At 70.3% G+C, this 56816-nt stretch carries 50 protein-coding genes and 7 pseudogenes (1 of these 57 running past the window's edge); 31 read left to right on the forward strand and 26 right to left on the reverse strand.

The features are described from left to right. The 3 genes from IH45_RS1000000149830 to IH45_RS0111910 all read right to left on the reverse strand — a co-directional run. Positions 1 to 337, reverse strand: a 337-nt coding sequence (locus tag IH45_RS1000000149830; protein WP_032917273.1) for a hypothetical protein, incomplete at its 3' end; no start/stop codon positions are given. Between the two features lie 40 nt (positions 338 to 377). After that, positions 378 to 1034, reverse strand: coding sequence for a response regulator (locus IH45_RS0111905; protein ID WP_030665789.1), 657 nt, complete (start codon positions 1032 to 1034; stop codon positions 378 to 380). Further along, the gene (locus IH45_RS0111910; protein ID WP_030665791.1) at positions 1031 to 2173 is read right to left on the reverse strand and encodes a sensor histidine kinase; all 1143 of its coding nucleotides are present in this window, start codon (positions 2171 to 2173) and stop codon (positions 1031 to 1033) included. The genes IH45_RS0111905 and IH45_RS0111910 overlap by 4 nt, the downstream gene beginning before the upstream one ends. A 161-nt stretch (positions 2174 to 2334) precedes the next feature. Between IH45_RS0111910 and IH45_RS0111915 the strand changes: the two genes are divergently transcribed. After that, positions 2335 to 2826 (forward strand): DUF6326 family protein, encoded by a 492-nt coding sequence (locus IH45_RS0111915; protein WP_030665794.1) that lies wholly within the window; start codon positions 2335 to 2337, stop codon positions 2824 to 2826. Between the two features lie 219 nt (positions 2827 to 3045). Here the strand turns inward: IH45_RS0111915 and IH45_RS1000000149835 are convergent. The 6 genes and pseudogenes from IH45_RS1000000149835 to IH45_RS1000000145195 form a co-directional block, all read right to left on the reverse strand. Next, positions 3046 to 3176 (reverse strand): annotated as a pseudogene (locus IH45_RS1000000149835) (ISL3 family transposase); the annotation flags it as partial. Between the two features lie 244 nt (positions 3177 to 3420). After that, positions 3421 to 4251: a hypothetical protein gene (locus IH45_RS0111920; RefSeq protein ID WP_107058626.1), complete on the reverse strand. Its 831-nt coding sequence runs from the start codon at positions 4249 to 4251 to the stop codon at positions 3421 to 3423. 5 nt (positions 4252 to 4256) lie between these two features. Next, the gene (locus IH45_RS01000000143495; protein WP_032917274.1) at positions 4257 to 4607 is read right to left on the reverse strand and encodes a hypothetical protein; all 351 of its coding nucleotides are present in this window, start codon (positions 4605 to 4607) and stop codon (positions 4257 to 4259) included. Between the two features lie 1415 nt (positions 4608 to 6022). Further along, positions 6023 to 6160 (reverse strand): hypothetical protein, encoded by a 138-nt coding sequence (locus IH45_RS1000000148660; protein ID WP_158813036.1) that lies wholly within the window; start codon positions 6158 to 6160, stop codon positions 6023 to 6025. Positions 6161 to 6507: 347 nt separating this feature from the next. Further along, positions 6508 to 8751: an ATP-binding protein gene (locus tag IH45_RS0111935; protein WP_158813038.1), complete on the reverse strand. Its 2244-nt coding sequence runs from the start codon at positions 8749 to 8751 to the stop codon at positions 6508 to 6510. Between the two features lie 161 nt (positions 8752 to 8912). Further along, positions 8913 to 9293, reverse strand: coding sequence for a hypothetical protein (locus IH45_RS1000000145195; protein ID WP_158813040.1), 381 nt, complete (start codon positions 9291 to 9293; stop codon positions 8913 to 8915). A 130-nt stretch (positions 9294 to 9423) separates the two neighbouring features. On the opposite strand from IH45_RS1000000145195, the pseudogene IH45_RS1000000146415 reads away from it, so the two are divergent. After that, positions 9424 to 9907: pseudogene (locus tag IH45_RS1000000146415) on the forward strand (hypothetical protein); the annotation flags it as partial. Between the two features lie 14 nt (positions 9908 to 9921). Here the strand turns inward: IH45_RS1000000146415 and IH45_RS01000000143500 are convergent. The 4 genes and pseudogenes from IH45_RS01000000143500 to IH45_RS0111965 all read right to left on the reverse strand — a co-directional run bounded on the left by IH45_RS01000000143500 (position 9922) and on the right by IH45_RS0111965 (position 12366). Continuing rightward, the gene (locus IH45_RS01000000143500) at positions 9922 to 10617 is read right to left on the reverse strand and encodes a site-specific integrase (RefSeq protein ID WP_050514761.1); all 696 of its coding nucleotides are present in this window, start codon (positions 10615 to 10617) and stop codon (positions 9922 to 9924) included. A gap of 103 nt (positions 10618 to 10720) precedes the next feature. Then, positions 10721 to 11335, reverse strand: a complete 615-nt coding sequence (locus IH45_RS0111955; RefSeq protein ID WP_030665807.1) for a hypothetical protein — start codon at positions 11333 to 11335, stop codon at positions 10721 to 10723. Between the two features lie 149 nt (positions 11336 to 11484). Then, positions 11485 to 11951, reverse strand: a pseudogene (locus tag IH45_RS01000000143505) (transposase); the annotation flags it as partial. 67 nt (positions 11952 to 12018) lie between these two features. Then, a complete protein-coding gene (locus tag IH45_RS0111965; RefSeq protein ID WP_158813042.1) occupies positions 12019 to 12366 on the reverse strand; it encodes a hypothetical protein in 348 nt (115 codons plus the stop codon). Between the two features lie 923 nt (positions 12367 to 13289). Here IH45_RS0111965 and IH45_RS0111970 point away from each other — a divergent pair. The 3 genes from IH45_RS0111970 (at position 13290) to IH45_RS01000000143510 (ending at position 15140) form a co-directional block, all read left to right on the forward strand. Further along, positions 13290 to 13634, forward strand: a complete 345-nt coding sequence (locus tag IH45_RS0111970) for a hypothetical protein (RefSeq protein ID WP_050514763.1) — start codon at positions 13290 to 13292, stop codon at positions 13632 to 13634. A 153-nt stretch (positions 13635 to 13787) separates the two neighbouring features. Then, positions 13788 to 14714, forward strand: coding sequence for a hypothetical protein (locus IH45_RS0111975; protein WP_030665813.1), 927 nt, complete (start codon positions 13788 to 13790; stop codon positions 14712 to 14714). Between the two features lie 75 nt (positions 14715 to 14789). Next, positions 14790 to 15140, forward strand: coding sequence for a hypothetical protein (locus IH45_RS01000000143510; protein WP_050514764.1), 351 nt, complete (start codon positions 14790 to 14792; stop codon positions 15138 to 15140). 283 nt (positions 15141 to 15423) lie between these two features. Here the strand turns inward: IH45_RS01000000143510 and IH45_RS1000000148665 are convergent, their stop codons facing one another. Continuing rightward, entirely contained in the window at positions 15424 to 15594 is a 171-nt protein-coding gene (locus IH45_RS1000000148665; RefSeq protein ID WP_158813044.1) for a hypothetical protein, read from the reverse strand. Between the two features lie 245 nt (positions 15595 to 15839). Between IH45_RS1000000148665 and IH45_RS0111990 the strand changes: the two genes are divergently transcribed. Next, entirely contained in the window at positions 15840 to 16430 is a 591-nt protein-coding gene (locus IH45_RS0111990) for a hypothetical protein (protein WP_030665818.1), read from the forward strand. 66 nt (positions 16431 to 16496) lie between these two features. Here the strand turns inward: IH45_RS0111990 and IH45_RS0111995 are convergent, their stop codons facing one another. The 3 genes and pseudogenes from IH45_RS0111995 to IH45_RS01000000143515 form a co-directional block, all read right to left on the reverse strand. Next, on the reverse strand, positions 16497 to 19982 hold the full coding sequence (locus IH45_RS0111995) for an ATP-binding protein (RefSeq protein WP_063762979.1): 3486 nt from the start codon (positions 19980 to 19982) through the stop codon (positions 16497 to 16499). An 11-nt stretch (positions 19983 to 19993) separates the two neighbouring features. Next, complete coding sequence (locus tag IH45_RS0112000) at positions 19994 to 20347, reverse strand: hypothetical protein (protein ID WP_234440513.1); 354 nt, start codon at positions 20345 to 20347, stop codon at positions 19994 to 19996. 251 nt (positions 20348 to 20598) lie between these two features. Further along, positions 20599 to 21832 (reverse strand): annotated as a pseudogene (locus IH45_RS01000000143515) (ISKra4 family transposase); the annotation flags it as partial. Here IH45_RS01000000143515 and IH45_RS1000000149265 point away from each other — a divergent pair. The 11 genes from IH45_RS1000000149265 to uppS all read left to right on the forward strand — a co-directional run bounded on the left by IH45_RS1000000149265 (position 21797) and on the right by uppS (position 34276). After that, on the forward strand, positions 21797 to 22246 hold the full coding sequence (locus IH45_RS1000000149265) for a hypothetical protein (protein WP_032917276.1): 450 nt from the start codon (positions 21797 to 21799) through the stop codon (positions 22244 to 22246). The pseudogene IH45_RS01000000143515 and the gene IH45_RS1000000149265 sit on opposite strands and share 36 nt — an antisense overlap. Before the next feature lie 353 nt (positions 22247 to 22599). Further along, the gene (locus tag IH45_RS0112020; RefSeq protein WP_030665836.1) at positions 22600 to 23499 is read left to right on the forward strand and encodes a hypothetical protein; all 900 of its coding nucleotides are present in this window, start codon (positions 22600 to 22602) and stop codon (positions 23497 to 23499) included. A gap of 117 nt (positions 23500 to 23616) precedes the next feature. Continuing rightward, positions 23617 to 23952, forward strand: coding sequence for a pilin (locus tag IH45_RS0112025; protein WP_030665839.1), 336 nt, complete (start codon positions 23617 to 23619; stop codon positions 23950 to 23952). Next, positions 23949 to 25388 carry a hypothetical protein gene (locus tag IH45_RS1000000145200; protein WP_158813046.1) on the forward strand — a complete coding sequence of 480 codons (1440 nt, stop codon included), beginning with the start codon at positions 23949 to 23951 and terminating at the stop codon, positions 25386 to 25388. Before IH45_RS0112025 ends, IH45_RS1000000145200 begins: the two co-directional genes overlap by 4 nt. Continuing rightward, positions 25385 to 26473 (forward strand): PrgI family protein, encoded by a 1089-nt coding sequence (locus IH45_RS0112035; protein WP_050514766.1) that lies wholly within the window; start codon positions 25385 to 25387, stop codon positions 26471 to 26473. Before IH45_RS1000000145200 ends, IH45_RS0112035 begins: the two co-directional genes overlap by 4 nt. Continuing rightward, entirely contained in the window at positions 26467 to 28242 is a 1776-nt protein-coding gene (locus IH45_RS01000000143530; protein WP_199810657.1) for a VirB4 family type IV secretion system protein, read from the forward strand. Before IH45_RS0112035 ends, IH45_RS01000000143530 begins: the two co-directional genes overlap by 7 nt. Positions 28243 to 29795: 1553 nt before the next feature. Then, positions 29796 to 30212 (forward strand): hypothetical protein, encoded by a 417-nt coding sequence (locus IH45_RS0112045; protein WP_158813048.1) that lies wholly within the window; start codon positions 29796 to 29798, stop codon positions 30210 to 30212. Between the two features lie 31 nt (positions 30213 to 30243). Further along, the gene (locus IH45_RS0112050; RefSeq protein WP_030665850.1) at positions 30244 to 30660 is read left to right on the forward strand and encodes a hypothetical protein; all 417 of its coding nucleotides are present in this window, start codon (positions 30244 to 30246) and stop codon (positions 30658 to 30660) included. Between the two features lie 289 nt (positions 30661 to 30949). Then, positions 30950 to 31201 carry a hypothetical protein gene (locus tag IH45_RS1000000148670; RefSeq protein ID WP_030665853.1) on the forward strand — a complete coding sequence of 84 codons (252 nt, stop codon included), beginning with the start codon at positions 30950 to 30952 and terminating at the stop codon, positions 31199 to 31201. Positions 31202 to 31655: 454 nt separating this feature from the next. Beyond that, positions 31656 to 31970, forward strand: a complete 315-nt coding sequence (locus IH45_RS1000000146430) for a transposase (RefSeq protein WP_463607448.1) — start codon at positions 31656 to 31658, stop codon at positions 31968 to 31970. Between the two features lie 566 nt (positions 31971 to 32536). Beyond that, a complete protein-coding gene (gene uppS, locus IH45_RS1000000148675) occupies positions 32537 to 34276 on the forward strand; it encodes a polyprenyl diphosphate synthase (RefSeq protein WP_063762980.1) in 1740 nt (579 codons plus the stop codon). Positions 34277 to 34519: 243 nt separating this feature from the next. Here the strand turns inward: uppS and IH45_RS0112070 are convergent. The 4 genes and pseudogenes from IH45_RS0112070 to IH45_RS1000000150790 form a co-directional block, all read right to left on the reverse strand. After that, positions 34520 to 35224: pseudogene (locus IH45_RS0112070) on the reverse strand (glycoside hydrolase family 11 protein); the annotation flags it as partial. A gap of 44 nt (positions 35225 to 35268) precedes the next feature. Next, positions 35269 to 36246, reverse strand: coding sequence for a glycoside hydrolase family 62 protein (locus IH45_RS1000000150780; RefSeq protein ID WP_324607937.1), 978 nt, complete (start codon positions 36244 to 36246; stop codon positions 35269 to 35271). Next, a pseudogene (locus IH45_RS1000000150785) lies at positions 36235 to 36525 on the reverse strand (RICIN domain-containing protein); the annotation flags it as partial. The pseudogene IH45_RS1000000150785 and the gene IH45_RS1000000150780, both read right to left, overlap by 12 nt. Before the next feature lie 12 nt (positions 36526 to 36537). Then, positions 36538 to 36798 (reverse strand): RICIN domain-containing protein, encoded by a 261-nt coding sequence (locus IH45_RS1000000150790; protein WP_324607936.1) that lies wholly within the window; start codon positions 36796 to 36798, stop codon positions 36538 to 36540. Between the two features lie 589 nt (positions 36799 to 37387). On the opposite strand from IH45_RS1000000150790, the gene IH45_RS0112085 reads away from it, so the two are divergent. The 3 genes from IH45_RS0112085 to IH45_RS0112095 all read left to right on the forward strand — a co-directional run bounded on the left by IH45_RS0112085 (position 37388) and on the right by IH45_RS0112095 (position 40606). Next, a complete protein-coding gene (locus tag IH45_RS0112085) occupies positions 37388 to 38020 on the forward strand; it encodes an ArsR/SmtB family transcription factor (RefSeq protein WP_394298671.1) in 633 nt (210 codons plus the stop codon). After that, positions 38017 to 39330: an MFS transporter gene (locus IH45_RS0112090; RefSeq protein ID WP_030665877.1), complete on the forward strand. Its 1314-nt coding sequence runs from the start codon at positions 38017 to 38019 to the stop codon at positions 39328 to 39330. Before IH45_RS0112085 ends, IH45_RS0112090 begins: the two co-directional genes overlap by 4 nt. 220 nt (positions 39331 to 39550) lie before the next feature. After that, positions 39551 to 40606, forward strand: coding sequence for a chitinase (locus IH45_RS0112095; RefSeq protein ID WP_030665879.1), 1056 nt, complete (start codon positions 39551 to 39553; stop codon positions 40604 to 40606). 86 nt (positions 40607 to 40692) lie between these two features. Here the strand turns inward: IH45_RS0112095 and IH45_RS0112100 are convergent, their stop codons facing one another. Continuing rightward, entirely contained in the window at positions 40693 to 40875 is a 183-nt protein-coding gene (locus IH45_RS0112100) for a hypothetical protein (RefSeq protein ID WP_158813052.1), read from the reverse strand. Between the two features lie 438 nt (positions 40876 to 41313). Here IH45_RS0112100 and IH45_RS0112105 point away from each other — a divergent pair, with 438 nt between their 5' ends. The 5 genes from IH45_RS0112105 (at position 41314) to IH45_RS0112125 (ending at position 46280) form a co-directional block, all read left to right on the forward strand. Beyond that, the gene (locus tag IH45_RS0112105) at positions 41314 to 43050 is read left to right on the forward strand and encodes an ABC transporter permease (protein WP_030665893.1); all 1737 of its coding nucleotides are present in this window, start codon (positions 41314 to 41316) and stop codon (positions 43048 to 43050) included. A gap of 81 nt (positions 43051 to 43131) precedes the next feature. Continuing rightward, entirely contained in the window at positions 43132 to 44451 is a 1320-nt protein-coding gene (locus IH45_RS0112110) for an ABC transporter ATP-binding protein (RefSeq protein WP_030665894.1), read from the forward strand. Between the two features lie 61 nt (positions 44452 to 44512). Next, the gene (locus IH45_RS0112115; RefSeq protein ID WP_030665896.1) at positions 44513 to 44824 is read left to right on the forward strand and encodes a hypothetical protein; all 312 of its coding nucleotides are present in this window, start codon (positions 44513 to 44515) and stop codon (positions 44822 to 44824) included. After that, positions 44821 to 45792, forward strand: coding sequence for an endonuclease/exonuclease/phosphatase family protein (locus IH45_RS0112120; RefSeq protein WP_050514768.1), 972 nt, complete (start codon positions 44821 to 44823; stop codon positions 45790 to 45792). Before IH45_RS0112115 ends, IH45_RS0112120 begins: the two co-directional genes overlap by 4 nt. Before the next feature lie 155 nt (positions 45793 to 45947). After that, entirely contained in the window at positions 45948 to 46280 is a 333-nt protein-coding gene (locus IH45_RS0112125) for a DUF3140 domain-containing protein (RefSeq protein WP_030665903.1), read from the forward strand. A gap of 8 nt (positions 46281 to 46288) precedes the next feature. Here the strand turns inward: IH45_RS0112125 and IH45_RS0112130 are convergent, their stop codons facing one another. Next, positions 46289 to 47500 (reverse strand): helix-turn-helix domain-containing protein, encoded by a 1212-nt coding sequence (locus IH45_RS0112130; protein WP_030665905.1) that lies wholly within the window; start codon positions 47498 to 47500, stop codon positions 46289 to 46291. 366 nt (positions 47501 to 47866) lie between these two features. Between IH45_RS0112130 and IH45_RS0112135 the strand changes: the two genes are divergently transcribed. The 3 genes from IH45_RS0112135 to IH45_RS01000000143550 all read left to right on the forward strand — a co-directional run bounded on the left by IH45_RS0112135 (position 47867) and on the right by IH45_RS01000000143550 (position 51487). Next, positions 47867 to 48862 (forward strand): esterase/lipase family protein, encoded by a 996-nt coding sequence (locus tag IH45_RS0112135; protein ID WP_030665908.1) that lies wholly within the window; start codon positions 47867 to 47869, stop codon positions 48860 to 48862. Between the two features lie 80 nt (positions 48863 to 48942). Continuing rightward, positions 48943 to 49656, forward strand: a complete 714-nt coding sequence (locus IH45_RS0112140) for a ribonuclease H family protein (RefSeq protein ID WP_030665911.1) — start codon at positions 48943 to 48945, stop codon at positions 49654 to 49656. 475 nt (positions 49657 to 50131) lie between these two features. Then, positions 50132 to 51487 (forward strand): hypothetical protein, encoded by a 1356-nt coding sequence (locus tag IH45_RS01000000143550; protein ID WP_158813054.1) that lies wholly within the window; start codon positions 50132 to 50134, stop codon positions 51485 to 51487. Here the strand turns inward: IH45_RS01000000143550 and IH45_RS0112150 are convergent. Then, positions 51460 to 52503, reverse strand: coding sequence for a helix-turn-helix domain-containing protein (locus tag IH45_RS0112150; protein ID WP_050514769.1), 1044 nt, complete (start codon positions 52501 to 52503; stop codon positions 51460 to 51462). The two genes, IH45_RS01000000143550 and IH45_RS0112150, sit on opposite strands and share 28 nt — an antisense overlap. 227 nt (positions 52504 to 52730) lie before the next feature. Next, the gene (locus IH45_RS0112160; RefSeq protein WP_030665916.1) at positions 52731 to 53264 is read right to left on the reverse strand and encodes a 2,4'-dihydroxyacetophenone dioxygenase family protein; all 534 of its coding nucleotides are present in this window, start codon (positions 53262 to 53264) and stop codon (positions 52731 to 52733) included. 262 nt (positions 53265 to 53526) lie between these two features. Here IH45_RS0112160 and IH45_RS0112165 point away from each other — a divergent pair, with 262 nt between their 5' ends. Further along, the gene (locus tag IH45_RS0112165; protein ID WP_030665917.1) at positions 53527 to 53943 is read left to right on the forward strand and encodes an SRPBCC family protein; all 417 of its coding nucleotides are present in this window, start codon (positions 53527 to 53529) and stop codon (positions 53941 to 53943) included. Positions 53944 to 54088: 145 nt separating this feature from the next. Here IH45_RS0112165 and IH45_RS0112170 read toward each other — a convergent pair whose 3' ends face one another. Continuing rightward, positions 54089 to 54763, reverse strand: a complete 675-nt coding sequence (locus IH45_RS0112170) for a hypothetical protein (RefSeq protein WP_030665920.1) — start codon at positions 54761 to 54763, stop codon at positions 54089 to 54091. 771 nt (positions 54764 to 55534) lie between these two features. Here IH45_RS0112170 and IH45_RS0112175 point away from each other — a divergent pair. Continuing rightward, positions 55535 to 56341, forward strand: a complete 807-nt coding sequence (locus tag IH45_RS0112175; RefSeq protein WP_158813055.1) for a hypothetical protein — start codon at positions 55535 to 55537, stop codon at positions 56339 to 56341. Between the two features lie 193 nt (positions 56342 to 56534). Beyond that, positions 56535 to 56816 (forward strand): annotated as a pseudogene (locus IH45_RS1000000149845) (hypothetical protein); its annotated part runs 217 nt beyond the window's last position; the annotation flags it as partial.

The following is a 56816-nucleotide window of genomic DNA, read 5'->3' on the forward strand; positions in this document are numbered from 1 at the left end:
CGCGCGGCAGGCCATCCCGCCCGTGCAGGAGTTCTCGGTGGGCGGGTGGCCGATCTACCGGCTCCGCCACTGGATGAAGGAGTGCCTCGAAGAGGAGGGCCACAGCGACACCGCCATCGAAACCCGCATGGGGCACGAGATCGCCGGGGTCAATGGCCTGTACGGCAACCTGACCCTCAAGATGGAGCAGAACATCGTGGAGGCCCAGCAAGAACGGTGGGACCGTTTTTACCGGGCAGCAGAGGGCCTGGGTAACCGTTTGCTCGGCCACTTGGCGATCGAGGTCGGGCTCGGCTGCGGTGACAGCGCCGAGGATGACAGTCAGCGGTTCAGCCATAGATCGCGGGCCGTCCGTGGTGGTGCGGTGAGGCATCAGTTCAGGCCCTCACCCGGCCGGTGTCGTACGCCCACATCGCGATTTCCACCCTGTTTCGGGCGCCGATTTTGGTCAGCAGGCTGGCGACGTGGGACTTGGCGGTCGTCAAGCCGATGAATAGCTCGGCGGCGATCTCGGCGTTCGTCCGGCCACGGGCGACCAGCGTCAGCACCTCCTCCTCGCGTTCGGTGAGCGGCTCGATCGGTTGGGTCCGTCGGTTCGACGGTTCCTTGGCGGCGAGGGTGGCCAGCAGCCGCCGGGTGATGTTCGGCGCGATCAGTGCATCGCCGACGGCGGCGGCATGGACGGCCTGGACGAGCAGCTCCGGCCCGGCGTCCTTAAGTAGAAAGCCTCGGGCGCCGGCCCGGAGCGCGCCGTGGACGTACTCGTCGAGGTCGAATGTCGTGATCACCACTACCGCGATCGGGTCTGGGACGCCCCGCCCTGCGAGGATTTTGGTCACCTCGATGCCGTTGAGCCCGGGCATCTGGATGTCGACCAGGCACACGTCGGGGCGGAGCCGATGCGCCAGCTCGACGGCGGCGTGGCCGTCGGCGGCCTGGCCGACGACCTCGATGTCGGGCTGCGCTTCAAGGATCATCGATAGGCCGGTGCGCACCAGATCTTGGTCGTCGGCCACCAGCACGCGTACCGTCATCGACGTACCTTCGTCGGCATTTCGGCATCGACCGTCCACCCGCCCTCGGGCGCCGGCCCGGCACGCAGCGTGCCGCCGAGCAGCTGCACGCGCTCGGTCATCCCCAGCAGCCCGAAGCCGTGGTTCACCGACCGTGCCGGGTCGATCTGTCCGTCGTCGGTCACGCGTAGTCGCAGCCTGCCCGCGCCCTCTACGACCCGGATCTCCACACGCGAGGCGTTGCGGGCGTGCCGCAGGGCGTTGGTCAGCGCCTCTTGCGCCAGCCGGTAGACCGCCGCGTCGACCTGGGGCGGAAGTTCGTCCATGTCGTCTGGCAACTCCACGTCGACGACCGGGACCGGGGCGCGTCGGGCGAGGGACACCAGGTCGGCAACGCCGGGCTGGGGGGTGCACTCCGCCGGCGCTCCATCGCGCAGCACCCGGACCATCGCCCGCATCTCCGCGAGCGTCCGCGACGCTTCCCCTTCGATGATCACCAGCGCCTCGAGCGCCACTTCAGGTCGCTGCCCGGCCATCGCCCGGCCCGCCTGCGCCTGCACAGCGATCGCCGAGACGTGGTGGGCGACGATGTCGTGCAGCTCGCGCGCGAGGCCGATCCGCTCCTGGCTGCGGCTCTGGTCCAACGCCCGGCGCCAGCTCTCGGCGCGGTAGCGGAACGCCGCTCCGTCCGCCGCCGCCGCCACCAGGACGGCGAATCCGCCGATGACGTCGGCCGGCCCGGTGGAGTCGGCGACCGTACCGATTCCCGCAGCGACCGCCACCACCGCCAGCCCGATCACGATCTCGCGCCCTGAGCCCCAGCGGGCCAGCGCGTAGACGAGCACCAGGATGTAGATCATCGTGTCGAGGCCCACGCTCGGGGCCCCGCCCAGCAGGCTGGCCAGTCCCAGCGCCATCGCGGTGCCGAAGGCCACCACGACACAGGCCAACGGGCGGGTGCGCCGCCACAGCAGCACCGGCGCAAGTCCGACCGCCACGATCGTCGCAAACGGCCGCCAGGCGACGTCGTCCCGGATGACTCCCTCAAGCAGCGCCGTCACCATCAACACCCCGACCAGCACCCAGTCGCGCGACACCCGTTCGGGAGCGTCCGTGGCGCGGGGCTCGGCCCACAGCGACCTCACGGCGTTGGTGCTCACACACCCAGCCTAGGGACCGCCGAGGCGTCGGGGACCGGCCGAAAGAACGAGACGCGCTTCTCCCAACGGCCGAGGCGGGTCCGGCCTCGACGCCGATGTGCCCGCCGCCGGGCTCAGCGATCGTGGGCGGACCAGTCCTCACCACAACAACGGAGCCTACGATGAGAACGCGTCAACCCACCACGGCCGCGCTGGAAAACCAGCGGATCCTGGTGAGAGCCAAGCTCGCCGCAGCGTGGACAAGCTTCGTGCTCCTGTACGCCTACGTGGACATTCTCGCCTTCTTCAAGCCCGGCGTCATCGATGACATCGAGGTCGGCATCGTCTGGGAATTCAACATAAGCCAGACGTTGTTGACCGCCTTCCTCGCGCTCCTGGCGATCCCGATCCTCATGGTCGTGCTGTCGATGACGCTGCCCGCCCGGGCAAACCGCATCACGAACCTCATCGTGGCCTCGGTACAGGTCCCCTTCGCGGCATTCAACGCGGTGGGCGAGCCCTGGACATACTTCTACGGTCTTGGCGTCGCACTGGAAGTGATCGTTCTCGCCCTCATCCTGCGGTACGCCTGGACCTGGCCCCGCACCACACCGTCGGCGACCATGGCGACCGGCCCGGACCATGAAACCGTTCGCGCCCAGCAGCAAGCGTGAACCCAAGAGCAGTACCCGTCCTGTTCGGAGCCATCTGCCTCGGCGCCCCGGTGGGGGCCGCCTGGCGGTGGGACACCAACTACCACTGGGACGTCGCGTAGGGGCCTTCCAAGGCCCCTACCGGCAGGTCACGTTATCGGATGCGCAAGACAGGCCCACCGCATCGTCGACACCGAGTCATGACGCTGATGGCTGCGTCGGTGAGAGCACCACGACGCGCGCCAGTCGGCGCAGCACACTGTCGCGAGACACCCAAAACAGCCGCAAGAACGGCACCACTTGCCAGGCTCGACCACTCGACAGAGCAACACGGCATGGTCGAGATGCAGCTGTTGGCCGACCACTTCCAACGGGAAAGTTCTTCGCGCGCGGCTCACGCCTCGCGGCCGACGAGGCCGGGAGGGGGCGACCGCGGCAGTCCGGTCCGTCGCGGTCGGAATGCCGGCCTGCATGACCGAGACCGAGTGGCCAGGCGCGTTCCGGATCCTGCAGAGAATGATTCGTCCCCTCCGTGCAGGCGATCTCGAAAACTGACGGGCCCCGACTGCACCCTCGTCTACGACGAGCCACGTTTCGGGTGAACCGTCGAACAGGTCAACCACCGAATCCCGCTGACGGATCGAGGTCAGTGTTGGAATTCGATCCTTCGGACTGGCAGACCGTAAGCATCAACGGGGTGCTGACTCCATGCCAGCAACTGGCGTCGGCGAGGAATGCGGCCAGCCAGCCCAGGGCGCCCAACGACCACTCAGCGAGGGTTCCGTGCAGTGTGGTCCGGTGGTGAGCGGGTCCCATCCACAACTCGTCGGTCACGGCGGGCTCCAGGACCATGGCTTCGTCGCCCGCCACGGAGAACGAATGGCACGAGAAAACGTCCTGCTTGAATTCTCGCGTCCGCTCGACGATGTCCGCTGCCGCTGAGTGAATGGACGGAATCCGTCCGCTGTCCAACGTGATCCGCACCTGTGTTCTCTGATCCGGGTCACAGTCGACGAACCAGCCGGCGTCCTGGAGCAGGGTCATGACAGAACCCACGCGCGAGGACGCAGCGAGGCTTTGCACAGGCAGCAGGATCTGGACCGCCTGCAGGCGCGAAGTGCCGATACGCGCCATGACATCCCCCACGCAGGCGAGGAATGCCTGAACCGGCAGCGGCCCACCGCCGGGAACCGGCTCGGTCAGCGACACCTGGAACCATGCGATGCGTGATGGTTGTGATCCGGAGCTTGGGTCTGGGTCCTGCCCGGCATCGTTCATGCCCCAGACCCCGCCGGACGCATTCTCCTCGGCCGAAGTGAGCCAGCCCATCGCGGATGACCTCGCGACGAACAGGCTGTAGGCGTCCGAGGAGACGACGGCGGGGTCTCGCCACGGGTGCAGGGCCAGATCGCCGAACAGAGCCGTGAGCATCGTGCTGTCGGGCATGATGGTCAATACCGTCGGCAGTTGATGTTGCGAGCGGGTGTGATGAGCTTACCCGGGTCGTCGGCGACGCCGACCAGATCCACATCGACGACGCTGCGCCAGCCCGTCAGGCTGCTGTTGTTGCATCCCGCTCGTCCGGTTGCACGGTTACCGGCGCCGCCGCCGGACCTCACTGTCGCCTGGCCCACCGTGCCCTTGGTCCGCCAGCTGCCATCGTTGTAGTACTCCTGCAGTTCCACCGTGACGACAGCCGTAGAGGTGGGGCAGTTGCCATTGACCCACCAGCCGTGCCCGGACGCTTCGAAGGCGGACGAGGAGACGTGGACGTAGTCACCACGGGTCGTGAAGGTGCACACTGCTTCGGGCCCCAGGGAACCCCCCCCGGGGAACCGGAACCCGAGCTCTCCAGGCTTGCCCCGCCGCTTCCAGGAACAGTTGTGGGGGCGGCGGCGGGTGCGGGGTTGGACTCCGCCGAAGTCGCGCTCGCCGGCGCCTGTGACGCCCCCAGTAACACCGCGCTCATGACGCCGGCGGTAAGGGAAAACCTGCGAACTGAGTGATGCATGACCGCACCTCGGAGTCGAGACTGATATCGAGCGGAGCCAGTGCCCAAGCCGGGCAGTGGGGACCGCAGTTTCTGTCGCCCCATGAGATTGCCTTCCTGAGGGGTTGTCCGCGAGGCATAACCGGTGGGTGGGGCCCGGGGGCCTGTCCATTCCACGGCCGCCGCAGAGCGTGTGACGGGAGCTTCGCAGCCCAGCCATGGACGGACAAGCACTTCACGTGCAGCTCCGTTCCGGAATCAGCCGGACCGCAGATCACCGGGATTCCGGGGCAGCCCCACGCGCGGGCAGTACCGGCACTGCATGCATTGACCAGTCCGCTCAGTAGCGCCCGCGCTTCGGCATGGATGTCCGTCACCTTCGTGGCGCAACTCGGTGACCGGCGCGGCGCAGGCATGTGAGGTGCCGCACCGTGCCATAGGCGGTCAAGTCCGGGTGGCCGCCGAACTGCGATGGATTACTGGTCATACACAGAGCCCCTGGGCCCTCCGGTCGTACAAGAGACCGGTTGAGCCCCGACGCCTAAGATGGGACGGGTTCTCAGTCATCGCCGCCACGGCCGTCATTCGGGCAGCGTTTACCAAATTCGGAGAGAGCGAATGGTTGCTCCTCGGTTCATCAGCGTGGCCACCATAGGCACGTTGTCGGTCATTGACCTGCGTTTCAGCCCACGCGAAGCCAGCCCGTCCGGCAGCGGACGCCAGGGGAGCCACCGGGGGTCATGCACGAGCAAAGGGCCCACCCGCCCTCTTCTTCAAGAAGAGGGAAATTTCAACATGTCTCATTACGGAGCCCACCTGGACGGCACAAGACGCTTCCGACGACATGTGCCCTGTGATACCGATGACCGCATGCCGGAATAGTGCTGAGCTGTTTGGACGCGCTCGCGCCTGATCCGCCGGCTCATCGCTCGGCAGTGTCGTGAGTGGCCAGGCGGATATCTTGCGAGCCCCTCTGTCCAACGACTGCCCGATCAGCACGACTCCACCGACCCCGCATCGCCGGCCCTCCGCGGCCCGCCCCCATATCCCATCTCCCGGTGACTGGTACCAAGATCCGGATCATACGCGGACCAACGCCCCCTCAGCGGCCGCTGATAGGACCCGCGCATGCAGGCCGGCAGGACACCCCCGTCACCGTCACGGTGCGATCGCCGTCGCCGCGACCGCACCGTGGTTCCGCCGGCCTCGGGCCGGATCGCCTGAGGCTCAGTCGACCAGGTCGGCCCAGGAGCGGGGGCGGAAGGTCTGGGCATCACCGAAGGGGTCGTCGAAGGTGGTGCTGTGCCGGACGGCCACCAGGTACGCCCGCCGCTCCTGGTGTTCCGCATGGTGATGAGGGCTCAACTCTCCCGAACAAAACCCAATGCCGACAGGGAGCCCCGGTCAGGCGAGCGCGGACGGTGCGCCTCCCGGCTCCACCGGCGGAGGCCGGGTGAGCCGGGCTGCGGAACGGGGATGGTCGGGTAGCCCGAGGGTGAGATCCCCTCGGGCTACCCGACCATCTTCGATTCGACAGGGCACCGGCTCATACGGCTTCCAGAACAGCGTCGAGGACCTCGTTGTGTGCTCGATAGCAGTCCCTGGCCTCGGGAGTCGACTTCTCGGGCACACCGTTCCGGACCAGGGGGCGTATTCGGGTCAGGAGTTCCGTGATCGCACCTGCAGGTCACCGGAGACACCGCTGATCTTGTTCAGGTATCGGTCAATTCCTGAACGGCCGCAGTGCCGCCGGGGCCTTCGGTTTCCAGGGCATCCAGGTACGCGGCGGCCTGTTGCGCTTCGACAGCTCCGATGCGCTGGTATATGCCGACCGCCTCCCGGAGGCTGGCCAGCGCGGCCTCGCGTTCGCTGATGCATGCCTGACAGCGGGCCACGCCTTCGAGCACTCGCGCCTCATTCAGCGGGCGTCGCACCTGACGCGCGAGGCGAAGGGCCTGTTGGTAGACGGCAAGAGCTTGTTGTGGTCCGGTGGTCTTGGCCAAGAGCGCGCCCCTGCTGGTCAACACCTCAGTTTCTCCTTGGCGGTCGCCGAGATCGTGGAATAGGGGCAGGGCCCGCCGGAACAGTTCGGCCGCGGCTTGGTTATCCCCGGTCGCCTGCCGTACGCGTCCCAGGCCATTGAGAGCGTTGGCCTCTCCTTGGCGGTCGCCAAGGTCCTGGAACAGGCCCAAGGAGTGCCGGTAGAGCTCGGCAGCTGCCCGGTGGTCGCCGGTCATGCATCGCACGCGACCCAGGCCGTTGAGGGCGTAGGCCTCCCCTCGGCGGTTGCCGAGATCCCGGAACAGGACCGACGCTCGCTGATGCAACCAGGCCGCGGCCCGGTAGCCGCCGGTCGTCTGCCGTACCCAGCCCAGGCCGTTGAGGGTGTTGGCTTTCCCCTGGAGGTCACCCAGGTTGCGGAACAGGGGAAGGGCCCGCTGATACAGCCCGCCTGCGGCCGGGTAGTCCCCGGTCATGTAGCGCACGCGGCCCAGGTCCCCGAGGGCGTTGGCTTCCCCTTGGCGGTTGCCCAGGTCGTGGAAGAGCGCCAGAGCCCGCTCGTACAGCCCGGCCGCGGCCCGGTAGTCCCCACTCGCCTGTCGTACCCAGCCCAGGTCGTTGAGGGCATCGGCTTCTGCGAGGCGGTCGCCGCTGCGCCGAGCGGCGCCGGCGGCGCGCTGGTGGAAGAGGGCCGCCTGCTGCCACGGGCCGTCTTGACGGAGGAAGACGGCCAGGGCGGCGGTGAGGCGGACGACGCGATGCCACTGTTCGTTGACGGTGGCGTGGTCGAGGCAGGCAAGGAGGTTGGCACGCTCGGTGCGCAGCCAGGCCAGGGCCGTGTCCGGCGTGGACAGAACGGGTGTGGTTGCGGGCAGTGCCGTGGGGAGTGGGGCCTTGGGGCGGGTGAACCGGGCCAGGTGGCGGTCGGCGGCTTCGAGAGCGTCCTGGTAGTAGTCCAGGAGCCGCTCGGTGCCCTCTTCCCGTTCATCGGCGGGGTCGTCGTGGGCGAGGGTACGGGCGAATTCGCGCAAGAGGTCGTGGAGGCGGTAGCGACCGGGGGCGGGCTCGTCGATCAAGTGATCCGTGTAGAGCGCTTCCAGCTCGCGGCGGGCCGCGGACAGGGGGACGGCACCGAGGGCAGCGGTGGCGTGGGCATCGGTGTCCATACCGGGGTGCAGGCCCAAACGGCGGAAGAGGCGCTGTCGGTCAGGCGGCAGGTCTTGGTAGGACATCGTGAAGGCGGCGGAAACCGCGCGGTCACCGCCGGCGAGCTCGCCGAGCCGGTCCTGCGCGAGCTCGAAGTCGGCGGCCAGGTGGGCGATGGTCCACGTGCGGTGGTGGGCGAGGCGGCCGGCAAGCATGACCAGGGCAAGGGGCAGGTAGCCGCACAGCCGGGTGATCTCGGCGACTGCATCGGCTTCGGCCCCGGTGGGGGTGCGCTGGGCGAGCCGGGTGAACAGCCGTCCGGCTTGGTCGGGCGGCAGGATATCGAGAGCCAGGGGCAGCGCCCCGTCCAGCGCGATCAGCCGACGGCGGCTGGTGATCAGGGTCAGGCACGGTCCGCTGCCGGGCAGCAGGGGAGCGATCTGGGCGTATTCGGCGGCGTCGTCCAGGATCAGCAGCAGCTTCTTGTCGCTGAGCCGGTCTCGCCACAGACGGCTGCGGCCTTGCAAGGTCGGAGGGATGTGCTGGGGCATGACACCCAGGTCTGTCAGGACCGTGTCGAGAACGTGGAACGGGTCGGCGGGGAGCCGGCCGGGGGTGTGGGCGTGCAGGTCGACGAACTGCTGCCCGTCGGGGAAGCGTTCGGCAAGCAGGTGCGCGGCCCGGGTGACCAGGGCGGTCTTGCCCACCCCGGGCATGCCGTCCACGGTGTGGATGGCCACCGCTTGGGCCGGCCCAGCAGCGTCGAGGAGGCGTTGTAGTTCGGCGTCGCGGCCGGTGAAGGCGGCCACGTCCCGTGGCAACGTATGCAGGACGACCGGTGGCCCAGGGGTGGAACCGATATACGTGGTGTGGTACTGGGAGAGGTTTCCGCCGGCCTGGTTCACCTCACTGCCGCGTTCGGCACGCGCGTCCTGCCGGACACAGGGAGGCCGGGGCCCGTCGTCGCCGGTCACAGCCGCGGGGCCTGGTGGGTCGTCATGTCACCGCCACTTTGGCTGACCTGACTGTGGTCGGTGGCCCTCGCCTTCTGCACGAGGGTGTGAATGCGGGCCTGCTCGGCCTCGGGAAGAGCCGGAGTGAGCTGCTCGTCCACCAGCCGCCGCAGGTCGCCGACGAGTGCTGGGTCCCGATCGAGCAGATCTTGCAGGCGCAGGCGCCAGCTGCTGACAAGGGCCTGCTCGCGATCGGTTTCCCCTCGCTCGCGGGCCGTCAGGGCAGTCGACCGTGCCGTGCGAAGTTCGGTGGCGATGGCCTCGTCCTGCTCGGGACGTACCCGATGCCACAGTGCCACCGTTGCGGCGCGGGCCTGCTGCCAGCCGTCGGTAGCCATCGCTCCCACCAGAGCACTCGCGGCTGCCAGCGAAATAGGGTCCATGCCGCACCCCCTGTGGGAAACCTGAGCAGGCAACCAGTCTAAGGCGTGCGCCCGCATACGGTGCAGGCGCGAGCGGGAGCGGTGCAAGAAATGGTGCACCGCCTCGGGTGATCCGCCCTCTGGAACAGGTCGTCGCCGACGCCTTCGCCCAGGCCGAGGCCCGCCACCCCAGCCATCTTCGGGACTGGATCGTGCTCGTCGACGGCGCCCGCCACCAACTCGACCTGATCCATGCCGAATCCGCCCGCCGCGAGCAGGTCACCATCTGCCACCGCTACCTCACCGGCCACCTCGACCAGCTCCACTACGACACCGCTCTCGCGGCCGGCTGGCCGATCGCCACCGGTGCCGTCGGAGGCGCCTGCCGCCACCTGATCGCCGACCGCCTCGACATCACCGGCGCCCGCTGGGGACCCGACGGCGCCGAAGCCGTCCTCCAGCTCCGCGCGCTGATCGCGAACAGCGACTTCGAGGGCTACCGGGTCTTCCACTGGGGCTTCCATGCGGCCTGCGAACACCAACGCCTCTGCCCCAGCCTTGACCAGCAGACCTACAGCCTCACCGCTTGATCCTGACCGTCACTTCAGAGGATCCACACCCCGGGAGTCGGGCAGCAGGTGCAGATCCTCGCGGTGCAACCGAGGGTCTCACCAATCCGCATGCCCGTGGCCCGCATCAGGACGATCAGGAACCGGTCGCGAGCAGTCCGGGCGAGGCGGATCAGCAGATCCACCTGCTCGGCGGTGAAGAACTCGATCCCCGGGTCGTCGCCCCTGAGCTTCAGGGTCCGGGACTGAACCTCACGGAACTGTCCGCCCTCGCCAGCACTTTGGCCTGGCGCCAGGAACCTCAGATGCTTCGGCCGCGAGAGCGTCACCGCGAGCTCAGCGGCGGTCCAACCGTGCCCGACTCCGAAGCACAAGAACTCCGTCATCGTGCCCAAGACCGCATCCCCGCTGCCCTCCCGACGGAAGCGCGGACGGGCCGGAGGCCGCTTCCCCCGCGGCGGCAGGGGCTCGCTGATCAGCCAGTCCCGGAACCTAAGGAGGTTCTCGAAGCCCGGGGAGGACCAGTCGAGCCCTCGCTCATCGCACCACGTCAGGTACAACGCGACGCGGCTGGCGTACACCCGCTGAGTGTTCACCGAGCAGTGCCGACCGCGAACGCTCTCCAGGTACGTCGTCGCCTCGACGTGCATCCGGTACAACTCGTCGACCACGACCCAGGCCACCACCAGCACGGCACCGGGGAGCGTCACCTTCTCCGCATGGAACTTCACAGATGGCCCAACGGGCCGAACGTCCCTATGACCTATCGGATAGTCGCAAGGCACACGGAAGAGTGAGCACTGAACTCATGTCCCTCAGAGGCCAAACACACCTCTAGATAACGATGCCCCAGCCTTCCCAGTCCAAGATCGTCGGTCCATCGGTGGTGAGGTTGGCGAAGTGCAGATCGCCATGGGCGGTGACCCATTCGGTGACCTGCGGGGCGGGCGCGCCGGTGAAGCGGGATACGGCCCGGTCAATCCACTCCTGGCGCACCGCCACCCGGTCCGTGGGGACAGCGCCAAGCTGTCCCAGGTCCGTAAGGAGCGATGCCCACCAGGAGGCGGGCAGGTCCAGTTCCTGGCGCAGGACCGGGTCGGGTGAGCAGGGTGGGGAGTCGACGAAGCCGGTCAGCTCCGTGCGGTAGGCGTACGTGCCGTCGCTGTGGTCGTGCAGGCCGTGCAGCTCCGGTCGGCGGACCGCGAGCGGCACACTGCGCGCGGCGTCGGCCGTGCCGGTCCAGAACTTCCCGCCGGCCTTGTCCGCCGGGGCGGCCAGCCGCCGCAGCCAGCACGCGCCGCGCTCGGTGTGGTCGGCGCGGCGGCTGAGGGTCCGGCCATGCCACCCCCACACCAGCGGGCCGTGAGGCGTGGCGCCGAGGGCGGCGGCCTTGTCGTGGACGTCGGCGAGGCGTTGCGCGTCAGCCGGGTCAGAGGGCGGCGAGTACATCCGGGATGCTCCGCAGGCTCGTGGGCGTGGCTCGGCGGAGACCATGCTGGAGCCCGTCCGTACGCCGGCCCAGGGCCTATCGCGAAGTGGTGACGGCAGCTGTCAGCTCGCGGACTCCGGTCGCGCGGGGGCGGCGCTGGGCCATGTCAGTGGCCGCCGGTCAGCGACACCCGCAGCGGAATGCCTCCGCCGTCGGTCAGCACATGGTGCTTGGAGCCCGGCCGCCTCCGGTCAACCGGACTCGGGCCGACTTTTGGGCGGCTTCGCCCCCGCTTGGCCTGCACGTGCGAGGCGTCGACGGTGGCGCGGGAGAAGTCCAGCCGGTCCGCCGCCCGCAGTTGGTCCAGGAGCACCTGCTGCAGGTCCTCCCAGACGCCTACCTGCTGCCACTCGGCAAGGCGACGCCAGCAGGTGGGCCCGGATCCGAAGCCCAACTCCTGTGGCAAGAACTCTCACTGGATGCCGTGTAGAGCACGAACAAGATGCCTTGCAGCGTCTTGCGGTCATCGATCCGCCTCCGGCCCGGGTACCGGTAGCGTCGTTCACATCGGGGCAGCAGCGGCTCGATCACCGCCCATAGTTCATCACCGACTTCCCACGGCTTCCGCCGAGCCATCCTCACCCCCAAGGAACGACATCACCGTTCCCTCCACCGTGCCACACGAAGATCATCCTGCAAGAACTCACAAGAAACCGTTCATGACCATGGCGGAGACGGGCGGGGGCCGGTCGTCGGCCACGGTCTGCTGGCTGACCAGGAGGTAGAGGGTGGCCATCAGAGGCCACCGCTGGTGATGGTCGCGGACCCAGCCGTTTGCGAGGGCGTGGGTGGGTTCGTCGAGGTAGACGGTGTGCCGCAGTTCCTGCCGGGCCGTCGGGCGGGAGAGGTCGAGGTCGGCCGGGGGCAGGTGGCGGGTCTCGCGGCGGCCGAGGCCGTGGACACCGACGAGGGCGACAACGAACTTGGCCATCGGGGTGCCGGCGCGATCGTCCAAGCCGTGGAGCCAGGCGGTGGGGATCGGCACGGGCAAACGCACGACCGTGGACAGTGAGACGTCTCGGGTGGGGCACGGAAAGACCAGTCGTTCCTGCTTGAGTGCCCGGAAGAGGCTGCACAGTGCGCTGAGGAGTTCCCGGCCCGACGGACCGGGGCGCTGGGCGAGGGAATCCGGACATGGTTTTTGGCGATCTCGCACAGGCTGGTGACGCGGGCGGCCCAGCCGGTCAGGACCGCGTGGAGGTAGTCGAAGTACTCGCGGGTCGCCTCGAACGTCATCGCGGGGTGCTCACGGCGGCCTGGGCCGCGCAGGACCAGGACCCAACGACAACGAGGTCGGCCAGGGCTGCACCCTGCGCGTCAACACCGCCAAAGTGCAGGTCAATGGCCGACCATGCGCTCGCGGCGGGCACGCTGGTGAATTGAGCAACAGCCCTCTGCTGCCTCCGGATTCGGTAAACGCTGCCTGCATGACGACTGTGGCAGACACGGCTGAAATCCCGTCCCATCCTCGGTAGCAGGACTCAACCGGCCTTTCGTGCTATGGGAAGGGCTCAGGGGCTCTGCGTATGGCCGAGTACCCTCACCGTCCGACGACACCAGGGTAGTGCCGCCGGTGACGCGATATGGCCCATCGCATGTCTCCGCCTCGCTGGTCACCGAGTAGAGCTAAGAAGGTGCCTGACACACGCGCCCAGGGCGGGCACTGCTTAGCAGGCTGGTCAATGCACGCAATGTCAATTCGGTCCGCGCATGGGTCTGCCCCGGAGCCCCGGCTGGTCGGCGGCTATGCCGACAAAACTGCTCCGGAACGGACTATTACGTGGAGCGCTTGTCCGCCCGCGGCGGCGCTGCGAAGCTCCCTCGCACGCTCTGCGGCGGCCGGGGCATGGGAAAGGCCCCGGCCGGACTGCTCTCACGCTTCCGCCCGTCGACAACGCATCAGGAGAAAACCGCATGTTGCGATCGAAACCGCGGTCCTTGCTGATCGGCTTGGCAGCCGCCGCCGCCATGCTGGGCACTACCCAGGCAACGGCCACGGCGTCTGAAGCCCCGGCTTCGAAGGACGCGTCAGCCGCCTACTGGTCCTGTACGGTTCCCCGCGGCTACACCTACAACCACGTAATGAACACCACGACCTGCTCCACGAGCGGTATCAGCCTGCTCTATCACGTGATGAAACCAAAGACGGGCCTGTGGGCCTGCACCGTTCCGCGGGGTTTCACCTACACCGCAAGCCATCCCACCACCGCCTGCTCCACCCGGGAGCTCAGCACCTTGTATCTCCTCCGGAAAACCTAACGCCGACCAGGCCCTGATACAGCGCGATGCACTTCCTTTGTCATCGCAATTGGACAGTGGAGCGATCGAATATCTCCCCGGGGCTTCGGAATTCCGGGGAGGCTCATCTGGGGCAAGAAAGGCCCTAGTTATAGCAGCGAAAGGGAGAAACTCATGCTTCGCATCACAGCCGACATGTTCTCCGGCCGTCCCGATCCGATCTCCGACATCACCGAGGAGAACGAAGTACGGGTGCTGCTCCGTGAGGTGGAAAGCAACCGGAACCTGTTCCTCAGTAAGGCACCGGCCGAGGCCGGGCTCGGGGTCCGGGGGTTCCGGATCGAACCGCTCAACGACGAGTTCGAACGTGACCTCGGCGTCGACTCGACGCTATATCTTCCAGTCGGCGCGCAGGCACGCGGCAGCCGGGCAGCCGAAATCGGCGAGCGGCTCGTCACCCTGATGGAGCGGGGGGCCCCGTTCAGCTCCGGTGCAGCGGCACAGCCGCTGGACGCCTCACTGCGCGAGTTCCTGATCGCACAGTTGTCGGCCCCGTCCCAGCTTTCGGTCACCGACCGGCCCGCTACGGCGGAAGTCGATGCGGAAGCGGAACAGCATTCGGAAGAGGCCACCGCAGCAGCTGCCTGCATCATTGAACTCGGAAAATTCAACCCGGGATTCTGGAACAACGACTCAACCGTCCGGAGCAGGAACAACTGCTACAACTACGCCAGCAACTGGCGGACGGATACGTTCGCCCAGCCGGGCCTTGGTTGCGGCAGCGTGTACAAGGCCTTCACACGGGCCGAACTGACGCGTGCGTCGCTGTGCGACGGGATGCACCACCGGTACAACTGCTTCCCGGACTCCGAGAAACCACGGCCCTTGGTAGCGCTGGTCATCGCCCCCGGCATCGACTTCCACTGGTACCGCAAGCAAGTGGAGGGATTCTGGGGTCACAAGCCCGGAAGCTACCCCGCCCGCAACACGGACAACAGTGGAAACGTCATCAACGATCCAGAGAAAGCGAACCGTGGCCCGTACACAGAATTTTGCGGGTACTTCTACGGGTGCATCTCACAAGCACGGAGGATAAGGTAGCAGGCACGGCGCCTACCCGGGCCGGGACAGCTCCTTCTGTGGCCGAGGCGGAACCGCCAGCAGGGAATGACCGGTATGGACGTCGAGATCGATCTCTATAGCGGGCGGCGGAATCCGGTATTCGGCCTTGCGCCAGAAGTCGGGGAAGAGTTGATGCGCCGGATCGCCGCTCTGCCGCCAGCCCCTCAACGGGCAGCTCCGCTTCAGGGGCTCGGTTATAGGGGAATGCGGATCACCGGTGATCCGGCGGTCAGCATCGTGGAGATCGTGGTGTCCGGTGGAGTGGTCATCGTCCGTGACCGCAATGGCGCGGAGCGAGTGCTCCAGGATACGGGGCGCGCGCTGGAGCGCTCGCTTGTCGGCCTCGCCACTGCCACTCTGGATCCAGCCGAGATGTCGGTGCTGCGCCAGGAGTTGAGAGAGTGACCGGCACAGCGGAATCCGGGTGGCCGCGGCGCAAGCCAGGCACCTCTGCCGTACATCCTCCCGAAGCAACGCCCTGGCGATCAATTACTGTCAGTTGAGCCCGTCCGGGCCTTGGCGGCGCCCTGAGGCAAGTTAACCCTAAGCGCCCCAAGGGCCCGCAGAGGCACACAGCGGTTCTGGCAGGCCAGCGGGCCGGTCGCCCGCACCCTCTCATGGCCCGTCGGCGGTTACAGCGTCCAGTGATCCATCGTGACGCACAGGCGCCTCGCGGTGACGCCTACCGTCACGACCGTTCGGAAGCGTCATGCCCCGCCATCATCGCGAGCCTCGTCATCGCGTCCGCCCACGAAGGGTTCACCTTCCGGATGGCCGCGCACGTCCAGTCCATCGCCGCCGGGACGGTACAGAGCCGGCAGCACTCGGGGTCGTGGTCGCATCCCTGGTTGGCGCTCATGCCTCCAACCTGGCACCTGGACACGTCGCTTGAAGCGCCCCACGCGGAAGCAACTCGAGCAAAGACGGGGGCGGAAACGGTCGTCTGCGCCTCCCCGCTCCTTGGGTGGCTGATCCAATCGGTGACTAGCGGAAACGCGATCACGAACCAATCAGCTTCACGCATGCCATACGCCTCCCCTTTCCGCCTCCTGGGATGATCATCCCTGCCGAGCCGTCACGGTCCGGCCCAGTCGAGAGGACGCCATGTCCGACAGTGACCGCGAGCCGACAACCGCCGCCTCCGGGCAGCCGCAGCACCTGGCCGCCACTGTCGCGGCCCACCCGATGCTGAACAGTGTCGGTGCCCTGGCGCGCCTGCTCGCCCAGCTCCCGCCGGAGATGTCCCTTTGGCTCGACGAGCACGCCCGCGAGGACCCGAACGAACGCCTGCGGCAGCAGTTCCTCACCATCACCCCGCGCATCGTCAAGGTTGCCTCGTCCGTCGGAATCGAAGATGAGCCCATGCAGCCCGGTCTGGAACTCGGGACGGTGTCCATCCCCTTCGATAGCGACCCCGGCGCCCGGGCAGCCATGGCTGCCCGCCGGGACCTGTCGCCCGAGACCACCTCCGCCCGCGCCGAGGAGCGCATGGAGCAGGGCGACGTCCCCGGCGCGCTCGGGGACGCTGCCTTGGTCCTCCAGGAGGTTGCGGCACTGCTCTTGGGCGCCACGGAGTGGCTGGACAGGAGTTCCCCCGGCGCGGAGTCCCTGAGCATCGAGGCATGGAGGATCCGTCAGACTGCCAAGAGGGTGGCCCGGATAGCGAAGGTCATCAAGGAAGAGGACGGTGGCTGACCGCCTGTACCTGCGGCACTCCATGGACAAGCAATCCAACCTCCGCCAGAAACACAACCTCGCTCCCTATCTCGGCGTCTCAATCTTGTTAATCAACCAGGGAATGGGCTCCCACGCAGGCGACGGCGGAGTCGCCCCCCGGGCAGGATCGTCACCTCGGCTGAAGCTTTCCGTCAGCACGAGGTCCGCCAGGAGGGGCAGGTGCTCCGGCACTACATCGGCGATCTCCTCATGCATCTGCTCCCACGGGCCCCAGTTCAGCGCCTCGATCAGTACAAGGCGCCCCTGCTGGCAGGGGCCGAGTGCCTGGGCGATCGCTGAGATCGCCTTGCCGCGGTGCTCGGGCGCGATAAGGGCGTCGGCCAAGGCGCGGGCCTCTTCACGGGCACCCATCCGGCAGAGCGCCTTGACGACGGCCGGTGTGGCCGCCTCGCGCTGGACAGGGTGGCTGATCTCCTCCAGCAGCGCGGTGGCACGGGCGACATCCCCCGTGGCGGCGGCGCCCGCCGCAAGGTGGCCCATGGCGTGCCTCTCTCCTCGCCAGTCGGTGACCTTCTCTGCTGTGGCCAGATCACCAGCGGCCACGAGCCTTTCCACCACATCGGCGAGCATCTCGTCGACCGCGTCCTCCGGCAGGTCAGCCTCCAGATCGAGCACCGCGTCGATATCGCCCGCCGCGAGGAGCGCACCGGCGGCGGCGTACGTGTCCCAGCACCGTTGGTAGGGGCTGTCGGCGGTGCCCGCCAGGCCCAGGATCTCCTGAGCCAGCTCTGCCGCTCCGTCCGGTTTCCCGATGCGGCCGAATGCCTCGGCCACCCGTCGCAGGCCGTCGGCGCGCTCGGCGTGATCTGTCAGGGCCCGGATCTCGTGGAGTACACGGCGTAGGAGCTCGTCCCCCTCCGCGGGGCGACCTGTGTGGTGCAAGCCCTCGGCTACCTCCGCGAGGGCGAGGATGCGTGCGTAAGGGGCGGACGTGTCAGCGACCTGTTCGGCGCGGTGGATGAGGCGGGCTGCGTCACCCCGTTGCCCGGACCGGCCAGCCGCGACGGCCAGGTTGATGAGGGTGCGCACCCCGGGCCCCCGGCCTCTCCGCACCATGTTCGTCGCCCACTTGACTACGGCGTGGGCGTGTTCTTCCTGGCCTGCTCGCAGCAGAAAGTCGGCGGTGTCAGTTGACAGCGTCACCCGCCAGTGGAGATACGGCACCTTGTCGGTGGCGTCACGGGCTTGCTGGGCCAAGTGCAGTGTCCGACCCGGGTCGCACGTGTTTGCCGTCATCTTGCCGACGGCGTTGAGGACGCGCGCCCGGTAGATGGGTTCAGTGATCCGCTCGGCCAGCTCCAAGGCTCGGTCAAGGTCACCGGATTCCGCGGCCGCGATGCCGATCTCGACTAGCCCGTCCTCCGGATCGTTCAGGAAGCGGCTGACCAAGTCGATCGCCTGCTGGTGGTGTCCGGTCACCTCAAGGCTCGCAGCGACGTCGGGGTAGACCCATTCCACGCTGGCGGGGTCGTCGATGGCCGCCGCCAACCGGGCCGACGTCACGGCGAACTCGGCAGCCTGTGCGGCGAGACCGGGCACCGTGGACATCTCCCGGGCGAACAGGGCGAGGCGCTGCGCACGCCGGACCGTGTCACCAGAGTCGGACGAACGGGACACGGCACGCTCCGCCAACGCCAGGGCCCGGCGATGCTCGCCGAGCCGGGAGAGCGCGGCGGCCAGTGAGGCGGCCAGAGCGCTCCGGGAGACGGTGTTGGGCACCGCCATGACCGCGTCGACGGCTTCCAGCGCCCAGGACAACGCATCGGTGCCCCGGCCCCCGGCCTCCTCATGAGCCGTTCCGGCGTTCCCCGTCGCTCCGGCCAGGGCCCCGACCGCGGCGACGAAAGCCTCCGCCCTGCCCTCCCGGTCGCTGATGCGGCAGGCCGACCGCAGGGCCTCGGCGGGCCGGCCGGAGCCCGCCAGGCTCTTGGCGATCGCCGCCAGGAAGCGGTCCCGGTCTTCGGTGCTGTCGGCTCTGTCGAGCAGAGCGGCCGCCTTATCCGGGCGCGCGGCGGCCAGGGCACCGGCGATGGCGCTCAGGGCGGCCACCCGGTCCCACGCGCCGCGCTGCGACTCGGCCAGCTGAACGGCGCGCGCCGGGTGCCCACACCGGGCCCACAGGGCGATCAGGCCAGGGGAAAGAGGCGCTGTCCGCTCGTGCAGCCCGTCCCGCGCGGCGGCGAGCCGCAGAGCCACAGACACGTCCTGATCGCCGCGGCGCCCGCCGTCCGCGAGCACCAGGACGAACGCGTCCGACACCGCACTGAGCGCCTCCAAGTCCGCCCCAGACACCTGCCACAACCGCTCCTGACGCCGGGTATCGCAGACCAGTGCCACCAGCCTGGAGGTGTCCCCCTGTGCACGCAGCAACTGGGAGTAGCCACGCAGCAGGTACTCGGGCGTACTCTGCGGCCACCCGACGTGCCGGTAGAAGTCCGCCCACCGGTGCAGACGGCTGCGGTGGGCCGCCAGCTCTTGGGCCGTGACCAGTTCGGCTGCGGCGCGCCGCAGCTCTTCGTGCGCGAAGAGAAACACGGGCGGACCGGCGGACGTCCAGTGCCCGGAGCGCCAGCGGAAGCTGCGGCCGTTCACCGCAGACAGCTCGCGCTCGACCAGTCGCGCCGGGCTCCCGGTCAACTCCGCGAAGTCGGGCGCGCTCAACCCGCCACCGGCCGCGACGGTCAGAGCGACCAAGTCCCAGCCCAGTCCGCCGCCGTCCCGCAGTCGCAGCAGATCCCGCTCCGCGTCCTCGCGCGCCGCGCGGGCGTGCGGGGACGGCTCCAGCCGGTGGTCGATCGCCGTGTTCCGCAGGGGATGGTCCACGTGCACGTCCCCCGGTACTGGCGGATGCGGACGGCCGGCGACAACGATGCGCATGCCGTGCGGGGGAACGCGGGGCAACAGCGCCGCGATGCTGTGGCTGTTGGCACCGGCGGTCACACCGCTGTCCTCGTCCAGTCCATCCACCACGAGCACGAGCCGCCGGCCTCGCGTCGCGCACCACTGTGCGCCGCGGTGCAGCGCGAGCTGCATCTGTTCGTCGCGCGTGGCGGGGGTACTCAGCGGCTCTTCCTCACCCAGCAGGGCGTACACCTGTCGCTGGACGACCTCGCAGAACGCCGCGGCGTCGTTCTGCGCGGCCATGCGGAAGGTGATGAAGAACGACACGACATCGACGCCAGGTGGCGGATGCAGGACGAAGTGCGCCAGCAGGGCGGACTTCCCCGCCCACGCCGGGGCCACCCAGCGCCAGTAGCCGGCGCCGGGACGGCCCGCAGGGACATCATGCGTGCAGAAGGTCGCCAGCTGGGCGAGTTCGCCCTCACGCCCCTGGAAGTCGGCAGCGGCAAGGGCCTGTTCCACCCGCAGGAGATAGCCGGAGGCGGCGGGGCGCCCCGCGCACACCTGCACGGAGCTGTCCACCATCACGCCGCTGTTGGCGAAGGCCCCGGCTCCCTCGGCGGAGGATCCCCCCGACTTGCGCACTACGGCGCGGCTGCGGAAAAACATCGGATGCGCCGCTACTCCTGCCGCCGGTAACCGGTGTTCGCGCTGCCGTCGTCCGCCCGCGCGTCGCCGGTCTCCTCGACGGAGACCGATCCGGCGGACGAGGAGGCGACGGCACCCGTGTTGGCGTCCCCGCCGCCGGTGGCCGTGGCACGCCCGGTTCTGGACACCTGTACGGACGTGCTCCCGGACGAGGCCAGCAGCGCGCAGACACCGACCCCCAGGGCGGCCATGCCGACCACCGCGGAGACCACCCCGGCCACCTGGTTCGCCCGGTCCCAGCTCAGCAGCGACAGCACACCGGCGAAGACCGCGAGAATCAGCACCGTCGTGACCAGAACGGCGCGCCGGTCACCCCGCACAGGCACCCCACCCTCTCGCGCCCCGCCGCATATTAAGCCCCACCTTACGGCCAGATCCACGTCGCCGTGCGGGAAAGCCTTGGAGGAAAGCATCCACTGCGCCCGGCACGGCTTCAAACCGGACCTTCCCAGCTACCTCTATCTGCTGGTTCTCATCGGGTCCGCGCGACTCGCGGCGCGCTCCACCGAGGCGGAGCGTCTGGCGCGGCGGCACGCGAGGTTCGAAGGATGCGGTTCGTTTCAAGGGAAGATCGTGATCAGGCACTGAGGTCGTAGTCCTGCTGGTTGGGAGTGGGATAGAGGCGCTGGTGCTCACGCACCGCGTGGAAGCGCATGTAGGCGTCGAGGTCGCTGTTGGCGGCCAGGGTGCGGAGTTGGAGGACGGCTTCGGCTCCTTCCAGGCCCCAGCGGGCGCCAGTGATGTCGAGGCGGTCGTTGATCAGGTGTCGGCAACTGCCCTCGGTCGCGCCGGTGGCGATGGGCCATCCTCTGGCCAGGGCGGTGTCGTAACGGAGCTGGTCGAGGTGACCGGTCAGTTAGCGGTAGCAGGTGATGACGGCCTCGCGCCGGGTCGCGGGAAGCCGTTCCTGTTCGGCCTGGGCCGTCATCTCGTCGGCCGTGCGAGTGGCATGGCCAGCGAGGATGGCGGTCAGCCGGTCGGCTGCCCAGCTTCTGTCTCGTTCGCGTCTGAGGGGCGGAACGCGCGGGCGGCAGCCCAGACATACGCTGCGACGTGGACGAAGTCGAGCAGGATGTGCACGGCGACACCTCGCCGGGCGGCCTCGGCGCGGATCACGTCGAGCTGGTGGCGTGCACCGTCGGCCAGTACGACCCACGGCCGCAGATGGGCAGGGTCGCGGGTCTCGGCCTGGGCGAAGGCATCCGCGATCACCGCCTCCGGCGGATGGATGAGCGAGGCGGTGCACCACTTGTTCTCGGCCCGTCGTCCCGGGCGAGGAGCGCGCTCGCCGCTGCGGCCACCGGGCGGGTGGATCACATCGTGCGGCCGCCGTGGGGCGGGACGGACGTCGAAGACGCAGGCCACCGTGGCCATTCGCTTGCGGTTCGGCTTCTCGCCCGGTGCGAGCCGACCCCGATGCCCCTGGGCTGCGGCCTTCAGCGCAGCCCGGCGAGTGGCCTCGCGCAGGGCTTCGGACCGCACGATCACCCCCTTGCCGTCGGCCTGGATCACCAGCGGCATGTCCCGGGTGCAGGGGACGGGGACGTGCACCTGACAGAAGGCGCCTACGCCGACGGCCGCCTCCCGGACGAGCTCTTCGAGTCGGCGTTTGCCGATCACCTTCCCGCAGTGGCGCTCGACCGCCGCCGCGGCTTGGCCGAAGGAGCCGCGGACCGTCTCGGTGACCGCCAGGCGCCGCAGGCCCATGGAATGTCGGCCCGACGGCAGCGACAGCGTCCGGTCGGCAGGATGGACGTTGGACACCCCAGGCCCCGATGGGCCAACCGGCGGACCCGCACCAGGCCGAACAGGCGCGCCCCCTCACCGCGTTCGCCGGCGACGGCGAGTCCATCGCTGCCCTCCTCACCACACGCCAAGGCAACGACTTCTTTCAAAGTTTCGCGCACGCTGCATCCGGCAGCGTCCATGACGCGCGTTACACGTTGCTGGGCGAAAGGTTCGAGGGCACGGATCATGTTTTTCGGCTCAACGGCGAACGGGTTCAGGCATTCTCCGGCGTCGCGAAAGACATACTCGATGCCCTCGTCACCAGGAAGGATGAGAAGCGACACGCCGACATCGCCGCCTACCGGCAACGGGCCCACGCGTGGAGGACCAAACCGAACGGGACGTACTGGGACCACGAGTGGGACGGCGTGATCCTGATCAGCCGGGACGGCACCGTGCTGGCCATGCGCCAGATTTCGCCGTTCCGGAACGAGTGAAGAGCCACCACAGACCGCGGCAGATGCCGACGAACCTCATACGAGACCAAGATCCGGACCATGCACGGACCAGCGCTCCTCCAACGATGGTCGCAGCCAGCATCACAGCAGGTCAGCACCACCACGAGCCCCGTACCACCAGCAGACGAAGAACCTGCTGGTGAGCTGCGGTTGCTATCTGTGCGCCGTGGGCCGGTGCTGCGCACCGCATGTCCGTTTGACCTGCGGAGTTAAACCCCGGTTAGGCATCGGCTCCGGGCTGTCTCCGTGTCCGTTAGGTGTCTGCTGGTGGTTTCTTGGCGTTGGGGGCGTGTGCTGTGGCCGTTCTGCTGCCTGTGCCGAGGAGGCTTCCCATGGCCGCAGCCCGCCATACACGCGGTCAGAGATACCGGCGTCTGCCCCTGGATCTGGTGCGCGAGGAGTTCTCCCGTCTGGTGGACGGACCCGGCCCGCTGACGGTGGACGGGACCGCCTTCGTCGGTCTGCCCGACCGGATGCTGAAGCTGGACGATTTGCGGGGCCTGTTGCTGCGGCCGTACTGCCCGCGGGAGGTGCGTGATGCGGTGTGGGCGCATCTAGTGGCTCGCGCCCGGGCCGAGGGCGCGGGCTGGACGGTGGCGTGTGCGGGGATGGCATTGCCGGCGCTGGCCCGGGTGGCCAGCTGGGTGGTGGCGCGCTATCCCGGTGAGGTGCAGGATGCGGAAGCGGAGGTGCTGGCCGGGTTCTTCGCCGCCCTGGCCACCGTCGACCTCGGCCGGCCGCACATCCTGCTGCGGCTGACGTGGGCGGCGCGCCGGGCCGGGTTCACCGCGCTGACGGAGGCGCTGGATGCGCCGGTGCCGGTGGCGCCCCGCTTCGGTCCGGCACCACCGCGGCCGGGGTGGGGGCATCCGGATCTGGTGCTGGCCCGGGCGGTGGGCGCCGCCATACTCACCCCCGCCGAGGCCGAGCTGATCGGGGCGACCCGGCTGGATCGGACGCCCGTCCTCCTCTGGGCGCGGGAGCACGGAGCCCCGGCGCAGAGCGTGTATGCACGGCGGCGCCGGGCCGAACACCGGCTGGTCGCCTACCTGCGGAACGGGCCCCCGCCGCCTGCCACGGGGCCTGGTACGAGGCGAGTGCCGGGGCACGCCGCCTGCCCAGGTGTCCCAAGTGCCGCGCGTCGCCCCACGCGTTACGGCAACGGCGGGATTTTCAAAGAATCTTTGGTGGCGGTGCATAAATCGGCGGTGTTTTCCGGCCTTAGGAGATGAGGGGTTTCTCAGGCCCGCCCGCCGCTGCTCCTGGAGGAGGCCATGCCGCCCGGTTCTCGTCCGTACCTATCGCCTCGGCGGCGCAACGGGACCGACTGCCCGCGCTGCGGCCGCTCGGTGCCGCGACGACCGTGGTGGGCAGTGGTGGGCGCGGTGGCGGCGGTGGCGGTCCTGGTGGCGGCGGTGCCGGCCGCGGAGCCGGGGCGGTGGGTGCTGGCGCTGGCGACGGTGGGCCAGGTGCTGACCAACCTCCGCACCTGGCTGATGGGCATCCTGGCCGCTCTGGCCACGGTGTTCCTGACGGTGGGCGGGGTGCGTTACCTGCTGGCCGGTGGGGATCCCGGGGAGGTGGCGAAGGCCAAGTCGGCCTATAGGCACGCCGGTCTGGGCTATGCGCTGGCGGCGCTGGCGCCGATCGTGGTGCAGGTTCTCAAGGGCATCGTGGGGGCGTGATGGGCTGGCTCACCAACCTGCTCACCCAGGTACTGGAGCGGTTCTTCCGTACCGTGGTCGACCAGGCCCTCAACCCGCTGCTCAAGCTGCTGGGGTCCACGCTGCTGGCCACGCCCACGCTGAGCAGCGTGCCGCGGATCACCGGGCTGTGGTCGACGTCCTGGACGCTGGCGCTGGCCTGTTACACGGTGCTGGTCACCGTCGCCGGGGTGGTGGTGATGGTCCACGAGTCGGTGCAGACCCGCACGAGCCTCAAGGAGACCGTGCCCCGGCTGGCGGTGGGGGTCGTGGCCTCGGCCTCGTCCCTGTTCCTGGCCGATCAGGCCATCGCGGTAGTCAACGCCCTGTCCCGGGCGCTGCTGGGGCCCGGTCTGGATGCCGACGATGCCGCCCGGGCCCTGACCCGTATGGTGCAGGGCACCGGCAAGGGCTTCTTCGTGCTGTTCGTCGGCGTGTTCGTGGTCGGCATGCTGGTGGTGCTGCTGGTCTCCTACGCGGTGCGCATCAGCCTGACGCTGATTCTGGTTGCGGGGGCGCCGCTGGCGTTGATGTGCCATGTGCTGCCGCAGACCGACGGGATCGCCCGCTGGTGGTGGCGGGTCTTCGCCGGCCTGCTGGGCGTCCAGCTCGCCCAGGCGCTGACTCTGATCACCGCGCTGCGCCTGTTCCTGGCCCCCGACGGCTTCACCCTCTTCGGTCCCACCGCTACGGGGCTGGCCCACGTGCTGGTCGCCCTGGCGCTGATGTACATCCTGATCAAGCTGCCGTTCTGGATCCTGCGCTCGGCCGTGCCCGGCTACCGCGGAACCCTGGCCGTCGGCCTGGTCCGCTCCCTGCTGTACGCCAAAACCTTCCACGCCCTGAACGCCCTCTCCCCGCCCGCCCCCGCCACCCGCTCGCGGGGCCGGGGCGGACCGTCGGGTCCCGGACCGGTTGGCGGCCGGCCCGGCCCCCGCGGGAGCGGCCCCGGACCCGTCCCACCTGTCCCCCGGGGCGGGCCCGGCTCCGGCCCCCAACCCAGCGCACCCCGCCCGCTGGCCCACCGCGCTACGCCACCGCCCCTGCCACAGTTCCGCACGCCCGATGCCGAGGAGCCCGCACCGCCCTGGCCCGCCCGGCACACCCCGCCCGGCCCGCCGGTCTTCCGCCCACCGGTATCCACGGAACCCACACCCCCTGCGGCCCGGCGCGCCCGGCACGGGCCGCCCGACCGGGCCGTGTTCGTACAACCGGCCCCCGAACCGCCTCCTCCGGTACGGGTTACCGGACCGGCCCCCGTGGCCGTCTTCCGTCTGCCCGTCCCCGACGAGCACCGCGCGCCGCGCGTCCGCAGCACGTCCCCGCCGCCCCCGGCCTTCCGCCCGCCGCACCGTTCCAGCCCGCCCCCAGCGCCGCCCCCGCCCCGCGGCGGGGCACAACGAGGTGACCGCCGATGACGCAGCCCGTGCGGATCCCCGCCGACGTCGACCGGGAGGACACCGTCTGGCAGGGCCTGACCGCCCGCCAGCTCCTGATCCTCGCCGTCACCGGCCTGGCGCTGTACGCCGTGTGGTCGGCCACCCGCACCGTCCTGCCCCTGGCGGCCTTCGCCACCCTGGCCCTGCCCGTCGCGGCAGCCACCGCCGCCCTGGTCCTGGGCCGGCGCGACGGGCTGCCGCTGGACCGCCTGCTGCTCGCCGCACTCCGCCAGCGCCTCGCGCCCCAGCGCCGCCTCGCCGCCCCCGAGGGCCTGCATCCCGCACCGCCCTGGCTCACCGCCGCGGCCAGCCCCGACCCCCAGGACACCGCCATGGCCGAGGCAGGTGCGGCGCCGCTGCGCCTGCCCGCCCAAGGGGTCGCCGACACCGGGCTGGTGGACCTCGGGCAGGACGGGGTAGCGCTGGTGGCCGAGTGCACCACCGTCGACTTCGCCCTGCGCACCCCGACCGAGCAGGACGCCCTGATCGCCGCCTTCGGCCGCTACCTGCACACCCTGACCAATCCCGTGCAGGTGCTGGTGCGCGCCGAGCGCCTGGATCTGACCGCCGCGATCGCCGAGCTACGCGCCCAGGCCCCCACCCTGCCCCACCCGGCCCTGCAGGCCGCAGCCGGCGACCACGCCGACTTCCTCACCCAGCTCGCCCGCGAACAGGACCTACTGCGCCGTCAGGTCCTCCTGGTTCTGCGCGAACCCGTGCGTGCCGCCGGTCCGGTCGACGGCCTCGGCGGGCCCGGCTTCCTGGCCGATGCCACCACCCTGCTCGGTCTGGCCGGCATCGCCGTCTGTCCGCTGGATGCCGGTCAGACCACCGCTGTCCTCGCCGCAGCCTGCGCCCCCGGCAGCGTCCTCGCCCCCTCGCCCCAGATGGCCGGCGCCGACCACATCATCACCACAGCCCCTGCTCCGAGCCCCAATCCCGAGCCCGCCCTCAGCCCACCGGCCCGGGGCACCGACCACCGGTTGCGCGAGGACGCCGACGCCTTGTTCCCGTCGGACGACGCCACCGGGCACACGAGCCTGGGAACGGGGCCGTCGTGGTGAAGCACCGCCGCACGGCACCGGCCCGGACCGGCCAACGACCCGATCCGCGCGCCATGCCACCGGCCGCCGACGCCACCGCCGCGTTCTTGCCCGAGGCGGTCACCGTCGCCCCGCGTCACCTGGACGTCGGCGACGCCTGGGTGGCGTCCTTCGCCGTCACCGGCTACCCGCGCGAAGTCCAGCCCGGCTGGCTGCAGCCCCTGCTCACCTACCCCGGCCGCCTGGATGTCGCCCTGCACATCGAGCCGATCGATCCGCTCACCGCCGCCCGCCGCCTCAAGCGCCAGCTCGCCCGCCTGGAATCCGGCCGCCGCCACACCCAGGAACAGGGCCGCCTGCTGGACCCGCAGGTCGAAGCAGCCACCGAGGACGCCTACGAGTTGTCCGCCCGCGTCGCCCACGGCGAGGGCAAACTCTTCCGCCTCGGCCTCTACCTCACCGTCCGCGCCCTCAGCGCACAGCACCTGACCCAGGAGGTGGCGGCGGTGCGCGCGCTGGCCGCGAGCCTGCTGCTGGACGCCAAGCCCACCACCTACCGCAGCCTGCAAGGCTGGCTGACCTGCCTGCCCCTCGGCCTGGACCGCATCACGCTGCGCCGCACCGTCGACACCGGTGCGCTGGCCGCGGCCTTCCCCTTCACCAGTCCCGATCTGCCGGCGCCTGCCCCGGCCTCGGCCGCCGCCCCCGCCGGTGTGCTGTACGGCTACAACACCGCCAGCCAGGGCCTGGTGCACTGGGACCGCTTCGCCCAGGACAACCACAACGCCGTCATCCTCGGCCGCTCCGGCGCCGGCAAGTCCTACCTCGTCAAACTCGAAGTGCTGCGCTCCCTCTACCGCGGCATCGACGCCCACATCATCGACCCCGAAGACGAATACACCCGCCTCGCCGAAGCCGTCGGCGGCGTCTGCCTGCGCCTGGGCACCGAGAGTGTCCGCCTCAACCCCTTCGACCTCCCCCTCCGGACCGGGCCGAGCGGGCGGCCCGCCGCGCCGCGCGACGCCCTGGTGCGCCGGTCGCTGTTCCTGCACACCGCGCTGGCCGTCCTGCTCGACGCCCCACCCACCCCGGTCCAGCGGGCCGTCCTCGACCAGGCGATCGCCGCCACCTACCAGCAGGCCGGGATCACCGCCGACCCGCGTACCTGGACCCGCCCGCCCCCGCTGCTGGCCGACCTCGCCACCGTCCTTACGGGCTGTGCGCAGCCGACGGGCCGGGACCTGGCGGACCAATTGCACCCCTTCGTCCGCGGCGCCTTCGCCGACCTGTTCGCGGGCCCGACCACCACCCGCCCCGACGGGCACCTGGTCGTCTACTGTCTGCGCGATCTGCCCGACGAACTCCAGGCCATCGGCACCCTGCTGGTGCTCGACGCCATCTGGCAGCACGTCAGCGACCCCGCGCGCCGCCGTCCCCGCTACGTGGTGGCCGACGAGGCCTGGCTGCTGATGCAGCAACCGGCTGGCGCCGACTTCCTCTTCCGCATGGCCAAGGCCGCCCGCAAACACTGGGCCGGCCTGACGGTGGCCACCCAGGACACCGCCGACGTCCTGGCCACCGACCTGGGCCAGGCGGTCGTCACCAACGCCGCCACCCAGATCCTGCTGCGCCAGGCCCCGCAGGCCATCGACGAAATCACCGCCGTCTTCGACCTGTCCGAGGGCGAGCGGGCCTTCCTGCTCACCGCCGGGCGCGGGCAGGGCCTGCTGTCCCCGGCACCCACCGCACCGCCTTCCAGGCCGCCGCCTCCCCCACCGAACACCACCTGATCACCACCGACCCCGCCGAACTCGCCACCTACACGCCGCAGACCACCGCGGACGCCGCTGTGGACACTTCCGTCGGTCAGCACGAGGTGGACTTGTTCGACGAAGCCCCGGACCCGCCGGTCGAGTTCGGCGTCGCATGAGATCCACACGGTAGTCCCGTAGCAGCGCTGTCCCTGTCCGCCACCGACAACAGGGGCCCACTTCGCCAGAAGGGTTCGTCAGAAAGGCAGGATCACCCGTGCTCCACCGCTTGCTCAGCGCCGTACGGGTCCGGTCCTCGCCCCACACCCCCGCCACCGGCGGCCTGCTGCCCGACCTTCTGCGCGACCCCACGGGCAGCTGGCACGCCCTGCTCACCCACCTCCGCGACACACTGACTACCTGGGGGCCAACCACCGCCGCCAGCCTGGCCGCAGGCGCCCTCGTCCTGCGCCTCGGCCGCACGTGGCAACAGCAGCGCGCCCACCGGCGCCTCGCGCGGGGTGCACAGATCATCACCGTTCTGCCGCCGCCCAACGCGAGCCCGGACGACGCGCCAGCCCTGTGGGCGCACCTGGCGGGCCTGCTCCTGCCCGCCCGCCGCCGCCCCTGCGCCCGCCGTGCCACGGTGTGCACGACAGCCTGTGGCGAATCGCCGCCCGTGCGGGGGTGGTCCCTACGACAAGGCCGCCCGCAAGTGGCGGTACCGGTGGTCCCCACGCGTGCGGGGGTGGTCCCGACTTCACGCTGGGCCTCGGGGTGGTCCCCGCGAAGGCGAAGGTGATCCGCCCCTGGCTTGGACGTGCCCGGTGCACTCGGACGCTGCGACGGTGATGATGCCGTCGGACTGGGTGAAGACGCTGCTGTCGGCTGTCGGCTGTCGGCTGTCGGCTGTCGGCTGTCGGCTGTCGGCTGTCGGGGCGAGCATGTGGCGATCGGTCTTGACCATGCCGATCGCTGCACCGAGCCCGAGCGGTTCGCGGCCGTCGCGCTGTATGACCGTGCTGGTGCGGGAGTCGACGCCGCTCAGCTCACTCGTCACGCGATCACCGCCCAGGCCATGCCCCCATCGAGGGCTCAAGAGGCGAGCTCGGGTGGCCGGTCCGTCCACGGCACGGCCATCTCAGCCCGGGCACCGCCCGCTGTTCGCGCAGCTGCTCCAGCCGTACCGCGAGCAGGTACTCGGCCGTGCACTGCCGGACCGCTTCGGCGGCGGCCGCAGCCTGACGGCTCGCGGTCCTACCGCTGCATGGCAGCAGCACGGGCCTCGTCACGCCGGACCTGCTCCGCGCGGGCGTGCTCGATGTCCTCCGCCTTGAGGGCCGCAGGACATCCCTGGCACTGCTACCGACTCCGCTTCTGTCCACACTCACGGCTCCGGCCACGTTCCCGGCCCTGTGTCCGGTCGCTTCTCCGTCTGCGGGCGTAGACCAACAGGTGCAACTGGGACTACCGCAGAGGTTTACAACAGGGCCTTGATCTGCAGCGGGCGGTTGATGTGCGCCCCGCCCCGGCTTGATTACTGTTCGAGCGCGCCGCACGACGGCGCACAACTGAGACAGGGGGAAGCACGAGTGAACAGGATCAGGACCGTACTGGTCGGAGCGACTGCGGTGGCACTGACCGGCGCCGCCCTGGTGGGCCCGGCGCAGGCGGAGCCGGTGGGGAAGACGCCGACGCATACGCGGACGGCCTCGGCGTCCGTCACGGTGAAGGGTCTGCTGCCCAGCGTGGAGATCCGGGTGAAGACGCGGTACTCCGACAAGATCCGGATCAAGGGGTACAACCAGTACAACGAGTGGGTGATCAGCCCGTGGTTCAAGAGCCCCAGCGACTGGACCCTGGTCAACGACTGGTGGTGGAGGAAGTCGGCGACCGTGCGGATCGAGGGCGTTCAGACACGCGGCAACAAGCACCGCGAGGCGTATTGCACCATTTCCAATGATCACCGTGGGAATCAGTTCTCCTGCGACATGTGGAGCAAACTCTAATACCGGCGAACCCGAGCAGGAGACCAAGCACATGAACAAGCTCAAGATGTCCGTGGCCGTCCTCGCCCTCGCGGCCCTGGCCGGCACGGGTCTCGCTGCCCCGGCCCAGGCAGCCCCGGCGGCAGGGACGACCGCCGCGACGCAGGACGCCCCGGCCGCTGCCCCGGCGGTGAAGCGGCAGTACCACTACGAGGTCCGGGTCAAGACACGCTACTCGGACAAGATTCGGATCACCGGGATCAACCAGCACGGCAACAAGGTGACCAGCCCGTGGGTCAAGAGCCCCAACGACTGGACCCTGGTCAACGACTGGTGGTGGAAGGGCAAGCAGTCCATCGTCATCCAGGGCGTTCGGAACGCGACCGGCAAGTGGTACAAGATGTCCTGCTATCTGCCGGAGTACCAGGACTCCAACCAGTTCAGCTGTGACGGCTGGAACAGTCTCTGACAGGTCGTCCTCACCTCTCTTCGGCCCGGCCCGGTCGCGTACTGCACGCCGCCAGGCCGGGCTGCCCCGTAGGACGACGGCGATCCAGCGCACAGTGGTCGTCAAGCAGGCCGCGTTCACTCCAGTGCCGTGCGGAAGCTCAGGCGGGAGGCGCCAGGTCATGCGACGGCTTCTTTGCACCGTTGCGAGGGGTTCCTCCAGTGGACCGGCTCCGCTCCACTGGAAACGACATAGCACCACGTTGGCCCGGACAGCGCGATGGCGGGTACCTCAGCCCCACAGCTTGCGGATGAGCTCCTTCGTCCACTTCACTACGGTTCCCGCCCTCTCCTGCGCGGCCGAGAAGGCCGGGCTTTGGCCACAGGACGCGGGGCCGGTACTGGCGTTCGCCGCGGGCGCCCTTCTGCTTCTCGCCGGGGCCAAGGCGGTCGTCGCTCTGCGGGACGCGTCGCAGGCGTTCGTCGTGGGGAAGCTGTCGCTTCTCGCTGATGCCGACGCGATCGTCGTTGTCGCGTCGCACGGCTTGCCCGATCCGGCGTGACATCGCGGGCACATCATTCGGTACCAGTCGTCGCGTGGCACTTGGTGGTGCAGCCGGGCCAGGGCCTTCTTGCCCACCTCCTGCGCCTGGCCTTCCCAGCCGACCTTTCTGATCGTTTCGGAATGACAGCCGCGTCCGTCGCTGCCGCACGTCGGGCGCTGTCCCGTTCCGAGTAATTTCGCGATCCGCTGAGCGGCCTCGTCTGGTGGCAGTTCGGCCGGCCAGGGCAGTCGTCCGGCGCTGTCTCGAACTGGGTTTTCATCATGATCCAGGGGGGCGAACTGCCAGCCCGGCAGTTTCCTCATGGCACTCGTCGGGGCTGTGACGGATCGCAGCGCAGGCCGCTGTGAAAGCGGCGTCGGCGGCGCGTTGGCCCTTCCGGAGCGAAACCACCGGCCGACCTTATCGACGGCTTCAATGAGTCAGCGACCTTGGCCACCCCGGACAACTGCGGATTCCCGACCGGACCGCGCTCGCAGGTGTGCTTTACGTGCTGGGGGCCGGCATTCCTTGGCGCGACGTGCCAGCAGAGACCGTAGGCCGCTCCGGAATCACTGCATGGCGCAGGCTGGCTGAGGGACTGGCCGAAGCTGGCGTGTGGGCCCGAGCTTCGATAGGGGGGCCACGTCGGTCTCTCCCCGGCCGACCGCGCCCGTCCCGGGGCCGCGGAGCGCGTGTTCGCCTGGCTGCACCAGTTCAAGCGCCTACGCATCCGATACGAGCAGCGGGCAGACCTTCACCAGGGGCTCCTCGAAGTGGTGCCGCCTGAGCAGGCAGGCTGGTTCGACGGTGGTGAGCCGCGCAGCGGGGCGTGACCGAGTGCGACGATGTCAGCCGGCGACGCCTGCGTACCGCGTTGCGTCAAGGAGTCTCAGGCGCTTCCGGCATCACCCCGGCTCCGTAGCAACGTTCCCGTCGCGTCACCCTTGCGGGTGAATAGGCGGTTGTCATACCGCATGGCAGGGAATGCGCTTGTCGGCACACTTTTCCATCCCAACTCGTCGCGCACGCCAGCCGGTTGAGCGCCCCATCCTTCGCTCCCATGTGAGGACGCTCCCGGCATCTTCAGACCTACCACACGCTTTGCGCTTCTTCCTGAACCACTTCGGTTACTTATGGCCCAACAGGCCGCTTCCTTCTCTTTTGCCATCTCAGTTGCGCCCGACTGCACGTCTAACCGGAGAACGTGAAAGGAGTGGAGCGTTGAGTATCTCGGAAGCGCCCGGCGCGGGCGCGCCGCGGCGCAATTCGGCAGGGTCTCGTTCCGTACCGCCGGCTCGCCGCCCGCCGCCGCACCCGTCGGGAGCGCGTCCGCCGGCTGTCGACGCCGGGCGCATGCCCCGCCACGTGGCGATCGTGATGGACGGCAACGGCCGGTGGGCCACGGCACGGGGCCGACCGCGTCATGAGGGACACGAGGCCGGGGCTGCCGCTCTGCAGGATGTTGTTCATGGCGCCCTGGAAGCCGGCTTTCCCTACCTGACGCTCTATGCCTTCTCCACCGAGAACTGGGGCCGTCCGAAGGAAGAGCTCCAGCACCTGCTGGACATTTTCCACGGCATGTACGCCGACGCCTCCAGCATGGACGAAGAGCAGTCCTTGGGAGTGCGGATGCGTTGGGCGGGCCGACGCACCCGTCTTCCGAACTCGCTGGGCAGGGCTCTGTGCCGCGCCGAGGCAAAGACGCGGCACGGCACCGCTCTGACGCTCACCCTGTGCCTGGACTACGGCGGCCGGTTGGAGATCACTGAGGCTGCGGCTGCCCTCGCCCGGGACGTCGGCAGCGGCCGGATCGGCGTCTCGGACATCGACGAAGCCCTGTTCAGCCGGTACCTGAGCGTGCCGGAACTTCCGGACGTGGATCTGCTGATACGTACCGGGGGCCAGCTGCGAACCTCCAACTTCCTCCCCTGGCAGTCCACATACGCCGAGCTGTATTTCACCGACACGCTGTGGCCCGACATGGACCGGCGCGACCTGTGGCAGGCCCTGATCACCTACACCGGACGCAAGCGCACCCACGGCAGGGTCACGGCTGCACCGTCCCGTACTGCGTCCCGTATTGCCGCAGAGAAGCCCACGGTCTCGTACAGCGTCGAGCAGCACCACCGGGGCCTGTCCCTCGCCGACCAGTGGGCCCTCGTCCGGGCGGGTATCACCGACCCGACGCTGCGTGCGGCCTACGGCCACTGCCGTCACCTGGTGGCCGACCGGGTGGGCAGCCTTCTCGACTGGGGCACCTGGGCCGTGCCCGCACGTCGCCGCCCCTACCTGTGGGCCCTGGTGGCCGCGCTCGCCGAAGCCGACGACCTGGTCGACTCGTCAGCCGGTCTGGAGGAACGTATGGCCGACTTCGACGCGTACAGCCGGATGATGTGCGGTGTTCTCAGCGGCACCGAGAGCCCCGAGCACCCGGTCGCGCGTGCCTGGCTGCACACCGTGCGCGCGTGCGGCATCGACACCGACGTCTACCTCACTTGCTTGCGGGGGCTGCGTGACGACTTCACCGTGACCAGCTACGCCACCTACGCGGACTTGCGCTGCTACATCAACGCCGTCGCCATGACGTCCTTCAGCATGTTTCTTCCGGCTCTCGGCATGAGCAGCGCACAGGCGGAGGAGCAGGTGCCGGTCCTGTCCGAAGCGCAGCAGCTCACCAACATCATCCGTGACGTGGGGGCCGACGCCCGGCAACTCGGCCGCATCTATCTGCCGCGAGAGGACCTCGACCGGTTCGCGGTCGAGCCTGGGGACCTGTACCGCCCGCGAGCCACCGATGCGGTGCGGGAGTTGATCCGCTTCGAGTGCGAACGCGCGCACGCCCTGTGGGAAGAGGGGGCGCGCCACATCGATGAACTGCCCTTTCGCTACCGGGCGATATGGACTGCCGGTATCGCCTTCTCCCGCGAGATCCTCCGGATGATCGCCCGGCATGACTACGACGTCCTCGCGGCCGGTCGGCAGGGCTTCTTGCCCGTGTGGCCGTCCGGAACCGCGAAGGACCCGCGGGCCGCCCCCACCGCGTCCGACGGTGGCGAGCAGCCGCCGGGCCCCCTGAGCCGCAACGACACGTGAGGCGTACGGGCGCCGGAGTTCGCCGCTGAGTCGCTTGCCGAACGCCCCTGGAAAGGCTGTGACCATGCCGGCGCCTTCACGACCGGCCCGACCTCGCACAGCGGCTTCACGGTCGAACTACATGCCCCCCTGCGGGCCGCCTGAGCCCACACGGGCACCGTCGGCGCCCCTCAGCGCACTGAGTGGCCCGCGCAACCATGGTGGGTTCCGCGCGCCACTCGGCTACGGCTACTGGTGATGAGGGGTTCCGCTCACTGTGATGTTCGAGCTTCCGCTGCTTCGGTAACCCTCTGTCGCCATGATCATGTAGTTGAAGGTGCCGAGGCGCATCCCGTGGCGCGCCCAGGCATCGAAGTGGTTGCCGGTGGTGATGGTGCCGCCCGTGCGCTTCGACCGCCGGACGCTCCAGTACTGGTCGAACGTCTTCGGCCCCTCGATGGAAGGGGCGTTGACCCGGGTCGTCCGGTAGATGTCATAGACGCCGCCGTCGCTGGTCACCGTGCCCTTGTAGGCGCCCGTGGGCCGATAGGTGCCCCAGTTGTCGACGATGTAGTACTCGACGAGGGGGTTGGTGCTCCACCCGTAGAGCGTCAGGTAGGCGTTGCCGGAAGGGCGGAAACTGCCCGAATAGGTGACGGTCTTGCGCCCGCCGGTCTCCCAGCCCTTGCCGGCGACGAAGTTACCGGTGTTGCGCCACGAGGTGCTGTAACTGCCGCCGGAGGTCAGGCCCATGGACACCGTCCGGGGACTGTCGGTCCAGAACGAATAGTAGTAGCCGTTGTGGATGCCGGTTTTGTTCGTCGTGATGACCGGGTCGGCGCCGGCGGCCCCGGCGGTGCCGGGCAAGAGCAGGGCCACCAGGGCAGCCAGTGCCAGCACGCAGGTACTTCTGGTCAAAAGGCCGATTCGGTGGCTATTACGATTTCGGGCGTGGGTGGTTGTGTTCATGTCCGGTCTTCTCCTCTTGGGCAATGACGCGAGACGGGTCCGGGTCAGCAGGCGGAGTTGGCCTGGGTGAGCAGGCCCATGCGGTACGGCAGTTGCGCGTACTCGCCGTCGGATCCCGGGGCACGCCCTTGGTAGACGTACTGCAGGTGGCAGGGGTCGATGGTCAGGTTCTGGTCGGTGCCCGAGCGGACCAGTTCGCCGTGGCTGATGTCGTTGGTCCAGGCCGTTCCGTTGAAGGAGACGTTGGCCTTTCCCGCGAACGGGGCGCTTTCGGTGGACGCGAGCGGGGTCCAGGTTCCGGTCAGGCCGGTGGATGTCCAGGAGCGGAAATATCGGCCGCCCGCTCCCATGGCCTCGACCAGCAGCAGGTACTGGTTGGAGCCGGACACCTTGTAGATGTCCGACGCCTCGAAGAGCTTGGGCCGGGAGTCGGACAGCACGATGGTGGTGTCGCCGAATCCGTTGGGGAAGTTCGCGAGCGTGGTCCGGGCGCGGTAGAGGTGCCCGTTGTCGTCACTGAAGAACAGATAGCAGTTCGCGGTGTCGCAGATGGTCCAGAAGTCGATCCACTGTCCCTTGCCCTTGTTCTGTGTCACCACCGCGGGTTCCGAGGAGATGAATATCCGGGGCGCGGACCAGGAGGAGGGGTTGGAGGGGTCGGTCGTGGTGGAGTAGGTGGGCGGACCGGTCTGGTAGACCATGTACCAGAGTTTCTGCGGGGCGAAGTAGAAGACCTGGGGCGCGGCCGCGTAACGGGTGCCGATGGCCGAGGAGTCCAGGTAATGCTGGGTGGCGGAGCCGGCGTTCGCCCACTTGTCGAAGCTGAAGTATGCCAGGCTCCATTTCCCCGCCGTGTTCGCCGTGGTGGCGTAGACGTGGTATTTCCCGTTGTACCGGATGACCGAGACGTCCTTGATCGATACGAGCCGGTGCGACGCGTTCGACCGCGGGCCCGCCAGCACTCCGGTCGACACCCAGGAAAAGGCGGAAGGCAGGGAGTTCGATACGGTCCCGACCTTCACCAGCTGCCACTGCTGGCCGGCCCCGCCCCGGTCGGCCGACTGGTCGATGGCCGCCGCATCGGACGTGGCGGCACCTGCGACCTGGACGGCCTTTCCGCTGTTGCGGTTGATCAGACGCAGGTACCCGCCCGCGGAGCTTGCCAGGCTGAACTGCTGGCCGGCCGCCTTCGTGTCGTCCCACTGCTGTATCCGGGCACCGTCGGCCGTCGACCGGCCGGACACGTCGAGAACCTTGCCGCTGAAGCGCGAACGCAACCGGTAGAAGCCGTCGCCGGAGTCGACGAAACGCCACTACTGCCAGGCCCCGTCGTTGCGCTTGTACTGCTGGAGCCCGACTCCGTTGTCGGTGTCGCGGTCGGTGACGTCCAGTGCCTTGCCGCTGTTGCGGTTGACCAGGACGTACCAGGCACCGGTGTCCACCGAGGCGGCCGACGCCGGTGTCGCGGCCAGAGCGACACACAGGCCGGCGAGCAGCGCCGCCACCGCGATCCCGGCCGTACCTCGTCGCCGGCGCCACAGTGGGCGCCGGCGTGTTCTGTGGGCTGTAGCCATATGTTCTCCTGAGGTCGTGATGCTGCCGCCCCGTGCGTAACCGGGAGAAGGATGCTCGCCGTCGCGGCAACAGGTGGCAGATATGACTGCACGGCAAACCACAACGCACTCTTTCCCGGGTTGACGGGTAGCGGCGACAGGCATTCGACAGCACCGCCAGGCAGCCTGCCGCCGAATTCCGCCAAGTTCGAAAGTCCGGCAACCTTTCGGCTGTCGGCGGCCGAGCGGCAGGCCGTCTGCGGTCGGTGAACCCGAGGAGGTATGACACGAAAGTGCCGCGCAGCCGGGCCGGCGAGCGTCGAATCGGGTATCGGGCACCTTCTGACCGCTCGGCAGAATCATGAATGGGCGCGAAATCGTGGGTGCGGAAGCGCATCAGCATTCAGGCTGCGGGATGCGCGGGCCTCGGCCGCCTGCTCCGGGATGTCGCTCACGCTTCTCCCTCGCACCTTGCAGCGTTCGCCCCAACGCCTCGTACAGGCACCGCCGTTGACAGGCTGTGTAGCGCTACGGAAGGGGCGCGCACCAAGCCGGTCAAGATGCAGAGAACTCTATGCAGAGAGTCCTCTGCACCCTTACGCTGCTCACCATGCCCAACCACCACGAACCCACCACCACCCCCAACCAGGCGCCCAGCGAACAGAGTTCACCCACCCCCTCCCGCCGCCTGGACGCCCGCAGCCTGCGCGGCCTGGCCCACCCCCTGCGGATGCGCATCTTCGAGCTGCTCACCCTCGACGGCCCGGCCACCGCCACCCGTCTCGCCGCCCGCCTCGGCGAGAACACCGGCACCGTCAGCTGGCACCTGCGCCACCTCGCCGAACACGGCTTCATCGAGGAGGAGTCCGGGCGCGGCACCAGGCGCGAGCGCTGGTGGCGGCGGGTCGGGGCGAGCAACGACCTGTACACGGCCGACTTCCGGGACGATCCCGACAGCCGGGGCCCGCTCTCGTTGTACCTGCACGAACTGGTGCAGCTGTACTTCAACCGCGTCACGGACTATGTGAACGGCGACTGGGACGACACCTGGCGGCGCGCCGGCACCCTCGCGGACTGGCACGACCTACGACTGTCGCCCGAGCAACTGGCCGCGCTGAACGCCGAGCTGTCCGAGGTCGTCGCCCGTCACACCCCGCCCCCGGACGCCGCCCCGGCACCCGGCGCGCTGCCCGTCGTCGTACAGCTCCAGTCCTTCCCGCGCGAAGAGCGCGGCGCAGGGTGAGCGCCCGGGCAAGCGGCGGTCTGCTGCGGCGCCACCGCGACTTCCGGCTGCTGTGGTGCGGTGAGACGGCCGGCAAGTTCGGCGCGTCGGTCACCGGGGTGGCGATGCCGCTGATCGCCGTGTCCACACTGCGCGCGGGCCCGTTCGAGGTGGGGTTGCTAAGTGCCGCCGCCTGGCTGCCGTGGCTGGTCATCGGTCTGCCGGCGGGCGCCTGGGTGGACCGGTTGCGGCGCCGGACGGTGATGCTGGTCTCCGCCGCCGTCTCCTGCGTCCTGTTCACGGCCGTACCGGTGGCGACGTGGTGCGGTCTGCTCGGTACGGGCCTGCTGCTGGCCGTCGCCCTGCTGTCGGGTACGGCGACGGTGTTCTTCCAGACCGCGTACACCGCCTACCTGCCGAGCATCCTGGCGCCCGACGATCAGGCGGAGGGCAATGCCAAGCTGCACGGCAGCGCGTCCGCCGCGCAGTTCGCCGGGCTCGGCTCCGGCGGTCTGATCGCGCAGGCGGCGGGGGCGGTGAACGGGATGTTCGCCAACGCCGCGACGTTCCTCGTCTCGTTCCTGTGCCTGACGGGCATCCGGTACCGCGAGCCCCGCCCCCGCCGGACGGAGCGGCGCGCCGGAGCGCTGGCCGGTGAGGTCGGCGAGGGGCTGCGGCTGATCGCCGGTGATCCCTGGCTGCGTACGCTCACGCTGTTCGGCGCCGCCTCCAACCTGGCGCTGATGGGGTACCAGGCGATTCAAGTGGTCTTTCTCGTCCGGGAAGTCGGCCTGTCCCCCGGCGTGGTCGGCGCTCTGGCCGCCGCGACCGGCGGGGGCGGCGTGGTCGGCGCCTTCGCCGCCCGCCGGGTCGCGGCACGGGTCGGGACGGCCCGCGCGACGCTCCTGTTCGAGTTCGGTCTCGCCCTGTTCGCGCTGCTCATCCCGCTGACCACGGACGGCGCGGGGGTCGTGTTCTTCCTGGCCGGCGGCTGCTGTGTCACGGCGGGCGTGGTGGCCGGGAACGTGCTCAAGGCGGGATTCCAGCAGCGGTACTGCCCGCCGCGTCTGCTCGGCCGCGTCACCGCCGGTTCGGCCTTCCTCGGTTACGGCACGATTCCGCTCGGCTCGCTGCTCGGCGGCGCGCTCGGGTCTGCGCTCGGTCTGCGCGCGGCCCTGTGGATCACCACGGCGGGGATTCCGCTCGCCGCCGTGATCCTGCTGTGTTCGCCGCTCCGGCGCGCCCGTGACCTGCCGACATCCCGGGAACGGCGGCACGGCGACGGGCTGTTGTCCGGTGGCGAAGGGGAAACGGCGCCGCCCCGGTCGTGACGTACGGGCTGCGCGCTCTCCCCCGTACGGACTTGGTCCAGACCTATTGACGGCCCCTGCGGGTCACCCTACGGTTCGGGCAGCGCGACGCGCGGGTTCCGGCCACCACCCGTACGCCGTCACCGCCGTACGCCCCCACTCGGCACCCCCCACTCGGCCCCCACCCACGCTCCACCGGGCCCCTCAGTCACCGCCGGCCACGGCCGGGAAGGAGCACATCATGTTCGGACGGGCACTCCGCCTGCTCGGAGCCGGCCTGGCGGTGGTCTGCGCCGCCCAGCTGCCGGCCGTCGCGGCCCCGCACGCCGCACCCCGGGACACCACCTGCCCGGTCAAATCCAGACCCGCGGGCAAGGTGCTCCAGGGGTACTGGGAGAACTGGGACGGCGCGGCCAACGGCGTCCACCCGCCGTTCGGCTGGACGAAGATCACCGACCCGCGGATCGGCCAGCACGGCTACAACGTCATCAACGCCGCCTTCCCCGTGATCCGTTCGGACGGCACGGTCCTGTGGGAGGACGGCATGGACGCGACGGTGAAGGTCGCGACGCCGGCCGAGATGTGCGAGGCCAAGGCGGCGGGCCAGACGATCCTGATGTCCATCGGCGGCGCGGCGGCGGGCATCGACCTCAGTTCCAGCAAGGTCGCCGACCGGTTCGTGGAGACGGTGGTGCCGATCCTGCAGAAGTACAACTTCGACGGCATCGACATCGACATCGAGACCGGGCTCACCGGCAGCGGCAACATCAACACCCTGTCCGCGTCACAGGCCAACCTGATCCGCATCATCGACGGCGTGCTGGCCCGGATGCCGTCCAACTTCGGCCTGACCATGGCGCCGGAGACGGCGTACGTCACCGGGGGCAGCGTGACGTACGGCTCGATCTGGGGCGCCTACCTGCCGATCGTGAAGAAGTACGCGGACAACGGCCGCCTCTGGTGGCTCAACATGCAGTACTACAACGGGAGCATGTACGGCTGCTCCGGCGACGCGTACTCCGCCGGCACCGTCCAGGGCTTCACCGCGCAGACGGACTGCCTCAACAAGGGCCTGGTGATCCAGGGCACGACCATCAAGGTCCCCTACGACAAGCAGGTCCCGGGCCTGCCCGCACAGCCGGGCGCGGGCGGCGGCTACATGTCACCAGGCCTGGTCGGCCAGGCGTGGAACACCTATCGCGGCGGGCTGAAGGGCCTGATGACCTGGTCGGTCAACTGGGACGGGTCGAAGGCGTGGTCGTTCGGGAACAACGTCAAGGCGCTCCAGGGGCGCTGAGCCGCGCAGCGCATCCGTATCACTACGCATCCGAACCGGTACGCGGGCGGGCCCGGGCACATGTCCGGGCCCGCCCGCGTACGGGCTCAGCTCTCGCCCTCCTGGGAGGGGTGCAGGCCCAGCATCTCCAGGAGCATCTTCAGCTCGTCGGCGTCGCGGGCCTGGCCGGCCAGGGTCAGCCGGGCCTGCCGCCGTACGGCGCCGGCCTCGTCGTCCTCGGGCACGGCCGGGTCGGTCTGGTTCTCGCTGCGGTGGTCTTCCTTAATCATCACCGCCATTGTCCCATCACCCCGGAAGGCGCGGACACCCCGGGGCCCGGCCGGCCGCCGACGCGCGAAGCGGAACCCGCGCGGCCGATTCCTGAAGCCGCCTTCAGGAAATGCGAATTCCGCACCCGCAGACCGGCCACCTTCCTGGAATTCTGAAGGCGCTTTCAGGTTCGCCGGAATTACCGGAATCTTTTGACCGGCTCACACATTGCGTGCCATCATTCTTTTCGGCGCCGGCCGCAGGAGGCCGTCGCGCCGCCGTGCCGAAGAATTCGAGGAGGTGGTCGTTGTGCTCTACGGCGAACCTCCCAGTTGCCCCCGCCTCCCCCGCTGACCGGGCCGGACGGCCCGCGGCAAGCCCTGCCGGGCAGCACGCCCCCGCGGCGGCGGATCCGCCGCCGCACCGGGCTGCCCGCATGAATTCTTACGGGTATCTCCATGACATTCCGCCGGTTTCCGGCCGGCGGCGCGATACGCGCTGCCCGCCTGCGCCCCGTGGACCTCCTGATCCTCTGCGGCGTTCTCGTACTCCTGTATCTCGTCATACGGGTCGGCGCCACCGCCGACCGCCCTTTCGACCCCGGAAATCCACCGGCCGTCTCCACCGATCCGCGGCACCTGCCGTACTACGCGGCGCGTTCCGTGCTGCGGATGTTCGCGGGGCTGGTGCCCGCGGTGCTCTTCACCTTCGTGTTCGGAACGTGGGCCGCCCGGTCCCGGCGGGCGGCCAAGGTGATCGTCCCGGCGATCGACATCCTGCAGTCCGTACCGGTGCTGACCTTCCTGAGCATCACCGTCACCGGCTTCGTCGCGCTGTTCCCGCACTCCACGCTGGGGCTGGAATGCGCGTCGGTCTTCGCCGTCTTCACCGCGCTGGTGTGGAACATGGCGCTGGCCTTCTACCAGTCGCTGACCACCCAGCCCAGGGAGCTGGACGAGGCGGCCCGGCTGATGGGGCTGACCCGCTGGCAGCGGTTCTGGAAGCTGGACGTGCCCAGCGGCATGATCGCGCAGGTCTGGAACGGCATGATCAGCTTCGGCGCCGCCTGGTTCGCGCTCAGCGCCTCCGAGACGATCACCGTCAACCACCGGGACAACGCCCTGCCGGGCATGGGCTCGTACGTGGCCCAGGCGCTCGCCGACGGGGAGGGCGCCCGGGTCGCCCTGGCCGTCGCAGTCATGATCGCGATGGTGGTGTCGGTCAACTTCCTCTTCTGGCGGCCGGTGACGGCATGGGCCGAGCGGTTCCGTACCGAGGACTGCGAGATCGCCGAGCAGCCGCGCAGCCGGGTCCTGGAGCTGCTGCGCCGCTCCACGCTGCCCGGCCGCCTGGGGCGCGCCCTGCGCCCGGCCGGTGAACGGCTCGACCGCGCGATGCGGGTGCTGGGCACCGGCGGCGGGCGGCTCCGGGCAGCCGGCGACGAGGCCCGCCGCAAGCGGGGCGACCTGGTCTTCTCCGTGCTGTACGCGCTGGGCGTCGCGGCCATCGGCTGGCAGGCCGTCTCCTATGTCCTGGCCCACGTGCCGCTCCCCGAGATCGGCCATGACGCGCTGCTCGCGCTGATCACGTACGGCCGGGTGCTGCTGCTGGTCGCCTTCTCCACCGTGGTGTGGGTGCCCATCGGCGTGTGGATCGGCATGCACCCGAGGGTCAACCGGATCGCCCAGCCCATCGTGCAGGTGCTGGCGTCCTTCCCGTCGAACTTCGTCTTCCCGCTCGCCGTCATCGTGCTGGGCGCCTCCGGCATCTCGCTGAACTGGGGCTGCGTCGTGCTGATGGCGCTCGGCGCCCAGTGGTACGTGCTGTTCAACGTCATCGCGGGGGCCAGCGCCATCCCCGGCGACCTGCGCGAGGCCGCCGCCGACCTGGGGCTGCGCGGCCGGCTGCGCTGGACGAAGCTGATCCTTCCGGCGGTCTTCCCCTCGTACGTCACCGGTGCGCTGACCGCCTCGGGCGGCGCCTGGAACGCCTCGATCCAGGCGGAGATCGTCACCTACGGCAGCACCACGCTCACCGCGGTCGGCATCGGCGCGTACATCCAGCAGGCCACCGCCGACGGCGACTTCGCCCGCAACTTCCTCGGGGCCGTCCTGATGAGCGTGTACGTCGTCGTCATCAACCGGCTGTTCTGGCGGCGGCTGTACCGCTTCGCGGTGCAGCGCTGCGCCCTGTAACGGCTCTCCCCCTCCCGCTTCCCCGGCCCGGGCCCTCGGACCGCCGCGCGCCCGGGCCGCCGTACCCCTCGGAGTCATTCCATGAAGAACACGACCTCTGCCACCACCCCTGTCATCAGCGTCCGCGGCCTCCGCAAGGACTTCCCCGGGCCCTCCGGCGGCGTCCTGCCGGTCCTCGACGACGTCACCTTCGACCTGTACGAGGGGCAAGTCGTCGCGCTGCTCGGCAAGTCCGGGTCGGGCAAGTCCACGCTGCTGCGCCACGTCGCCGGGTTGCTGGCGCCCTCCGGCGGCACCGTGCACTACCGGGGCAAGCCGGTCACCGGACCCCACCCCGGTACGGCGATGCTCTTCCAGTCCTTCGCCCTGATGCCGTGGCTGACGGTGCAGCAGAACGTCGAACTCGGCCTCCAGGCCCGCGGCGTGCACGCCGTCGAGCGGCGGGGCCGGGCGCTGCGCGCCATCGACATGGTCGGCCTGGACGGCTTCGAGAACGCCTACCCCAAGGAGCTGTCCGGCGGCATGCGGCAGCGGGTGGGCTTCGCCCGCGCCCTGGTCGTCGAGCCGGACGTGCTCCTGATGGACGAGCCGTTCTCCGCCCTGGACGTGCTGACCGCGCAGACCCTCCGCAACGAGCTGCTGGAACTGCTCGCCCACCCCGACACCCCCACCCGCACCGTCCTGCTGGTCACCCACTCCATCGAGGAGGCCGTCCAGCTCGCCGACCGCGTCCTGGTGCTCGACACCCGCCCCGGCCGGATCAAGGCCGACCTGCGGGTCGCCCTGCCGCAGCCCCGCAACCGCCGTGATCCCGGCTTCCAGGCGCTGGTCGAGGACGCCTACGAAGCGCTGACCGGGCGGCGCGCCGCACCCGCGGCGGACCCCGGGCAGGACCCGCTGCGGGCCGCCGAGCCGCTGCCGGCCGCCACCGTGGAAGCGCTCACCGGCCTGCTGGAGGTCCTGGACACCCGGGGCGGGGCCGTGGACCTGGCCGCGTTGGCCGACGCGCTGGCGTACGAGGTGGACGACCTGATGCCGGTGGTCGAGGCGGCGCAGCTGCTCGGCTACGCCAAGGTCGCGGGCAACCGGCTGCACCTGACGGTCACCGGCCGCGGCTTCGCCCGCGCCGACATCCTGCCGCGCAAGCACCTGTTCGCGGCCGCCGCGCTCGCCAACGTCCCGCTCATCGCCACCATCCGCACGCTCCTGCTGGCCTCCGGCAGCGGCCGGCTGCGCGAGCCGTACCTGATCGGACGGCTCGGCGGCCACGCCTCCGAGCGTGCCGCGCACCGGCAGCTGGCCACCGCGGTCACCTGGGGCCGCTACGCCGAGCTGTACGAGTACGACGCCGACGACCGGGTGCTGCTGCTCCCCGCCGAGCACCGCCGCAACGCCGCCTGAGCGCGGGCCCCGCCCGCGCCCGCCGGACCGTGCCCACCGGTACGCCCCGAGGAGGATCACCGTGAAGCCGCACCAGATATCCGTGAAGCCGCACCGGACCGTACCGAGTCCGACCGTCCCCGACCCGACCGTCCCGAGCCGGGCCGTACCGGGCCCGCCGGAGTCCGTCGCGAACACGACCGGGGCCCTCCGCGCCCTCTTCGCCCTGGCCGTGCTGCCGGCGCTGGTGGTCACCGCCGTCGCCTTGTCCCCGCCCGCCGCCACCCCGCTGATCTGCGCGGGGCTGCTCGGGGCCGGCTGCACGGCGGTGGGGTTCGCCGTCGCGGGATGGCGCTGCCTGTCCCGCCGTACGGAGAGGGGCCGGGCCCGGTGAGAACGTCCACCCGGGGTGCTGCCGCCCGTGCCGCGCGGCGCCCCGGACTCCGTATCGCCGTCCCCGCCCTCCTCCTCGCCGGGCTGCTGGCATTCCCCGGGCTGCTGCCCGACACTCCGGGGCACATCGGGAGTCTGGCGGAGACCGCGCTGCCCTGGTTCGGTGCGGCCGTGCCGGTCCTGCTGGGGTGGGCGGCGATGCGCCGCTCCGTGGTGGGGGCGGCCGCCGCGCTGGTGCCGGGGGTGGTGTGGGCCTGTGTTTTCCTGCCCGGCCATCTCACGGGCGGGGACGGCGCGCGGGCCGACTTCCACGTGCTGACGTTCAACGTCGGCGGTGACCGCACTTCCCCCGCCGAGGTCGCCCGGCAGGTCATCGGCACGGGTGCCGACGTGGTGGCGCTGGAGAAGGTGCCCGCGTCGGCCATGCCCGCGTACGAACGGGCGCTGGGCCCGGTCTACCCGCACCACGTGACGGCCAACACCCTCGGCCTGTGGTCCCGTTACCCGGTACGCGAAACCGCGAGCCTGGACCTGGGCGGCGCCTGGCCGCACGCCGTACGGGCGCTCGTCGGCACCCCGGGCGGCGACACCGCCGTGTACGCCGTGCGCCTGCCGTCCGTACGGGTACGGGCGGACGCGGGCTTCACCGTCGGGGCGCGAAACCGGAGCGCGGCCGCGCTGGCCGACCGGGTACGGGCGGACCGGGCGGCCCGCGTGGTGCTGCTCGGCGATCTCAACGGCAGCCTGCGCGACCGCGGCCTGGCACCGCTGGCCCGGCAGCTGACCGCCGCCCAGCGGGAGGCCGGGCGCGGCCCCGGCTTCACCTGGCCAGCGGCGTTCCCGCTCGTCCGCATCGACCACGTCCTGCTGCGCGGCCTGACGGCCACCGGGTCCGCCGTGCTGCCGGACCACCTCGGCAGCGATCACCGGCCGGTGCTGACGGGGCTGCGCGGGGCCGGGGGTGCATGAGGCTGCCGGGGCGGGCGCGGCGTACGGCACTGCCCGGGCGCGCGGCCGACGTACCGGAACGGCCGATCGCCGGGTTTGTCCGGGCGGGCCGCTGGACACCCAGTCTCCGTACGTTCGAAACGATCTCCCAGCAGAACGATCTCCAGGAGGCGTCCATGACAGCGCAGGTCGGCGACGAGCTGTGGGACGAGTTCCACAAGGCCGTCAACATGACCTCACGTGAGCTGCAGGAGTGGCTGAGCGTCGAGGCCGCGGGCGAGAACAGCGAGGAGGTCCCCGACCGGGCCGGGCGGCCCCTCGGACGGCAGGTCCTGGAGATCCTCGGCAAGCGCCGCACCGACCTCACCGACGACGACGCGGCGGCCATGCGCCGCGTCGTCGAGATCATCGCCACCCAGCGTCCGGCCGGTACGGACGTGACGGCCGGCGGTACGGACTGGCGCCACGGCCTGATGGACATCGGCCACGACCCCCTGAAGCCCGCCTGACCGTTTCCTCACCTCCCCAGCGCCCGCGTCCGCAACGCCAGCAGCGCCGCGAAGCGGAAGTCCGGATCGGCGAGGCGGCCGTCGAAGAGGGCGTCCAGTTGGCGCAGGCGTTTGCGGGCCGTCTGGGGGTGGATACCCAGGGCCCGGGCGACCTCGGGGGCGCTGCGGCCCCATGACATGAGCAGGGCGTCGAGCGTCTCCGCCAGCCGCGCCGCCCGGCCCGCGGGCAGTCCGTCGAGCGCGCCGAGCGCGCGGTCCGCCAGCAGGCGCCCGATGTGCGCGCCGCCCAGCAGGTGCACGTCGGCCAGCCGGTCGCCGACGACCAGCAGGCCGCCGTCCGGCGCGCCCGTGTCCCGCTGGTGGTTCAGCGCCAGGCGGACACACACCAGCGACACCCAGGCATCGCGCGGCGCGACGGCCGGTCCGAGCGCCGCGGTCCGGCCGCGGACCGCGCTGCGCACGTCCTCGATACCGGCCGGGCCGCCGTCCCCCGGCTCCGGAAGGATCACCACCAGGTCCGCTCCGCGCGACAGCGCCAGGACGTCGCGGCCCAGCCCCGGCACGGTGAACCGGCTGCCCGCGGCGTCCCGTACGACGAGGCAGGCGACCTTGTGGGGCAGCGGCCAGCGGGCCCGCGCGGCGAGCGCTTCGAGCGGTTCGCGGGGCGTGCCGCGCGGCTGCTCCAGCAGCGCCTGCGCCAGGGCGCGCCGACTGCGCTGCGCCTCCCCCTCCGCGCGGGCCTGGGCGGCGACGAACCCCCTGACCGCCTCGTTGGACAGGGCGTTGATGTGCGTCAGCACCGCCTCGTGCAGCGGCAGGACGATCTCGGTGGGCAGCGAAGCCGTACGGGCGATCTCCGCGTAGCGGCGGCTGCCGACCCGCGCGCCGACGCGGAAGGCGGCCTGGAGGCCGTCCGTGGTGCGCCCGTTGACGAATTCCACGCGCCCCAGATGACGGAAGTGCCGTACGTGGTGGTCCTGCGCGCTCTCCGGGGCCTCCGTCAGCTCCGCGAACTGGCGCATCGCGCGGCACACCGAATCGACCAGGTCGCGCCCCATGGAGGAGTCGAGCGGGCGCCGGTAGGCGGGCACCTCCTCACGGATGGCCTCGACCATGTCGGAGGCGATGGCGTCGATCCGGGGACGCAGCAACGGCCCAAAGGCCGCGGGAAGTTCGTGCCAGGGGCCGCGCGCGAACGTCTCACCGGGCGGGTTCTGCATCGCCGGCCTCCTCCGGACCGTGGGCAACGGGACGCTCAAGTCCCCGGGCCGGGATCGTGCCCCGTTCCGGCCCCGCCGGTCCAGCCTCCGGTACGCCCGGGGCCGCGACGGCCCGCCGTCCACCGCTTCCCGTAGCCCTCCCGAAGCACCGGTGCCTGACCCGGCAGTTCCCAAAGGTGTCACCCACGTGACACATTCCTCGCCGCCGGGCCGTATTCCCTGGCGCAACGGCCCTTGCGGCGCGAGCGTGGTCCCGACGTTACGCGCCGGTAGCTTCCCGGTCCCGGTACGCCGGGGCACCGGTCCGGCGTGCCACGTCCGCCCTTCTTGTGTCCGTACCGAACCACGGCAAGAGGAGTACACGTGATGCGCAGCAACGGGACCATGCGCAAAAGACGCCGGCCGCTGGCCGCACTGACCGGCCTGGCGGTGACGGCCGGCCTGCTGCTGGCCGGCACGGCCACGGCACCGAGCGCCCAGGCCGCGACCGCTCGGACCACCGCCGCACCGGCGGCCTCCGCACCGCACGCGACCGCTTCCCCCACCGCCGCCGACCCCGTCGGGCCGCGGCAGGGCGACTTCCTGTCCGCCTTCCTCTACTCGGTCGCCAAGCCGACCGCCCTGCCCATCGGCGCGAACGACTGGTCGTGCAAGCCGGGCCGGGCCCACCCCCGTCCGGTCGTCCTCGTGCACGGCACTTTCGAGAACCGGTACGCCAACTGGGCCGCGCTTTCCCCCACGCTCAAGGACGCCGGCTACTGCATCTTCGCCCTCAACTACGGAGGCGCCCAGGGCCCCATCCTCGCCACCGGCGACATCGCGAAGTCGGCCGGGCAGCTCGACGCGTTCGTCGACCGGGTGCGGGCGGCGACCGGCGCGGACAAGGTCGACCTCGTCGGGTACTCGCAGGGCGGCATGATGCCGCGGTACTACATCAAGAACCTGGGCGGGGCCGCCAAGGTCGGCAAGCTCGTCGCCTTCGTCCCGCCCAACCATGGCACGTCGCTCCTCGGCCTCGGCCTGCTGGCCCGGCTGATCCCCGGCGTCGATGTCGTGGCCGGCGCGGCCTGCCCCGCCTGCGAGCAGCAGGTGGTCGGCTCGCGCTTCATCAAGGAACTGAACGCCGGCGGCGAGACCGACCCGGCCGTCGACTACACCGTCATCACCACCTGGTACGACGAGGTCGTGACCCCGTACTCCTCGGCGTTCCTGGCCCCGGCCCGCAACGTCACCAACGAGACGGTCCAGAGCCACTGCCTGATCGATCCCATCACCCACCTCAACATCACCTACGACCGGACGGCGACCCGCCTCGCCCTGAACGCGCTCGACCCGGCCCACGCCCAGCGCCCCACCTGCTGACGCGGCAGGGCCCCGGCGGACCGCGTACGCCCGCCGGGGCCCTGGTCGGGAACGGTCCGCGGTACTGGCAGTATCGAGGGATGGCAGAACTGATCACCGCCGCCTGCGACGGGGCGTCGAAAGGAAACCCCGGGCCCGCGGCCTGGGCATGGGTCATCGCGGGGGCCACGGGCGCCGTGGAGCGCTGGGAGGCCGGCCCGCTGGGCACCGCGACCAACAACGTGGCGGAACTGACCGCGCTGCGGGAACTGTTGGCGGCCACCGACCCCGCCGTGCCGCTCCAGGTGCGGATGGACTCGCAGTACGCGATGAAGGCGGTCACCACCTGGCTGCCGGGGTGGCGGAAGAAGGGGTGGAAGACCGCGGCGGGCAAGCCGGTGGCCAACCGGGACCTGATCGTCGCGATCGACGGGCTGCTCGCCGGGCGGTCGGTGGACTTCGTGTACGTACCGGCGCACCAGGTCGGCGGGGACCCGCTGAACGCGGCGGCGGACGGGGCGGCCAGCGAGACCGCCCGTACCCAGCAGGCCATCGGCAGCGCCCTGGGTTCCGCGCTGCCGGATCCGGAGCCGCCCACCGCCTCGTCCGGCGGGCCGGCGCGCCCCGCACGCGCCGGGCGGGTCCCGGCGGCGCGCCCGGGCAAGGGACAGCGGCCGTCGCGGGGGACCATCAAGGCGCGGTTCCCCGGCCAGTGCCGCTGCGGGCAGGCGTACGGGAAGGGCGAGCCGATCTCGAAGAACTCCGACGGCTGGGGCCACCCGGCGTGCGCGGCGGGGGCCGGAGCGGCCGGATAGCAGCGGAGTCCGGAGCGGACGGCGGAGCGCCCGCGGGAGTCTTCCCGTGGGCGCTCCGCCGTCCGCGTGTGCCGCCGGATTCTTTTCGGACGGCGCGGCGGGGGCCGGATATCCGTCGCATTTCACGGCCGCATAGGCATATGAAATTCTTTTATTACTTGTCGTACGACCAGCTATCAGCCCCGGCGTTGACCGCTCTCCGTATAGCTCGTCCGAGTGAAGTACCAGCCTGTTGACGTCGGCGTACTCCTCCAAGGCGGCCCGGTGGTGGAATCCTTTCTTCCTGTGATCAGGGAGCTGCCATTCGGGGAGCCCCGCGACTCTGCAACTCCTGTCCTCCGCGCTGCACTTGAACCGTCGCCGCGCCCCGGCGCGCCGCGGTGTCCCGGCATTCCGGAGGACGGAATTGCGGAAAGAGTGGCTGGTAGAATTGAAGTTTTCTCGGTGTACGGCACTTGTGGCCGCCGTGGGATCCTTGGCTGCCGTTCTCACGGTCGGCGCCCCGGCGGCGACATCACAGGAACCACCGTCGGTCGCCGCGGACTCCGCCCGCTACGCCCACGAGGGTGAGCAGCGGGCCTTCCGGGACGAGCAGCTCCCGCAGAGCGCCATGCCCGGCGGCAGGTCCAAAGGGGTCATCACGCCCATCGGCCACCAGGGCTTCCGCCTCCGCTACAACGGCTCGGACCGCGGCCGCGTCGACGCCCTCGAACGGCGCTTCCGCAAGCTGCGGCCCGTGTCCCTCACCTCCTGGCTGAACACCCGCGCGTACGCGGCGCCCCACCTCTCCCGCTGCCCCACCAGGGTGCCGCTGTCCGGCGCGGACGGCTTCTGCTGGCAGCGCGGGTCGTCGGACGACCTGGGATGGGCGTACGTTCCGCAGGGCCTGACCGGCTCGGGGGAGGCCGAGCCGCGCTCCGGACGCTGGCAGGGACGCAACATCGTCGCCGCGAGCTGGGCGTCCAGCTACAGCCACCCGAGCGCCCCGCGCAGCCGGACCAACCGGCCCTGGCGCGGCGCCAAGCAGATCGACCACTTCATGAAGGTGTCGTTCACCGACGTCACCGACCGGAGCCGGCCGCGCTACCGCAGCGCCCTGCTCGTCGCCCCACAGCGCAATGGTTTCGCCGCGCTGAAGGGACACGGCGACACGCTCTCCTGGTACGGCCCCTACCTGTTCCTCTACAGCAACGAGCGGCTGCGCGTCTTCGATGTACGCCACCTGTGGGCCACCACCGCGTCCTCGGGGCGCGTGGGTGTGCACCGCGGTTCGGTGAGCGCGAGCTGGCAGGCGGGCGCGCTGCCGCAGGTCGGCGAGTACTCCTTCATCGGCCGCCGCGGGTGCGGCAGCAGCCCGAACGAGACGCCCTGCTTCAGCGGCGCCTCCATCGACCACGGCTCGTCGTTCTCGCCGTCGCTGGTGACCGTCGAGACCAGCAGGCCCACCTCCCGTGTGGTGCGGTGGCCGCTCGACCCGTCGAGCCACCTGCTGCGCTCCGACGACCGCGGTCTGGTGCGGGCCAGTGCCGGGTACCGCGTACCGCTGGCGGGCCCGCAGGGTGTCGCGCAGCTGGACGGACGGTTCTACTTCACCGCGATGTGCCCGGACGCGCGCCGGCGGTTCGGTGAGCCGTACTGCCTCTACCGCGGCAGTGCCAACGGCCCGGTCGGCGTGTGGAGCCGTACCCCGGCGGCCGCCGAGAACCTCTTCTACTGGCCCTCGACCGAGCGGCTCTGGGTCTCCAACGAGTCCCCGTACCGCAAGTACGTGCGCCCGCACCCCGAGCTGAACGGGCGCGTCGTCTACAACGTGTCCCTCTCCGAGGACTGACGCCCGTCCTCCTCCGAGGACCGGCGCACGTCCGCGATGTCCGCCCGGCCGGGCCCCATGACGGCCGGGCGGCTCTCTCCCGGTGTGCGGCCGAAGCGGTCGCGGAAGACCCGGGTGAAGTGCGGCTGGCTGGCGAAGCCCCAGCGGTGGGCGATGTCCGCGACGGTGCGCCGGGCGGACGCGGGGTCGGCCAGGTCCTGCCGGGCCCGCTCCAGGCGGCGTTCCAGGATGTACCGGGACGGGCTCGGCCCTGCCCGCCGGAAGTCGCGGCCGAGCTGGCGCGTGGAGATGCCGAGCGCGTCCGCGACGTGTTCGGGGCACAGCCGGGGGTCGGCCAGATGCCGGTCGATGTGTTCCCTGGCGAGCAGCAGCCGGGTGCCCGGCTCCCCGCCGCCCCGGCCGTCCGCACCACGGCGTACGGCCAGGGAGCGCAGGAGATCCAGTACGGTGCGCTCGGCCGCCGCGTCACCGGCGCCCGGCCGGCCGAACCGGCCGGCCAGCACGGTCTCCAGGCAGCGCAGCAGCGGCGCCTCGTCCGTCGCCCCGCGGCTGAAGAGCAGCGGCGCGGGCACCCCGCCGGGCAGGCACCGCTCGGCGAACACCTCGCGGGGGATGTCCACCAGCAGCTGGCGCATCGCGGTGGGGAACCCGAGCAGGTACGAGCGGCGGGTGTCGTACAGAACCAGATCGCCGGGGCCGAGAGTGAAGCAGCCGCCGCCATGGAAGAACACCGCCTGGCCGGACACCAGCAGCGTGGCGAAGACCGAGTCCTTGGGTGCGGTGCGGCAGGTCCGGGGGCTGCGCTCGATGACGTGCTCGTTGCCGACGATGTCGGCCAGCCGCAGGCCGCCGAGGCCGGTGTTGGTCTGCGTGGCCAGCAGGCCGTCCTCGGAGTACGGGGAGCAGGTCAGGCCGACCAGGGCCCGCCGGTTGTAGTCCTCCCACAGGTCCACGCGGTCCGCGGGGGCGACCGACCGGGTCGAGATCCGGGTGAAGGTGGCGGGACGTCCGGGCACCTCCGCCTCCTTGCCGTGAGCGTGGGTCCGAAGCGGGTCCGGCGGACGGCGCGCCCGCCGGAGGGCGCAGCCTACTCCGGGGCGCGGGGACCGGACACGGCTCCGGGAGCGGGCAGTACGTCGGCCGCGATGATCCGCCGTACCCCGCGCCGCGCCGCGAGGAGTACGGTCAGCCGTCCCACCGGCCTGCTCCGCCATCCGGGACTCCTCGTCGTCCGGCCGCGGGCTCAGCGGAACAGTCCGTCGACGTAATCGGCCCCGATGCCGACCCGCTCGTAGTGGGCGCGGCACATCGCGATGTAGTCGTGCACGTCGAAGTAGCCGGTCGGCTCACCGTGCTCGTCGAGCCAGATGAGCGGCCCTTTGACGATGAACAGGGTCTTCATCGGCTCGTCGCTCTCGTACGCGACCAGGGTGTGGCCCTCCCCCGGCGCCTCGTACACGAAGTCCCCGGCGCGCGCCGTCCAGGGCCGTTCCAGGTAGCCCCACTTCCCGGAGAGGGTGTACGCGAATACCTCGTGCGGGTGGTAATGCCGGTTGACCAGCCCGGCTTCCTCGGCGCGCAGGATGTCGGACCAGGAGTTGTCCTTGACGTTGATCCACAAAGGGCGCGAGCCCACGGTCTCGGTGAACGGCGCGTAGTAGCGGTCGTCGTCGGTGGCCGCGCCCGGGATGTGGACCTCGGGCAGGGCGTCCGGCTTGAAGGAGTTCTCGATCGGCTTCAGGTTCTTCCAGAACTCGTTGGCTGCCTGCTCGGGCATGGCGTACTCCGTATGCGGTCGTCCGGTTCCGTCGGGTGGGTGGCCGGAAGTCAACCGCGGGGACGGCCGCTCTGTCTTGCCCGCGACGGACACCGAAGTTGCCCGGTACGGCCGTCCCGCCGGGCCCGGTGCCGCTGAAGGGCGGACCCGGTCACAGCGAACGGGTGGTTGTGGGCCTTGGGGCGGCGTCTGCGGGCAGACGGATACGGAGGGGGGCCGGTACAGCTAATTCGGTACGGCTTATGACGAGGATGGATCAGGCATGAGCGAATACGAGCGTTCCCGTACGATGCCCGCGCTGCCCGAGCACGTATTCGACCAGGCGAGCATCGTGGGGCAGCTCGACAGCTGGCTGCCGCAGGATCTGCACGTCCGCGCGGAGGAGCTGCCGGCGGTGACCGTGCACGAGGACCGTACGGGCGAGGACGCGCCCGCCCTGTTCCGCGCCGAGCGCGACCAGATGCGGCTGGAGTGGGGCACCCGGGAGACCGGCAGCTACGCCGGCTGGCTCCAGGTGTCCGGCATCGGCAGCGGCGCCAGCGAGGTGACGGTCCACCTGTCCTTCTTCGAGGAGCAGCACGACCCCGGCGAGCAGGCGGTCAACGCCGAGCTGGACCGCAGCCTGGAGCGCCTGGCGGAGCAGGTACGGCTGCGGGTCGACGTCGGGGGCAGCGGCTGACCGGGGCGGCCGGGCCGAGTCGGGTCGGGCGTACGGCACCGCGACCGCGTCGGGCGTACGGCACCGCGCCCGGTGGCGGGCGCGGTGCCGGGCTCGGGCCGGGAGATCAGCCCGTCGCCGGTCGGTCACCGCTGGCGCCGGCCGGTCACCGCTGGCGCTGGAAGGTCTTCCCCTGGTGCGCGTCGGCCGAGCACGACGCCTTCTCGGCGGCCGTCATCTTCCGGGTCTTGACGACCACGGCGTTGCTGACGCCGTCCGTGCCGTTGGCCGCCGGGCCGGTGACGGTGTCCGGTACGTACCAGTAGTAGTGCCCCCACTTGGGGCTGTCGTAGTGCGTCTGCCAGGTGCCCGAGACGGTCTGCATCACCTGGGCGCGCGAGATCCAGCCCACCTCACCGGGCTGGACGGTCATGTCCAGCGAGCTGTTCTCGGTGTGCGAGCTGGACCAGGTGTGGCTGTACTGCGCCGTGACGCTCAGGTCGATGATGCCCGCGAGCTTGCCTCCGGCGGTGACGGAGACACCCGCCGAGTCGGTGGACCCCACCGTGTCCGACCAGCCCATCGACTGGGTGGCGGGCGACGTGGTGCAGTTGTACAGCGAGTTGGACACCTGCCGGAAGCCGCCCAGGTACGCCGTGCCGAGCACCGGCTCGTTGAAGCTGCACTTGCCCTCGCCGGACGCGCAGTCGGCTATCAGCTGCTTGCGGTCCGGGCCGTCGGCCGCCGCGGCCGGCACGGTCATCGCCGCGGCCAGGCCCGCGGCCGTCGCCGCGAGCACCAGCGCACGCCCTCCGTGCCGCACGGTGCGGTTCTTCGTCATGTTCCGATTCCTGCCTCTCGCCTTGCCTCGTGGACGCGGCCGGGCCGTTGAATCCTCAACGGGCCCTTGATCACCGCCTGTTGCGTGAGAGGCTGGCGTAAAAGGCGATTCAACAACACCAAATGCCGGTCAAGTTATAAATGCCCGTTACAGGCATTTTCTCCGCTGCCCGGTCCGCGGTCCCGCATCCCGCCGGCGTGGTGACCGGCCGCGTTCCACCACTCGTTGACGGACTCGTCGGTGCCCAACGACGTCGTCCACGAAGAGCCGGCCTCCGGCATCCACGCGCGCATGGAGGGCCGGCGGGTGGGCGGCTTGGACCTGTTCGCCACCCGCAATCCCGGGTTTTGGGTACGGCGGACGGAGCGGCACGTGCGCCACCACCGGAGCCACCCCGTGGTGTCCGTCTCGCTCCAGCTCGATAAAAGGCCTCGGCGTGCCGGTGGATGTGGTGGCGAAAGCCTCCCACCGGCTGCGCGCCAGCCCGCTGCACGACCCCATTCCCCTGGCCGGGGCTTCGGGGCTTCGGGGCTTCCGGCTTCGGGAAGCGGGTCTGCCCCGCCCCCCGCCCGGGGTGTGAGATCGCCGCACGCTCCCTGAAGTGCGCCCGTGCGCCCGGAGCACTCGTGTCGCCTGGCGTGAGCGGGTGCGCGGGAGGGGAGCGTGTGATCACACACAGCGAGGAGGCTCATGGTGTTCAGGATTCGTTCTCAAGCGGGCGGGCGGCAGGTGGGGGCCCGTATGTTGTGGGCCTGCGGCATCACGGCGGGCTTGCCCCTGTCCCTGCTTCCGGCAGCGGGCGCATCCGCCCTGGACGGTGGCGCCCCCACCGCGGGCCGGCCCACCGTGAGCCGGCCCGCCGCGTTCCGCAGCGCCGCTGAACGCGCCGCCCGGCTCGGCAGGCCGGTCGAAGTGGCGGGGCAGCGTACGGCGTTCACCAACGTCTACGCCAACCCCTCCGGCTCCTTCACCACCGTGCAGCACCTGCTGCCCGTCCAGCAGCGTCAGGGTGGTCCTGGCAGTGAGGACAGTCAGGGCAGCACCATGGACGGCGCCGGGGCCGGGCGGACCGCACCCGTCGTCGGCGCGCTGTCGAACTGGACGAGCGTCGCCAAAAAGACCCCCGCCATTTCGTTCTGGAAGAAGGGCCCGGTCGCCCGCGTCGGCTACGAGGACGACACCAAGGGCACCTGGCGGTCCCTGTTCACCGTGGACGCCCGGGGACTGTGGCAGAAGAAGATCACGATTCTGAAGTCCAGCTTCGTGATCCGGAACACCCACTCCTGGTCCTGCACTCCCAAGCCCGTCGAACTGTGGGACACCGGACGCATCTACCCCACCACCACCTGGAGCAAGCAGCCGGCGTGGTTCAAGAAGCTCGACACCGTCACCGGAGCCAAGGGCCGGCCGGGCTGCGCCGCCGGCGACCTGGCCTTCGGCATCACCGCGAACGCCAAGGCAGCACAAGCCAACAGGTGGGACGGCATGACCCTGGGGCTGCGGGCGAATGAGTCCGACACCTACGGGTGGAAGAAATTCGACGCGAAGAGCGCGAAGACGGTCACCGAATGGAAATAGGCTGCGGCCCATCACCATCATCGGAAGCCGGGTAGCCCGGGGATTGCGTCTCGGGCTACCCGGCTTCTCGGTGTTATCACCGGCAGGCCGGCAGCGCACAGCCGGATGCCCTCGCGGTCACGGATGACGTACCGGATGCCGCCGGCGCCGGTGGGCAGCCGGACCCGCCCTGGTAAGTTGGTGATCTTCGGGTGACGAGTCCAACTGCGAGTGCCACTGGCGCAGCGCGGAAGCGCTCGCGCAGCTCAAGGTGGCCGATGCGGAGCTGGATCCGGATCTCCTGCAGCGCACCTGGCAGGCGACCGACTGGTCGGACCACGCGTCCGTGCTGCGCCGGATCCTGCCCCAGTTCGCCGCGGCCCTCGTCGGCGGCCTCATCGACCCCCTCTTCGGAATGGAGAAGGTCGGGCACGCGTTCGCTCTCGGCAACTGGCAGGAATGGCCCGCCGAACAGGCGGCAGCGGTGGAGGAGTTC

The organism is Streptomyces rimosus subsp. rimosus, from assembly GCF_000720725.1.
Classification (GTDB): Bacteria; Actinomycetota; Actinomycetes; order Streptomycetales; family Streptomycetaceae; genus Streptomyces; species Streptomyces rimosus_A.

Bases quoted from the DNA above. Each gene is read 5' to 3' on its own strand.
- IH45_RS0111920 (WP_107058626.1), bottom strand. From the start codon at position 4,251: ATGCCCGACAGCACGATGCTCACGGCTCTGTTCGGCGATCTGGCCCTG.
- IH45_RS0112130 (WP_030665905.1), bottom strand. From the start codon at position 47,500: ATGCAGAACCCGCCCGGTGAGACGTTCGCGCGCGGCCCCTGGCACGAA.
- IH45_RS0112020 (WP_030665836.1), top strand. From the start codon at position 22,600: ATGGCCGCAGCCCGCCATACACGCGGTCAGAGATACCGGCGTCTGCCC.
- IH45_RS0112095 (WP_030665879.1), top strand. From the start codon at position 39,551: ATGTTCGGACGGGCACTCCGCCTGCTCGGAGCCGGCCTGGCGGTGGTC.
- IH45_RS0112170 (WP_030665920.1), bottom strand. From the start codon at position 54,763: ATGACGAAGAACCGCACCGTGCGGCACGGAGGGCGTGCGCTGGTGCTC.
- IH45_RS0111995 (WP_063762979.1), bottom strand. From the start codon at position 19,982: ATGTTTTTCCGCAGCCGCGCCGTAGTGCGCAAGTCGGGGGGATCCTCC.
- IH45_RS0112125 (WP_030665903.1), top strand. From the start codon at position 45,948: ATGACAGCGCAGGTCGGCGACGAGCTGTGGGACGAGTTCCACAAGGCC.
- IH45_RS0112085 (WP_394298671.1), top strand. From the start codon at position 37,388: ATGCCCAACCACCACGAACCCACCACCACCCCCAACCAGGCGCCCAGC.
- IH45_RS1000000148665 (WP_158813044.1), bottom strand. From the start codon at position 15,594: ATGAGCGCCAACCAGGGATGCGACCACGACCCCGAGTGCTGCCGGCTC.
- IH45_RS1000000150790 (WP_324607936.1), bottom strand. From the start codon at position 36,798: ATGGCTACAGCCCACAGAACACGCCGGCGCCCACTGTGGCGCCGGCGA.
- IH45_RS0111955 (WP_030665807.1), bottom strand. From the start codon at position 11,335: ATGTACTCGCCGCCCTCTGACCCGGCTGACGCGCAACGCCTCGCCGAC.
- IH45_RS0111905 (WP_030665789.1), bottom strand. From the start codon at position 1,034: ATGACGGTACGCGTGCTGGTGGCCGACGACCAAGATCTGGTGCGCACC.
- IH45_RS0112105 (WP_030665893.1), top strand. From the start codon at position 41,314: ATGACATTCCGCCGGTTTCCGGCCGGCGGCGCGATACGCGCTGCCCGC.
- IH45_RS01000000143510 (WP_050514764.1), top strand. From the start codon at position 14,790: ATGGACGTCGAGATCGATCTCTATAGCGGGCGGCGGAATCCGGTATTC.
- IH45_RS0111990 (WP_030665818.1), top strand. From the start codon at position 15,840: ATGTCCGACAGTGACCGCGAGCCGACAACCGCCGCCTCCGGGCAGCCG.
- IH45_RS0112165 (WP_030665917.1), top strand. From the start codon at position 53,527: ATGAGCGAATACGAGCGTTCCCGTACGATGCCCGCGCTGCCCGAGCAC.
- IH45_RS0112135 (WP_030665908.1), top strand. From the start codon at position 47,867: ATGCGCAGCAACGGGACCATGCGCAAAAGACGCCGGCCGCTGGCCGCA.
- IH45_RS0111970 (WP_050514763.1), top strand. From the start codon at position 13,290: ATGTTGCGATCGAAACCGCGGTCCTTGCTGATCGGCTTGGCAGCCGCC.
- IH45_RS0111975 (WP_030665813.1), top strand. From the start codon at position 13,788: ATGCTTCGCATCACAGCCGACATGTTCTCCGGCCGTCCCGATCCGATC.
- IH45_RS0112050 (WP_030665850.1), top strand. From the start codon at position 30,244: ATGAACAAGCTCAAGATGTCCGTGGCCGTCCTCGCCCTCGCGGCCCTG.
- uppS (WP_063762980.1), top strand. From the start codon at position 32,537: ATGCCCCGCCACGTGGCGATCGTGATGGACGGCAACGGCCGGTGGGCC.
- IH45_RS1000000148670 (WP_030665853.1), top strand. From the start codon at position 30,950: ATGAGCTCCTTCGTCCACTTCACTACGGTTCCCGCCCTCTCCTGCGCG.
- IH45_RS1000000145195 (WP_158813040.1), bottom strand. From the start codon at position 9,293: ATGGCTACCGACGGCTGGCAGCAGGCCCGCGCCGCAACGGTGGCACTG.
- IH45_RS0112100 (WP_158813052.1), bottom strand. From the start codon at position 40,875: ATGATTAAGGAAGACCACCGCAGCGAGAACCAGACCGACCCGGCCGTG.
- IH45_RS0111915 (WP_030665794.1), top strand. From the start codon at position 2,335: ATGAGAACGCGTCAACCCACCACGGCCGCGCTGGAAAACCAGCGGATC.
- IH45_RS0112140 (WP_030665911.1), top strand. From the start codon at position 48,943: ATGGCAGAACTGATCACCGCCGCCTGCGACGGGGCGTCGAAAGGAAAC.
- IH45_RS0112160 (WP_030665916.1), bottom strand. From the start codon at position 53,264: ATGCCCGAGCAGGCAGCCAACGAGTTCTGGAAGAACCTGAAGCCGATC.
- IH45_RS0112035 (WP_050514766.1), top strand. From the start codon at position 25,385: ATGACGCAGCCCGTGCGGATCCCCGCCGACGTCGACCGGGAGGACACC.
- IH45_RS1000000149265 (WP_032917276.1), top strand. From the start codon at position 21,797: ATGGGCCAACCGGCGGACCCGCACCAGGCCGAACAGGCGCGCCCCCTC.
- IH45_RS0112110 (WP_030665894.1), top strand. From the start codon at position 43,132: ATGAAGAACACGACCTCTGCCACCACCCCTGTCATCAGCGTCCGCGGC.